This is a genomic window from Glutamicibacter sp. V16R2B1, from assembly GCF_005774635.1.
Classification (GTDB): Bacteria; Actinomycetota; Actinomycetes; order Actinomycetales; family Micrococcaceae; genus Glutamicibacter; species Glutamicibacter creatinolyticus.
The window spans coordinates 112,175-168,308 of record NZ_VATX01000012.1 but is presented as its reverse complement, the minus strand read 5'-3'; the positions used below and the strand labels follow the sequence as shown (position 1 = coordinate 168,308).

Sequence of the window (56,134 nt, the reverse complement as noted above, 5' to 3'; positions counted from 1 at the left end):
CCTGTGTGTCATATGGGTGGTAGCGCAACGCCAAAATATAATTGACGCTTCAACTGCTTCACTCTTAACCATTGCACACCCGATGATGATGCGTCAATTAATTCGCCACACTTCGACATACCCCGCAGTGCAACGCCCGCCACTGGCCGCCCCAAAGCACCCCACGCACCGCGGCACTCGACAAGGGGGCGGCCCCGCCGCTATCGCGGCGCCCACGACACAGTTCCCGGTGGCACACCTCATACGCCGGGCCGGGAATGGATCGAGAACCCGATGGGTTACAGGATCTACATGCAAACGCATGGAAATCGGATCCCGAGGGCACCCGCTCGCGGGACCCCAACCGAAAGGCAGGACAAGATGACCGAGCTAGCCGGATACCCCAATGACCGCCTGACCCCCGAGAACACCGCCATCCTGCTGGTCGACCACCAGTCCGGGTTGATCCTCGGCGTACAGGACCACGATCAGCTCGAAGTACGTCGCAACGCCCAGGCCCTGGCCAAGATCGGCAAGGTCTTCGATGTACCCGTCGTCGCCACCACTTCCGCTCCCACCGGCCCCAACGGTCCGCTGATCCCGGAGCTGACCCGAGAACTGGGTGATGAAACCCCGATCATTCACCGCACCGGTGAAGTCGACGCCTGGGACGACCCGGCCTTCGAAGAAGCGGTGAAGGCCACCGGGAAGAAGAACCTGGTGATCGCCGGCGTCATCACCGATGTTTGCCTGATGTTCGCCTCCCTTTCGGCCCGGGCCCGCGGCTACAACGTGCATGCCATCGTTGACGCCTCGGGCACGACCAACAAGCTCGCCCGGGAAACCTCGCTGCTGCGCCTGCAGCAGGCCGGGGTCACCCTGAACAGCACCGTCGGTGTCATCTCCGAGCTGCTGCGCGACTGGAAGAACCCGGGCGGTGCGGGCACCGCGGAAACGTTCGCCGAACTGGCCATGCCGTTCTACGGAGCGGTCATCGAAAGCCACACCGCGGCCAGCGGCGGCGAGCAGAAGTAGCCTTCCCACGCCGCTCGGTGCCGGGGCGGCGGACAGACCCCGCCGCCCCAGCACCCCTCACCCGCTCCCCCGCGTCACATCCTGAGCGCTATCCAGTGCGGGGGAACGCAAAGAGCACGGGGCCCGCAGATTACTCTGCGGGCCCCGCGCTCTTGGCTGGGCGCGGATTACCGGCTCCTCGCGGATCCGCGGCCCGGTCAGGGTTCGGTGACCAGGCCTTCCTGGACCATCCAGGCGAAGGCCACGTCGGCCGGTTCCCCGCCCTCAACGTCAACCTGGTAGTTCAGGTCCATCAGCACCTCATCGGTGAGCAGCGGGGCGATCTGTGCCATCACGTCCGCCACCTGCGGGTACTGTTCATAGAACTCACCGTTGATGACCGGGGCCATGTTGTAGCTGGGGAAGTACTCCACGTCATCCTCCAGCACCGTCAGGTTCAGCGCCTTGATGCGCCCGTCGGTGGTGAAGACCTCGCCGAAGTTGCACGCCCCGTCCGCGGTGGCCGAGTAGATGGCCCCCACGTCATAGAGCCCGACGTTGGATTCGGGCACGTCGCTGCCGCGCTTGAGCCCGATCGCCTCCAGCATCGGGGTCAGCCCGTCACGCCGGGAGTTGAACTCGGGGTCCACGCAGAACGTCAGCTCGGACTTGTCCAGGTCCTTGAGCTGGGAGAGCTTGGTGACCCCCAGCTCCTTGGCCGCCTCTTCATTCATCGCCATGGCGTAGGTGTTGTTCAGCGGCGCCGGAGCACCCCAGTAGAGCCCGTTCTTGGCGTCCTCATCACGCACCGCCTTCCACTGCGCCTCCGCGCCGGGTACCGGCTCCTCGTGGCCCAGGTAGGTCAGCCAGGCGGTGCCGGTGTACTCCCAGACCATGTTGGCCGCGTTGCTCACCAGCAGTTCACGCGCCGGCTGCGAACCGGGCACGTTGGTCAGGTCGGTGACGTCGAACCCGGCGGTCTGCAGTGCGATGACCGCGATCTTGCCCACGATCAGCTGCTCGGTGAAGGACTTGGAGGTCACGGTGACCTTCGGCTTCTCCTCGGACAGGCCCGGGATGGGCTGGATCTCGCCGGGGGCGGAGGGCGGCACGGTGCCGGTGGACGGGGAGAGCCCGCAACCGGTCAGGCCGAGCAGCGCCGCAGCGCCCAGCGCGGTCAGCTTCAGCTTGTTTTTCACGACAGTCCTTTCGGTCGAGCCGCGGTTTCCACCACGCGTCCGATCCAGTCAACGCTCACCGCCAGCAGGGCCACCAAGAGCGAGCCGGCCACCAGCACCGCGTTCAGCGACAGGTTCACCCCGGTGGTGATCAGGATGCCCAACCCGCCGCCGTTGATGAACGTGGCCAGGGTGGCGGTACCCACCAGCAGCACCAGTGCGGTGCGGATTCCCGAAAGCATCACCGGAACCGCCAGCGGCAGCTCCACCTTGAACAGGACCGCCATCTGGCTCATCCCGATCCCGCGGCCGGCTTCCACCAGCCGCTGGTCGACCTGCTGCAGGCCGATGATGGTGTTGGACAGGACCGGAAGGATCGCGTAGAGCACCAGCGCCACCACGGCGGTCATCGGCCCGTAGCCGAGCCAGAACGCCAGCAGCACCACCAGGCCAATGGCCGGGGCGGCCTGCCCGACGTTGGCGATCGCGCGCACCGTGGGCGCCGCCTTGCGGATGCCGGGACGGGTGAGCAGGATCCCCAGCGGGATCGCGATGACCAGCACCACCAGGGCGGCGAGCACCGTGATCTGCAGGTGCTCCACCGTGTAGCCCCAAATGGTGGACGGGTCCAGGGTCTGGCGTTCGGTGTCGCTCAGGTCTGCGGTCAGCAGCCAGGCCACCAGCAGCCCGAAGGCCACCAGGATCCCGATCAGCTGGTAAAGCAGTCCACGTCGTTCGGCGGTCATTGGTCCTCACCGTCCTGCAGGGCGACCTGGCTGATCGCCCCGGAGTTCAGGCCCACCGGTGCCTCGTGGTCCGCCCCGGCGGCCGCATTGGCCGCGGAGATCGCCTCCATCACCGTCTGCACGGTGATGATTCCAGCGTACGCGTCGCGCCGGCCGGTGACGATGGCGGATTCGGTGCTGGAGACCAGCATGGTGTCCAGCGCGTCGTTTAGGGTCGCCTGCCAGCCCACCGACGGCAGGTTCGGGTCATAGGTGCCCTCGATAATCTGCGCGCGGGAGAGCTGGCGGCGGGTGAGCCGGCGCAGCGGGCGGCCGCGCGAATCGAGCACCACCGCGTACTTCGCCCCGGCGCCCTGCACCTGGGAGAGCACATCGGAGGCGCGCTGGCCGGGGGTCGCGGTGACCGCGTCCTCCAGCTCGACCTCGTTCACGCGGGTCAGGGTCAGCTGCTTCAGCCCGGCACCGGAGCCGATGAAGTTCTCCACGAACTCGCTGGCCGGGTTGGCCAGGATGCGTTCGGGCGAATCGTACTGCTCCAGCTGGGCGCCCTCGTTGAACACGGCGATCCAGTCGCCGAGCTTGACGGCCTCATCGAAGTCGTGGGTCACGCACACGATGGTCTTTTGCACCTCGGACTGGATGTTCAGCAGCTCATCCTGCAGGCGCTGGCGGGTGATCGGGTCCACGGCGCCGAACGGCTCATCCATCAGCAGCACCGGCGGGTCGGCGGCCAGGGCGCGGGCCACGCCCACGCGCTGCTGCTGTCCGCCGGACAGCTCCTTCGGGAAGCGGTCGCGGTACAGCTCCGGATCCAGGGAAACCAGCTCGAGCAGCTCGTCCACGCGGGCTGCGATCTTCTCCTTGGACCAGCCCAGCATCTTGGGCACCATGCCGATGTTGGTGGCCACCGTCATGTGGGGGAACAATCCACCGGCCTGGATCACGTAGCCGATGCGCCGGCGCAGCTCATCACCGTTCATCTTGGTTACGTCATCGCCGTTGATCACGATCTGCCCGCTGGTCGGCTCGATCAGCCGGTTGATCATCTTCAGGGTCGTGGTCTTGCCACAGCCCGAGGGGCCGACGAACATCACGATGGAGCCGGCCGGAATCTCCAGGGTCAGTCCGCCCACCGCGGACTTCTTCTGCCCCGGGTAGGTCTTGGTGACTTCCTGCAGCATGATCGAGGCGCCGGTGACGCCCTCAGCGGCGCCGTTCGCGGCGGTGCTGCCGGTGCGGGCACCGCCCTGGCCTGCGGTCTTGCCGTTAGCGGCCATGTTGTTGTCTTCTCTAGCGTTGTTCTCAGACACGGATACCTCGCGGGGTTGTGAGCCGGCCGATGCCGATCAGGATCAAATCAAGAATCAGGGCCAGGATGACCACTCCCACCACGCCGACAACGACGGATTCCAGGGAGTTGGCGCCACCGAGGCGGGAAAGGCCGGAGAAGATCATTCCACCCAGGCCCGGGCCGAGCGAATAGGCGGCGATCGCCGCGACGCCCATGACCATCTGGGCGGAAATCCGGATGCCGGTCAGGATCACCGGCCACGCCATGGGAATCTCAACCTTCAGCAAGGTGCCCAGGCGGCTCATTCCGATGCCGCGGGCGGATTCGACCAGGCTGGGTTCAATATTGTTCAGGCCCACGATCGCGTTGCGCAGGATCGGCAGCGCGGCGAAGAAGGTCACCACAATGACCGCGGGGGTAACGCCGAAACCGACCGGCACAATCAGCAGGCCGATCAGCGCGAAGGAAGGGATCGTCAAGCCAATGGCGCTGATGCCGTTGGCCACGCCCGCCAGCGCCTTGCTGCGGTACACCAGCACCGCCAGCACTACGGCAATGGCGGTGGCCAGGATCAGGCATTGACCTACCAGCGAGAAGTGTTGCCAGGAGGCCAACAGTATTTGGCGATATCGCTCGCCAATGAAATCTCCCACATCAAAACCTGCTTCACTCTAGTTACGAAAAATGCACCAAATCCGCGGAATTTCGCGGTCCGGCATCCTTTAGCTTAGCTAGTTGGCTAGGTCACTTCCAATTGATACACCCGTATTTCTCGTCTGACTTGGGCTTATTAGTTCACTCACGAACCGCAATAGGAAATGACATCGACTGGCGTGCCGCAGGCCACTTGTAGTGAGATGGGGTCATGAAACTTGCCACCCTTCGCACCCCCGATTTAGCGGCGCCCACGGCCGCCGCGCTGATCAGCGACCAAGGCGCCCAGCTGCTTCCAGGATTCCCGGACGTGCAGCATTTCCTGCGGGCCAAGGAGGAGCGGCGGCAGCAGGCCCTGGAGCAAGCCCGGGCCAGCCAGCCGCAGCCGCACGCCGGGCTGGTGTACGCCACACTGATCCCCAATCCCTCCAAGGTGCTGTGCATTGGACTGAACTACCGCAACCACATCGCCGAGGTCCAGATGGAGGAACCGAAATACCCCACCATCTTCGCCAAGTTCGCCTCCAGCCTCAGCGGCGCCAACGACAGCGTGGAAATCCCCGGCGAGGACCACCGGGTGGACTACGAGGGTGAGCTGGCGGTGATCATCGGCGCCCCGGGACGGCGGATCCCCGCCGAGCACGCGCACCGGCACATCGCCGGGTACGCCATCTCCAATGACATCTCCATGCGCGGCTACCAGGGCCGCACCCGGCAGTGGCTGCAGGGCAAGGCCTGGGACGCCTCCACCCCGGTCGGCCCATGGCTGGTCACGGCCGACGAATTTTCCCCCGGGGCGCGGATCACCACGAAGGTCAACGGGCAGCTGGTCCAGGACGACTCCACCGATGACCTGGTCTTCAATGTGGCCGAATTGGTCAGCTACATTTCGGCGATGACCGAACTGCAGCCCGGGGACCTGATCCTGACCGGCACCCCGGCCGGGGTGGCCGTCTCACGCAAGGACGAGAACGGACGCCGCCCCTGGCTCAAGCCCGGCGACGTACTGGAAACCAGCATCGAAGGTCTGGGCACCAGCCGGCTGACCTTCCACCCACAGGAGGACTAGGCATGCACAACGCCAACGCTTCGGCACCCCAGGATTTTTCCACCTGCGATCTGTTCGACGACGACGAGACCCTGCAGTCGGTCTCCACCCAGCTGCGCAACTTCGGCGGGCGGACCAAGTTCAGCGGCCCAATCCGAACGCTGCGCTGCTACCAGGACAACTCCATCCTCAAGCAGATTGTCGCCACCCCCGGCAACGGGCAGGTGCTGGTGGTTGACGGAGCCGGATCCCTGGACTGCGCACTGCTCGGTGACATGGTCGCCAAGACCGCACTGGACAACGGCTGGGCCGGATTGGTCATCCACGGCGCCGTGCGGGACTCGGCGGAACTGGCCACCTTGGACCTGGGAATCAAGGCGCTGGGCACCAACCCGCGCAAGAGCCAGAAACTGGACTCGGGCTCCCCTGACGTGGAACTGCGCTTCGGTTCGGTGACTTTCCGTCCCGGGCTGATGCTGCACAGCGACGATGACGGGATCCTGCTGGACCCGATCGGCTGAGCCCGCAATAAATGGAGATCCAGGTCACCATGATGGGTTAGTGTATTACCTTGACGCCACCAGCGTCATGAACATCACACTCGCATCACTGGAGGACCAACACATGGAAGCCCTCACGACCCTGTTTGGCGACATCTCGTCCGTCATTTGGGGGCCATTTGTCCTGATCCCACTTCTGCTGCTCACCGGGCTGTACCTGACGATCCGGCTGGGCCTGATCCAGCTGGTCAAGCTCGGTCCGGCACTGCGCCTGGGGATCATCAAGCGCAAGGACGCCGGTTCGGAGGGAGACGTCTCCCAGTTCCAGGCTTTGACCACCGCCCTGGCCGCCACCGTGGGCACCGGCAACATCGTCGGGGTGGCCACCGCCATCGGCATCGGCGGGCCCGGTGCGCTGTTCTGGATGTGGATCACCGGCATCTTCGGCATGGCCTCGAAGTACTCGGAGGCCTTCCTGGGTGTGCGCTTCCGCGGCACCGACGCCGCCGGTGAGAAGTCCGGCGGCCCGCAGTACTACCTGCAGCGCGGCATCAAGGGCCCGTTCGGCAAGTTCCTGGCCCTGTTCTTCGCCATCGCCGCAGCGATCGCCAGCTTCGGCATCGGCAACCTGACCCAGGCCAACTCGATCTCCGCGAACCTGGAGAACTCCTTCCAGGTGCCGCTGTGGGTCACCGGCGCGGTGCTGATGGTGCTCTCCCTGGCCGTGCTGGTCGGCGGCATCAAGTCCATCGGCCGCATCACCGCCGGGTTCGTCCCGGTGATGATCATCTTCTACGTGGGCGCCGCCATCTACATCCTGCTGGCCAACCTGGGCAAGATCCCCGCCGCGTTCGCCACCATCTTCACCGACGCGTTCACCGGCACCTCCGCCGTGGGTGGCTTCGCCGGCTCGGCCATCATCATCGCCGTGCAGTTCGGCGTGGCCCGCGGCATCTTCTCCAATGAGTCGGGCATGGGCTCGGCGGCCATCGCCGCCGCCGCTGCACAGACCAGCCACCCGGTGCGCCAGGGCCTGGTCTCGATGACCCAGACCTTCATCGACACCATCATCGTGGTCACCTGCACCGGCCTGGTCATCATCACCACCGGCACCTGGAACATGATTGACCCGGAGACCGGGGAGCAGATCTCCGCCGCGCTGATGACCGGCCAGGCCTTCACCCACGGCCTGCCTGGCCAGTGGGGACACTGGATTGTGACCATCGGCCTGGTGATGTTCGCCTTCTCCACCATCCTGGGCTGGTGCTACTACGGTGAACGCCAGATGGAGCGCCTATTCGGTCGCGCCCTGGTGATGCCGTTCCGCGTGGTGTTCTCCCTGGTCGTGTTCGTGGGCGCCACCACCGAGCTGGCCGTGGTGTGGAACTTCTCCGACATGATGAACGGGCTGATGGCCCTGCCGAACCTGTTGGGTCTGCTGATCCTCTCCGGACTGGTGGCCCGCGAAACCAAGTGGTACCTGAAGAACGACCCGAAGCTGGAAGCCACCAAGGACCAGATCGAGACGTTCATGGCCGGACGTCCGGGCTGGGATGAGTGGAAGGCCGGCGACGTCATCGGCTCCGCCCACGCCCAGGCCACCGGCAAGACCGAGGTCCACGAACGCTAAGGGCGGGCGCTGCCAGCTGCCCCTCAGACACAAGAGCCAGTCCCGTTCAGGGACTGGCTCTTGTACTTTGTTCAGGTATTCAACGGCTGTTGCGCCCAGGCCGGTCTGGGCGCCGCGAGCAGCTAGGCGGCTAGGCGTTCCACAGGCCGTAGGAGTCGGCCAGGTCGGCGATCTTCTGCGCACGGGCCAGACGCGGCAGGTAGGACCCGTCGCCCACTGCGGCACCGGCGGCGTGCGCCTCCAGCAGCTCCATGGCCCAGGACAGCTCATCGGCGCTCGGGGCCAGGGCGGCGTTGATGCCATCCACGTGGTCCCGGGAGAGCGAGAGCTTGCCGGTCATGCCCATCGACGCGGTCACCTGAGTTTCCTCGCTGACCACCCCGGCGTCGGCCCCGGCCGGGGGTGGGCCGTCGATCGCGCCGGGCAGCTTGCCCACGCGGGAGGCGACAACCAGCTTGCCGCGGGCGTAGGCCAACGCCAACGGAGAATCCGAGACGCCGGTGTCCTTGCGGAAGTCGTTCACACCAAAGGCCAGACGGAAGGTGCCGGGGGCCGAGGCGATGGCGGTGGCGTTTTCGATGCCCAGCGCCGATTCGATCAGCGCCAGCACCGGGGTGCCGGCACGCAGACGCATGGCGCTGAGCGTGACCTGCTCAGGCTTCTCGGTCATGGCCAGCATGATGCCACGCAGTCCCGGCGCCTCGGAGAGGGCTGCCAGGTCATCGGCCCAGAACTCGGTGTCAATGCCGTTCACGCGCACCCAGGCGGTCATTCCCGTAGACAGGGCGTTGACCACCGCGTCGCGGGCCTCACCCTTCTTGTCGTCGGGTACGGCGGCTTCCATATCGAAGATGACCGAGTCCGCCTCGCAGGCCAGGGCCGGCCCGAATTCCTCTGGCTTCGCGGCGTTGACCAACAACCAGGAACGGGAAAGTTTTGCGGGGAGAGCTGCTGCTCGACGATTACGGAATGCCATACCACTACCCTACTCACTACGCATCACCGGCACCCAGAACTGCCTGCGGTGTTGCGGCCGCTCACTAGGGCATGTGACGCCAATTACGGTTTTCTCCAGTTAGAGAGTAACGTGTTTTCCCGGGTTCGGTGGTTCATAGGGAACGACCATCGGCTTCAGGGACGCATAATTTTGCCTTAGCACCGTGAGCACCGGGGCGGGGCCGAGGAAGGAGACGACCGTGGCTGGCGAAATCACGCAGCAGACACAGTCGCAGGACAATCAAAAGCTCGAACGGGCGTTGTCCAACCGGCACATCCAGCTAATCGCCATCGGCGGGGCCATCGGCACCGGCCTGTTCATGGGTTCGGGCAAGACCATCGCCGTCGCCGGCCCCTCGGTGATCTTCGTGTACATGATCATCGGGTTCATGCTCTTCTTCGTCATGCGGGCCATGGGCGAGATCCTGCTGAGCAACCTGGAGTACAAGACCTTCTCCGAGTTCGCCGGTGACCTGCTCGGCCCGTGGGCCGGCTTCTTTACCGGGTGGACCTACTGGTTCTGCTGGGTGGTCACCGGGATCGCCGACGTGGTGGCGATCGCCCACTATGTGGCTTTCTGGTGGGGCGACCTGCCCCTGTGGATTCCGGCACTGACGTGCATCGTGCTGCTGGTGGCCCTGAACCTTCCCAGCGTGAAGAACTTCGGTGAAACCGAGTTCTGGTTTGCGCTGATCAAGATCGTGGCGATCCTGGCGCTGATCGTCACCGGGCTGGCCATGATCGTGCTCGGTTTCGAGGCCGACGGAACCCGCGCCTCGTTCTCCAACCTGTGGAACTACGGTGGACTGTTCCCCACCGGCATGATGGGCTTCATTGCCGGATTCCAGATTGCAGTGTTCGCCTTTGTGGGCATTGAACTGGTGGGCACCACGGCTGCGGAAACCAAGGACCCGGAAAAGACCCTGCCGCGCGCGGTGAACTCGATCCCGCTGCGCATTATCCTGTTCTACGTCGGCTCGCTGGTCATCCTGATGTCGGTCACTCCCTGGGTCAAGTTCTCCCCCGAGGAATCCCCGTTCGTGGGCATGTTCGCGCTGGCCGGGCTGGTCGGTGCCGCCGGCGTGGTGAATTTCGTCGTGCTCACCTCGGCAACCTCCAGCGCCAACTCCGGGATCTACTCGACCTCGCGCATGATCTACTCGCTGGCGGTGGACGGGGATGCGCCCAAGCGCTTTGGCAAGCTGACCAAGAACCAGGTGCCGCGCAACGCCCTGTTGTTCTCCTGCATGTTCCTGCTGGCCGGCGTCGTGCTGCTCTACACCGAGGGTTCGGTGGCCGAGGCCTTCACCCTGGTCACCACAATCTCCGCACTGTGCTTCATGTTCGTGTGGACGATGATCCTGCTCAGCTACCTGGTGTACCGCAAGCGCCGCCCGCACCTGCATGATCAGAGCAAGTTCAAGATGCCCTTTGGCATGCTGATGCCCTATGTGGTGCTGGCGTTCTTCGTGTTCATCCTGTGGACCTTGACCACCCAGCCCGACACGCTCCAGGCCCTGCTGGCAACCCCGGCCTGGTTCGCCATTCTTGGGGTGTGCTACCTGAAGCTGCGCAAGAACCCGCAGCATCAGGCCCTGCGCCAGGCGCATGCCGCCAAGGTCGAGGAGGAGAACCAGGCCGCGGCACTGTACCGCGGCTAATCTCCCCGCCTCCCCTGGCGGTTCAGGGCAACCGTTGCTCAGGCGGCCTCGTTCGGTGCTTTCCGGACGGGGCCGCCGTGCTTCATCAGATGCACTTCCAGGACCCTTGCCACCAGCCCATAGCGCCGGTGCACGCCCAGGGTGTACTTGCCCGCACCGGTCTTCAGGGCGAAGTACATCAGCCGCCCGTCCTTCCAATCCGCGGTGTGGCCGTGGTCGTAGTATTCGCCGCGCAGCACCTGGCGTGCCAGCCCATTGAGCATGATCAATGTGTCTTCTTCGCTGATGCCCCGCACCAGGAATTCCGGCTGCCCCAGGCGGGTCAGGCCCACGGTGTACCCGAACACGCGTTTGGGGTTCGGGTCCTGGATGCAGTAGACGGCGTAGCCGTTCTGGGCGATCTGCCCGTTGATGTGTGCTTCAACTTCGGCGGCGGACATGCCATCGCACATCATGCACATGGTCCTCACTCCTTGGATGGTGTTTGCTTCTCCGGCCTTCCCAGTGTTGACCCGGGCAAGGGTGTTCTTGGGCTTGATCGCGAATTTGTGGATAACTTCCTTCATGGGGACCGCTGCCTCCAGCCGGGCAACACCCCATCGGCTTGACCGGGCTCACCGACCGCGCCGGTCGTAGGGTTCATCCTCGTCCTCCAGCTCGAGGTAACCCCCGTCCTGCTCCTCGGCGGGGACAACCATGAGCACCCTGGTCCCTTCGCCGTAGCGGCACATGGCGATCGGGGCGATTTCCTCAACGTTGACGATCTCCTCGAAAGTCAACGCGAACCCGAACCAGTAGGTGATGTCATCACGTTCGAAGCGTTGGCCATGGTGGACGATGCCGTGCGCCAGGTTGCGCAGCATCTTAACCACGAACGTGGTGTCTTCCTCCCAGATCATCAGCTCGGGGTGCCCCTTGGCGCTGAGACCGATGGTGTGCCCGAAACGCGTTGTCTCGTCCGGGTTTTGGTACAGCAGCACGCTGCATCCTTCGTTCTTGATGTCCTGGGTGATGTCCCGGTTCAGTTGAGCCTGGGGCGCATCAGGGGCGCAAATCGTGCACATTTGAAATCACTTCCTCAATCGGCGCGCAGCCGTTGGGCGGTTCCACGGCGGTCGTCGTGGATAGATTCCAGTGTCGTGCCGATATGCCGCGGCAAACGGTGCTCGGCAAATCTGTGGATAAGAAAGCGCGCTTAAACGAAGGACGCACCCACGGTGATCCGTTGGATCGTGGGTGCGTCCTTCGTGCGGCCGTGGCCCGGCCCTGCAGCATGCTGCCTACTGGGCGGATTCGGCCGCCGCGCCAACTGCCTTGGCTACCGCGGGCATGACCCGCTCGTCCAGGGCGGAGGGGATGATGTAGTCGGCTGCCAGATCCTCGCCGACCAGGTCGGCGATAGCATGTGCGGCGGCCACCTTCATCTGTTCGGTGATCTTCGCAGCCCCGGAATCCAGTGCACCGCGGAAGATGCCCGGGAAGGCCAGCACGTTGTTGATTTGGTTCGGGAAGTCGCTGCGCCCGGTGGCGACCACCGCCGCATATTTCTTGGCGTCCTGCGGCATGATCTCCGGGTTGGGGTTGGACAGTGCAAAGATGATCGCGTCCTTATTCATCCGCGCCACGGCTTCCTCATCGAACTTCGACGAGGACAGCCCGACGACCACATCGGCGCCATCCAGCGCCTCGGCCAATCCGCCCATCACGTCCTCACGGTTGGTGATGGCCGCCAGCTCCGCCTTGGTTGCGTTCAGGTCATCCCGCTCACGGTGGATGGTGCCGCGTGAATCCAGGACGATCACGTCCCCCACACCGGCCTGCAGCAGCAGCTTCGTCACCGCCACGCCGGCCGAGCCGGCACCGGAGATGACGACCTTCAGCGCGGAGAGGTCGCGCTGGGTGTAGCGGGCCGCGCCGATCAGGGCCGCCAGCACCACCACTGCGGTGCCATGCTGGTCATCGTGCATCACCGGGATGTCCAGGGCTTCAATCAACCGGCGTTCGATTTCAAAGCAGCGGGGAGCGGAAATGTCCTCCAGGTTCACGGCACCGAAGCTGGGACGAAGACGAATGATGGTGTCCACAATTTCGTCCACGTCGGTGGTTTCAAGAACCAGTGGAATCGAGTTCAGTCCGGCAAATTCCTTGAACAGCGCGCATTTGCCCTCCATGACCGGCAGTGACGCGGCGGCCCCGATGTTCCCCAGGCCCAGGACCGCAGTGCCGTCGGAAACCACGGCCACCAGGCGGGAGGCCCAGGTGTGTGAATCATGCTTGGCCGGGTCGTCCGCGATGGCCTGGGAAACCTTGGCCACGCCCGGGGTGTAGGCGATCGACAGATCGCGCTTGCTGCGCAGGGGCATCTGGGAGATGACGCTCAGCTTGCCACCCTCATGGGCTTCGAAAACTTCGGCGTCGGTGATCTTGGACAGGTCTTGGGTGGAGTCAACAGACATTGGACTTCTTCTTCCTTCAGAAAGTGCTGAAAACGGCATAACGCATTGCCCACGAAACTTGTGGCATAGCGCAGGAACGCGCAAAACCAAGCATCCGGCCACGTTCAGGTAAAGCGAGCACGCATCAGGCTCGAACTTCACGTCACAAACGCACGAAACAACAACGCCGTTGCCAGGTAAGGCATCTCGTCACGTCATTGCGTGCCGCAATGATGGTTGGTCAGTACTTTCTTTAGACCTTGGTTTCCACCATACGGGAACCGTTCATCGCGTGACAACTCCCGCTCGTCGCATATGCGTCATAAATTCCCCATCCGTCCTACCTCGTTCTCGCTCCATTAGGCGGCTGCTGTGGGACGCGACCGTGCTGTTGCCAGGTTGACCAATTGTTCGCTCAAGGCGGTCTGCAGGCGATGGGCCAGTTGAGTCCCCTCCACGGTGCCGGCGAGGTTCTGCAGTTCATCAGGGTCCGATCGGTGGTCGTAGAGTTCGCTGATTGGCGTTCCCATGTACCGGGTCAGACGGCCCTCGCTCGTGATTACAGTTCGCATGCGCACCGGGGCGGGAAGTCCGTCGAGGGAGAACGGCTGGTCCTCCTCGATGAGCAGTGCTTCTGCTCCGGTTCCCAGCGCAAGGTTCCCGTGACCGTCGACCAGGCTGCGGCCCTGGATACCGCGAAATGCCGGCACGCCAGCCAAGTCGAGCATGGTCGGTGCGAAGTCAGCACTGGAAACCAGTTCGCTGCTCCGGCGTTGATCGTCTTGGCCGGGAACGCGGATGATCAGGGGAACACGCGTCACCGCCCGATAGTGGGAGAAGTGCTTGAGCATCAAGCCATGGTCCCCAAAGAGGTCCCCGTGGTCCGCGGTGAACACAACAATGGTGTCCTCCGCCTGACCGGTCTCCTGCAGTGTCTCCAGCACCTTGCCGATCTGCTCATCCATGAACTCAATCAACCCATATTGTGCGGCCGCAGCGGCCCGATACTGGTCTTCGGTCACGGCGAAAGTCATGGTCGGATCGCTGTTCGGCGTTCCGCGTTGTTGATGCATGCGACGAATGTGTTCGGGGGACCGGGCATGATCCTGGTCGAACCCCACCGGGAGTGTCAAGTTCTTCGGGTCGTACCGGCGCGCGTACTCACGTGGCGGCGCGAATGGGTGGTGTGGGTCCGGGAACGAAACGAACATGAAGAACGGTTCGTCGTCGCGTGCGGCGGCCCGCACGCGTTCCACCGCCTTCTCGCCAATGTAGCTGGTGGGATGCACCTCGGCGGGAATCGCGGAGGTATAGACCTGTTCCCAGCTGGCCAGAACATCGGACCCCGCTGCCGGGCCCCCCAGTTCCCGTGGCTCGACTCCCTTTCCACGAGCCCAATGCAGCCAATGCCCGCCGGGGGCGTCTCCGTGACCGATGACCAGGTCTACGTCCTGGTAGCCGTAATAGTCATCGGGCATCGCGACGTATCCGGCTTCATGTCGTGCACGGTTCTCCCATTGGTCCCAACCGGGTTCACGCCGTGCGACGACGGCATCGGGCAGTTCGGGATCGAGAAGTCCCGGTGCGCTTTCCAGGATTTGCTGCCGTTGTTCCGGCTCGAAGTCCCATCCCATGTTTTGGTGATGGAGTTTTCCCACAGCGCTCGTGCGGTAGCCGCAGCGGGAAAGCTGGCGCACGAAGGTGGAGGCATCAGGATTCACTGGAATCCCGTTGTACTGCGTGCCATGCCCGCTAGGCCAGCGGCCCGTGAGCAGGCTGGCCCGGTTCGGCATGCAGGTGGGGTTCGCGACATGCGCGGAGTCGTAAACGGTTGAAGACGCGGCCAACCGGTCCAAGTTCGGTGTGCGCACCTCGGTGTTGCCGTAGGCTCCAAGGTGATCCGCCCGCAGCTGGTCCGCAATAAACACCAGAATGTTGGGGGACTTGCTCTTTGGGCTCATACCTGGGCCTCCCGGATCAGGGAGAGCACCTTGGTGCGCTGCTCAGAGAATTCGGGCAAGGCGCGGGTGGTGATCTGGTTACGGGACCGCGGAAGGTCCACGTCCATGACTTCCAAGACGGTGGCGGGCTTATGCCCGATCGCGACAATTCGGTCGGAGAGGTAGACCGCTTCATCGATGTCGTGCGTTACCAGCAAGATCGTCATCCCCAATTCATCACGAATCTTGAGGCAGAGGTCCTCCAGCTCAAAACGGGTTTGTGCATCAACGGAGGCGAAGGGTTCGTCCATGATGAGGATCTCGGGGCGGTAGGCCAAGGCCCGGGCGATCGCCACACGCTGCTGCATGCCGCCCGAGAGCTGCCAGGGATAGCGCTTTGCGGCGTGGCTCAAACCGACTTCGGCGAGGGCCGCTTCCACTCGGGCGCTGACCTCCGTCGCGGGAAGGTGCAGGTGCCGAAGGGGTAGGCGCAAGTTTTTCTCGACCGTCAGCCACGGCATCAGCGAGCGCGAGTAGTCCTGGAACACCAACGCCATTTCCGCTGGCGGGCCACTGACCACCTTGCCGTCAATCTTCATGCTGCCGCCGCTGCAGGAATGCAGCCCGGCAAGGCACTTCAGCAACGTCGTTTTGCCAACCCCGGAAGGGCCAACGATGCACACCATTTCCCCGGCATTGACGCTGAACGACAAGTTTTCGATGACCTCGACCGATTTTGGACCCGTGCCGTAGGTTTTGGCTAGTGCCTCGACTTGCAGTCGCGGCACCCGTGTCGTGGGCTCGGTGTGCTGGGTCGGGTTGTCAATCGTGGAGTTCACTGTACTTTCTCCAGTTTCTTGGATCCGATGTACCAGGACAGGGCCCGGTTCTTGAAGATGTCAAAGACCATATTGCTGGCGAAGCCGATGAAACCCAGCAAGAGAATCCCGGCCCACATGTCCGCAGCCATGAAGGTCTGTTGGGCCAACAGCGTCATGGCACCGATCCCCTGTGCAGTGCCCATCATCTCCGAGGCGATCATCACGATGAACGCCACCAGCAAACTGACCTGCATGCCCGCTGCAATCTGCGGTCCGGCGGAGGGAAGATACACGGACATGAGCCGGTCGCGGCGGGACAGCTGGTACACGGTGCACACATCCTTCAAGGAAGAATCCACCGCTTTGATGCCATCCATGGTGGCGATCATGGTGGGAAAGACCGCGGCGATCACGATGGAAGCAATACGCATCTCGTCACCAAAACCGACCAAGGTGATTAGAATCGGCACCAGCGCCACCGGCGGAATTCCGCGCAACAGGTGCAGGCTGGGTTCGAACATGGCCCGCAGCAACGGGACCGTAGCCAGGACGAACCCGATCAATACACCGAGCACTACCGCGATAAGGAACCCCAGAACGAGATTTTTCATACTCGGCAGAATGTCACTGACAAAGTGCTCGAATAACCATAGATCGGCGAAGCGGGAAAGAATTTGCCGCAGGGGTGGGAAGAAGGCATTGGTCGATGAGTTGGAAGCTCCGAACCAGGCAGCGATCAAAACAATCGGAGTCAGTACCGCCAACGTGAGGTTGAGAAGATGCCGTTTCACTTTGCTTCCTCCCTGAAGGCCGGATGCCAGTGCAGAACTTTGCGTTCAATCAAGACGGCCCCATTCTGGGCAAGCAACCCGAGCACACCCAGCACCAACACCAGTGCGTACACCCGAGGAAAGTCCCCTGCCGCCTGGGCGCCATAAATGCTGCTGCCCAATCCTGGAGCACCGCCAAGGAGCCCGGCGACCACAACGATAATGAGCGCCGAGGGGGCGCCGATGCGAACGGAGGTGCCGATATAAGGGGACGCCGAGGGCAACGTGATGCGCCACAGGCGTTCGGCGGGCCCCATGCCGAAGGATCGTGCAGTGTTGGTTGCGACCGGGTCGGTGTCGTTGACGCCCGCGATGACCTGAATTGTGGTGGACAGGACCGTTCCGATGAGCACCAGTACCAACGCCATCTGGCTGGTCGGTCCCCATATCATGACGCAAAGTGGCAAGACGACGATCGGCGGGATCGGTTTGAGAAATTCTACGACTGCCAGGGTCGCGTAGCGCACCGTGCTCAGGGAGCCGATAAGTAGCCCCAGGATGACTCCGGCAACTATCGAAAGTACAAGTCCGAGCAGGGCGAGCCAGATCGTGATGGCCGTTTCGCTCCAGAATTCGGAACTGGCAAGCAGTTGGGTCAGTTCCCCCAACGTCGCGCTGACGGTGGGTAGTCCCGTACCGAAGATTCCCGCGGCGGCTGTTGCCTGCCATAGCCCGAGGAGCAGCAGTGCTCCCAGCGCGCCAAGTGCTGCTTTCGTTGCCGGAGTTTCCAGGGTATTTGCTGCCCGTGCGGTAGCCCGGCGCACGGGGGTTGCCCTCCGACCGCTCATCCGCGGGCTAGTTTGCACTGAAGATGACGGAGTCATCAAGATCCACTCCCTTCGGAAGGTAACCGAGCTGCACCAACTGTTCATCCACGTGGGTCAGGTCATCAAGGGCAACTTCGGATGGCCAGTAGTTATCCGCCCCGGTGCTGATGGTTTGCTCATCGATCCCGGTGATCTTGGCGGCCTTCTTCTCCATTTCCTCCTGGTGCTCATTGGCATAGGCGTTGGCCTTCACAATGGCACGTTGGAAACCGGCCATGGCTTCGGGGTTCTGCTCCACCTTTTCGCTGCCGGCAACCCATAGGCCCACGGCGCCGGGCCCGAAGAATTCCAGTCCTGGGCTCCCGAGCAGTTCCATGCCCTCGGCCCCGGCATTTGTAGAGAACGGGGCAACGAGGCCGGCGGCATCTACCCGTGATTGCTGCAACGACTGCAGCGAGCTGGCGGGGTCGAGCACCATCCAGTTGATCTTTGAAGGATCTCCACCGTCCTTGCTCACCATGTTGGCGATGGTGACTTCCAGCTGGGCCTTTCGAGCTGGCACTGCCACCTTCTTGCCTTCCAGATCCTTGGCTCGGCTGATCCCGCTGTTGGGGCGCACGAAGAGGCCCGTGTCATCGACCTTGGCCGGTGCCTCATCCTTCAGGGCTGCGGCGTCGTAACCGTCAGCGGGACCGACCACCTTGAGATTCACGGATTGGGACATTGCGTTGATCAGCGGGATGGAAGGGGTATATGCCAGGTCCAGCTGACCGGATTGGGCTGCAGCGATGCCCGCTGGCGGGTTTGCGACGACGGTGGTCTTCACTTCGAGGCCCTCGTCGGCAAAGTAGCCCTTCTCAATGGCGGTGTTGATCGCAGCGTCGGAGGCAATGCCGATGGTGCCGACGTTCAGCGTAATGTTCCCGTCCGCGTTCGGCTCGGCTGCCGCCTGATCCTGAGAGGAACATGCGGTGAGGCTGGCCCCCAAGGCCAGTGAGGTAACAACAACTGCAAGTGTTTTCGTTTTCATGGAGGTACCTATCGGGTGAGAAATCAGTGGTGTAAATGATGCGCAGTTGGGCTCGCGCCCCTGATCGGGAAAATGGTTCGGACCCACAAGCGGCTCTGCGCCTGAACCGTGACGGTGGCAATCTTTTGCGAGGTCCCGGTGGGCGTTGCCAGCAATTGCCTGATACGACCGGGGTTCCCGGCCTTCAGCCCCGTTCGTAGACGACGTTCCCGCCCACGATGGTGTAGCTGGTGGGGTTATTCAGCAGCTCTTCCACCCGGGCACTGAGCGGGTCGCGCAAAATGCACAGGTCGGCTAGATATCCCTCACGGATCCAGCCCTTGTCCTGCTCAGCGTGGTCTTGCCAGGCTGGAGTTTGGGTCATCATCGCCAAGGCTTGGGCCTGGGTGAGCCGTTCCGGCTCCCCGTCTCCCGGTCCCGCGCTGGTATTGCGGGTAACTGCGGCAATAACGCTCTGGCGCCAGTCGGGGCTGGTCACCGGTGAGTCGGAAGCCAATGAAACACCGACTCCCCGTTCTGCCGCTGTGGCCAGGGGCTGTTGCGCTTCGAAGCGTTGCTGTCCGAGGAGCCTTTGCATCAGCGCTCCAGCTTCCGAGCGGATCGAGGGATTGGTGCTGTAACCGATACCGGCTCGGGCCATGCGTTGCAGAACGGAGTTGTCAGCGAATGCTCCATGTATGACGTAGTGCCGATTGTTTTTGGCCCCGCGCGGATCCGGTAGTGACTCGACGGCCTCGATAAACGCCTCGGTGGCCGCGTCTCCGGTGGCATGGACACCGGCCTGCAAACCTGCGGCGTCGATGTGTGCAAGAATCGCACGAAACTGGTCGACGCGATCTTCGTCGCTCGTTCCCTCAAGCACCAATGCGCCGTGTCCGTGGCCGCAGGGGAGCAGATACTCGTCATGGAACCAAGCTGTGCCTGAGCGTGGGATGCCGTCAGCGAAAACCTTGACCCCTGCGATACGGAGGCGCAAGGGGTCAACATCTTCGGCCAGGGCGGGTAGAGCGCTCTCAAGCCCCTCGCGCACCGACTGCGCCGACTCACCGCCGGTGCCAGCAAAGAGCAGCAGGCAATTCACCCGCAAGCTCAGCAGGCCATCCCGTGCGAGCTCCGTCAGGATCTGCAACGATGGCGTGTCACAGCTGGCAGCCATGAGAGTTCGACCTCCGGGCCCCAGTCCGGGATCCGTCAGTGAAGTGACGCCCAGCATATGCAGTTCATCTTGGAACCGCAGGAACGCTTGGCGCAGTTGGTCTTCGGCAAATGGCGGCAGGGAATCGTTGACCAGGCGCATGGCCGCGTCTGCGAATCGGCCATTGACGCTGCCGTCGTGGTTTCGACCCACTACTCCCCCAGGCACGTCCGGAACTTTTTCTCCCAGATCCAGGCGACGGAGCGCTTCACCGTTCACCATCACTTGGTGGCCGGAGGCATCGAAGGCAACTACCGGTGTATCAGGCCGAGCCGTGGCCAGGTTCTCGCTGCCATCGGTTCCCAGCACCGCTTCATCCCATCCGGCAGCGCGTACCCAGCCGCCGGGGTCGGGGGAAGCTGCCTCAATGCGGTCAACGACTTCTTGCCAGGACTGCGCATCCTTGAGCTGAAGGTGCGCGTATCGGGTCATCGCACTGGCGGCAAAATGCAGGTGACCATCATTGATGCCGGGCAAGATTGCCCCACCCTGTGCATCGATGATCCTCGTCGATCCATCGGCCAGCTGCAGCAATTCGTCACCACCGACGGCAGTGATTCGGCCATCGCTCATCGCAACCGCGCTCGGCCTTCCGGCCACCTCCGTAGCATTTGCCCCAGAGTCAAGACCGAGCTCAGGTACAACTCCTCCGTGCACGATCAACTGTGCCGCCATGCCGTCGCCTCCCTCGTCATTCTCGCCAACGGAATGTGATCCGCCTTACAACTTCCAGTAGTATGTCAAATGACTTAGTCAGTTGACCAGCTTTTGTTGGAAAATGTTAAAAATCAGTGCTTCATCGGCTGATGAACAGCGAGAAACAGTGCTTGGGTTAGGGTCATATCAGGCGTGGATCTTTCCCGGCCGGGCAATGAAAGGAATGAAGTATGGCGCGAGTTTCGGTCGAAGAGCGTAGCCGTCAGTTCATCGAAGCTGCTGCCCGCGTCATCGCAGCTGAGGGAATGGCAGCGGCAACGACCCGTCGAATAGCCGCTGAAGCAGGCGCCCCACTCGCTGCCCTGCATTACTGTTTCCGGAACAAGGATGAACTACTCAACGAGGTCTACAACTACCTAAGCCGGGACTACGCGCGCGAGCTTGACCCGATGCCCGGTCCCACGAGTCTGGATGACGCGGTTGAACGACACATCCGGCGTATCTGGCGGCGCATGCTATCCGCCCCGCATGAGCAGGTCACGACCTTTGAACTGCTGCTGCGTTCAACCCGACTCGTGGATGAACAGGAAATTGCCGCGGCAAGGACGATCAATCGTTCCATGTATGGCGCATGGATCGCCTCCACCAGCGCGATCTTCCGCAGTGCCGCTGAAGCAATGGGCGAAGCTGCCCATATCGATTTTGATACCGTCTCGCGGATGGTGATCGCAGGGATCGACGGCATCAGTCTGCAGCATCTTTCGGATCCGGATGAGGAACGCACCAATCGGCTCATCGACGCGCTCTGCGATTCCGTCAAGCATTTGCTGCACCTGCAAATCGACGCCCCACATACCGAGCCGGCCCCACGATCATGAGCTGTTGTCACCCGAGTCCCAGAGCAACTGGGGCACCATCAGGACCCACAGCCGTTGGCCCACCGTCCGGTTCGGTGCAGTTAAACGGTCGATCTCCTGGACTGCATCCGCTAGCTCAAGTTCATCTGCCCTCCGGCAGCTTCGAGATGGGCGACCATTTTGCTGAAGGTTATCCAGCCGACGGTGAGTTGCCACTACACCGGGTTCAGGTTTCTGGATTTTCCATGGACGCCACCTTGGTTACCAACGAGCAATTTGCTTGTTTTACTGAAGCCACCGGCTACCTAACGGAATCTGAGCGGCTCGGATACTCAGCAGTCTTTCGCGGATATCTCAGCGCACCGAGCTCCGATGTCATCGGATCCGCAACGGGGACATCCTGGTGGCTCGGGGTTCGCGGAGCGAACTGGCGCCATCCCACCGGCCGCGGCTCTTCCTGGCAGGACCTCGCGGATCATCCGGTCGTCCAGGTTTCATGGAATGACGCGATGGCCTACTGCCGCTGGGCTGGACGGGCGCTGCCCACCGAGGCCCAGTGGGAATACGCCGCGCGTGGGTTGGTCGAGGGGCAGCGCTACGCGTGGGGCAACGAATTGATGCCGGGAGGTCAACATCAGTGCAACATCTGGCAGGGGAACTTCCCCCAGCACAATTCCGCCGAGGACGGCTACACAGGCACTTCTCCGGTCGAAAGCTATCCGCCCAACCCCGTAGGACTCTTCGACGTTGCCGGGAACGCATGGGAATGGTGCAGCGATTGGTTCCTTCCCAAGTACTATCGCAGTAGCCCACTCAAGGATCCGACCGGCCCCACGATCGGAGATGGGAGGGTTCTTCGCGGCGGCTCCCACCTCTGCCATGATTCCTACTGCAACCGCTACCGCGTGTCGGCGCGCAGTCATAATTCGCCCGACTCTGCCAGCAGCAATACCGGTTTTCGTACCGTCAATAGGTGAAGCAGTGCGGCCCATCGGCAACTGGGGCAAGATGGAAGCATGGCTTCCCCCACCGCTGCATTAAGTAAGGTGCGCACCTTCGACGCGCTAGAAGATAAACAGGCCAAGAAGCTGGCCCGCGCCCTGGCTGAGGCACAAGACACGACGGTTTTCGTCAACGGAACCGCCCTGCAGCTGCCAGCCGCCGCACAACAGGTCCTGTTGGAGGCGCTGCGCCGGCTTTCGGAAGGAGAAGCGGTCAGCATCGGTACCCCCGAGCTGCTGCTCAATACCTCGCAGGCCGCGCAGATGGCCGGCATCTCCAACAGCTATCTTCGCAAGCTGACCGATTCGGGCATCATTCCCGTTGAGTATCGGGGGACGCACCGCCGGATCCGCCCGGCCAGCATTGAGGCCTGGCTGGCCAGCCGCGAACAACCCCCGACCGGTCAGCAGGATGACAAAAGCCAGAATTGACGCCAACTAGTGCCAAGCGTGCGTTTTCCTGTCAGAATACTTAAGTAGTTCATCGGAAAACTTCGGCAGTGTCGCCGCCCACCGGGTTCCTCGCGCGGGCTTCCCGGACGCCACCGCCGACACGCCACGCTAGTTGAGGAGCACCATGTCGGTCTCACCCGCCAACGAGTCCATTATCGCCCAGCACGAAACCCTGTTCTCCGAACGCGCCGCCGGCATCAAACAGTCGGCCGTCCGCGACGTTTTCGAGCTGTCATTGGACCCCTCACTCGTTTCCCTTGCCGGAGGCAACCCCTACCTGCAGTCCCTTCCCCTGGCGAAGCTGGGCGAGATCGCCCGGCGCATCATCGTTGAGCAGGGGGCGGTGGCCCTGCAATACGGTTCGGGCCTGGGCACCGAGGAGCTACGCGGCCAGATTCTGGAGGTCATGGCGGCCGAAGGCATCCACAACGTCGACTTCGATGACGTGGTGGTGACCAACGGTTCCCAGTCGGCCCAGGACATGGCCTGCAAGGTCTTCTGCGATCCCGGCGACACCGTGCTTTGCGAGGACCCGACCTATGTCGGGGCCCTGAACACCTTTGAGGCCTACCAGGTCAAGGCAGCCCCGGTGCTGACCGACGAGGACGGAATTGTCCCCGAAGCCCTGGAACGTCGCATCGAGGAATTACGCGCTGCTGGGGAACGGGTGAAGTTCCTGTACACCATCCCGAACTTCAACAATCCCTCGGGGATCACCCTGGCCGCCGAACGGCGCCAACGCGTCGTTGACATCTGCCGCGCCGCCGGAGTGCTGGTGCTGGAAGACAACCCGTACGGCATGCTGCGTTACGAGGGCGAGCCCGCCCCCACGCTGCGCAGCATGGATCCGCAGAACGTCATCTACATGGGCTCGTTTTCCAAGATCCTCTCCCCCGGCCTGCGCATTGGCTGGGCCGCGGTTCCCACGCACCTGTTCCGGCGCTTCTACCTGGCCGGGGAGGCGGTGGCGCTGTGCCCGCCGACGCTGAATCAGATGATCATCAGCGACTACCTGAAGGAACACGACTGGCGGGGCCAGATCGATGACTACCGCCAGCTGTATGCGGCACGCCGTGATGCCATGCTCAGCGCACTGGAGCAGTACCTGCCAGAGGGTATCAGCTACACCCGCCCGGAAGGCGGGTTCTTCATCTGGCTGACCCTGCCGCAGGGCATCGACACCTACCAACTGCTGCAGGAGGGCGTGAAGTCCGGGGTCATCTTCATCCCCGGCGCTGCCTTCAGCCCGGGAGAAGAGTCCAGCAACAAACTGCGCCTGGCATTTTGCGCGGTGGACGAGCCGACCATCACCGAGGGCGTGAAGCGCCTTTCGGCCCTGCTTGAACAGGAGATTGCGGCGCTTTCCGCCTAGCCGCCCAGCCGTGGATGAGCAGGGCGCATTGCCGTTGCACCGCTCGTCCACGGCCCGCTGTCCGGCCCAGCCGCCGCTCTGCGGCCTGCGCGTCTCCTGGCCAAGGAGGGTTGCCGCAGCTAGTTCGCGGCGATCCGCCCGCCGAAGTCATCAGCAATGTCCCGGGCGGTCTGCAGCATCAGGGGAATCATCTGCTCGGTAATGGAATCCGAGCCAACCCGCCCGGGCTGCACGGAGACGTTCAGGGCCCCGAGCAGCTGCTGGCCGCGATACACCGGAACCGCCAGACCGCGCAGCCCCTCGTCCAGCTCCTGGGCGACCATCGACCACCCCTGGTCCGCCACCAGTTCCAGCTCCTCGCGCAGCTCATCGATGCTCGCCACGGTTTTGGAGGTGTAATGGGTCAGCTCGATCCGCGACAGGAACCGTTCCCGTTCATCGTGCGGCAGCCCCGCCATCAGTACCCGGCCCATGGAGGTGACCCAGGCGGGCATCCGGTTGCCGATGGCGGTGTTCAGCGAGTGCAGGCGCGGGGAAAGCACCCGCTCGACGTACAGGATGTCCTGCCCGTCCAGCACGCACAGCGAGGTGGTTTCCTCCAGCTCGCGGGCCAGGCGCTGCAGGTGCGGGGCCGCGACCTGCGGCAGCGTCAGCCCGGAGAGGTAGGAGGCCCCGATGTCCAGCACCCTGGGGGTTTGGCGGAACGCGTTGCCCACGCTTTCCAGGTAGCCCAAATCCACAAGGGTCAGCAGGAAGCGCCGGGCGGTGGCCCGGGTGACGTCGGTGGCCGCGGCCACCTGGGACACGGTCAGGGGGTCGCTTTGCGCGGAGAAGGCCAGCAGCACCGCCAGGGTCTTCTCGGCCGACTTCACGTAGTAGTCCGGTTGTTCGGCCACGCGCAGCATCCCCGCTTCCACTTTGTCGTTGGTTATCGACCGGTGAGGCGGTTCCTTTCGAACTGCGCCGCCAGCCGTATCGGGGCGTTCGGCGCCCCGTACCCATCGTAGCCGTCACGGCGTTCCACGACTTCGAAGAACAGATTGCCCACGGTGGCGGTGTAGAAATGCAGGAACACGCCGTGCTCGTCCCGGTCGAAGAGCAGATTCAGTTCGCGCAGCGTCTGCAGCTGCTCTTCGGACAGCTCGAAGCGGGAAGCCAGGTCCTCATAGTAATTTTCCGGCACCGGCAGGAACTCCATGCCGGCCTGCACCGCCCGGCGCGCCAGCGCGATGATGTCGGTGGTGGCCACCGCGATGTGCTCCGGGTATTCGTGGTTGCGCTCGATGGTCGCCTCCAGGCCCTGGGGCACGATGTTCAGGGCCAGGCGCACCGCGGCGTCGGGGGTGCGCAGCACCTGGGAACGCACCAGTCCCATGGGGCTGGGGACCTCGGTTCCGGCGATGGCCTGCAGGTTCAAAGTGCTGGTGTAGAACAGCACGGATTCATCGAATGCCTGCCACGGCTGGGCGAGGTTCACGTGGTCAATTCCGGTGATCGGCCCGGCCGGGGTGGCCGGGGTGCCAACCCCGAATTCCGCCTCCCAGGCGGCGGTGGCCTGGGGGCTGGAGAAGAAGACCTCGGTGTCATCCGGGGCGAGGAACCCGGTCAGCTCCTGTTCGTCACTGGTGTGGTGGCGCGGGACCACCGGGGCCAGCAGTGCTCGGGCGCGCTCGGTACTCGGCCGCGCGTCGGGCACCTGGATCCCGAAGCCCGAGACCTGGGCGGTGACCCCGCGGCTGCGCTGGGTATTGATGATGATGCGCGCGTTGCCGGCCTTCCACAGCTGGACCGGCTTGCGCCGGTGCTGGCCGTGGAAGCTGAAGCCCAGTTGGGCCAGCATCCCGGCGACCAGTTCAGGGTCCTCGGTTCGGATCTCGGCGTAGTCGAACCCTTCCGGCGCCTGCGCCTCGGGCAGGGCGCGCAGCTGCAACGGGTAGCCGTTGGCTTCGCTGCCCATCAGTTCCATGGTGCGGTCCTGGAGCCAGATCAGTGAGCGCAGCCCGTCCACGGCGGTGCGCACGACATTGGATTGGCGGAAGACGTCATTGAAGATTTCCAACGACATGATCCCGTCATAGCCCGAGCGCACCAGCTGGGCCATGAACTGATCCAGCTGGAAGCCGCCTTCGCCCGGGAACACCCGGTAGTGGCGGGACCAGGAGAGCACATCCAGTTTCATGGCCGGGGCATCGGCCAACTGGACAAAGAAGATCTTCTCCCCCGGGATCCGGGCAATGTCCGCCGGGTCATCCCCGCGGGAGAGGATGTGAAAGGAGTCCAGGCAGATCCCCACGTTTGGCCGGTCCACCAGCTGGGCGATGCGCCAGGAGTGCTGGTAGGTGTTCACGTACTTGCCCCAGGCCAGCGCCTCGTAGGCAATGCGCACCTGGTAGCGCTCTGCCAGGTCGGCCAACTGGCGGATCTGGTCGGCAAACAATTCGTCATCGTTGATGGTGGCGGTGGCGACATTGGAGCAGAGCAGGATCAGATCCATGCCCAGGCGCTGCATCAGCTTGAACTTTTCCTCGGCCCGGCGCAGGTTGGCCGCCAGCGTGGCCGGGTCCACCCCTTCAAAGTCGCGGAACGGCTGGAACAAGTCCAGGCTCAGTCCCAGGCGCTGGGCCAGGGCGCGGACCTCCTCGGGGGACTTGGGGCTGACGGTCAGGTCCTGTTCAAAGATCTCGATGCCGTCGAACCCGGCCTTGGCGCAGGCGAGCATCTTTTCCTCCAGGGTGCCGGAGAGGCAGACGGTGGCGATGGAGGTGCGCATCAGAGTCCGGCCTCCAGCATCTGCAGCAGGTGTTCACGCATCCGGACGGCATCGGGGCGGATTCCGGTGATGATCTCGAACGCGTCCACGGCCTGACCCACGGCCATGTTGCCGCCATCGAGCACCCGGCAGCCGCGTTCCCGCGCGGTAGTGATCAGTTCGGTGTCCACCGGACGGTAGACGCAGTCCGCCACCCAGTGGCGAGGTTCGAGGTTTGTCAGTTCCAGCGGCAGGCCCGGATGATGGTGCATGCCAATCGGGCTGGCGTTCAGCAGCCCGTCCACCTGCGCCAGCAGCTGCGGAGCCTGCTGCGGCGTGGCGGTGCTGATCTGCCGGTTAGGGAAATTCTGGCTCAACGCGGCGGCGCGTTGCCGGGCGCGCTGCTCATCCGGGTCAACGAGGATCAGGTGGCGCACCCCGGAATCCAGCAGTGCGTAGGCAACGGCCGCCCCGGCACCGCCGGCCCCCAGCTGCAGCACGGTCTCCAGCGGCACCTGCGGCAGCCCGGTGGCCAGTGCCCAGCCGAACCCGGAGGCGTCGGTGTTGTGCCCGTGGAACTTCCCGTCCCGGATCACCACGGTGTTCACGGCCCCGATGCTGGCGGCGTTCGGGCTGATCTCATCCAGGTGTTCCATCACCAGCTGCTTGCAGGGGTGGGTGATGTTGAAGGCGTTGTAGCCCAGCTCCGCGGCGGCGCGCAGCAGCTGCCCCACGTCCTGGGCGGGGCGATGGATTTCGGTCAGGTCAATGGGCCGGTAAAGATAGCGCAGCCGGTGCTGATCGGCTTCGCGTTCATGCAGCGGCGGGGTCAGCGAGGGCATGACGCCGTCGCCGATCAGACCGACCAGATAGGACTGTGCTGTGGTGCTCACCGGGTGCTCCCCATTCTCGTTCTTCAACCCTTCACCCGGCCCGCCGGATGGGGCGGGTCAGTTGCTGCTGGCCCTGCCTCCATCTTCAGACAGCGTCCGGTGGCGTGGCAATCGCTGGTGCCGGACCGCGATGCGGACGTTGCGGCGAAGGGGATTGTCTCGATTGTGATTTAGCTCTACTCTATATCCATGTACGTTTTACGCACAAGTGTACGCATAGCGCACAAGCGTAGAATTTCAGTAGGACCCAGGACCTGATTCGAGGAGATCTTGATGTCACACATCCACCAGGGGGCGGACGCCAGCAATCCGCCGGTCCCCCAGCGCACGCCGGTCAAGGCGGCATTGGCCAGCTTCATGGGAAGCGCCGTCGAATACTATGACTTCTTCATCTTCGGATCCGCCGCGGCCCTAATCTTCCCGCACATCTTCTTCCCCGACGCGGACACCAATGCCGCGGTGATGTCCCTGGCAACCTTCGGCTTCGCCTACATCGCCCGACCCATTGGTGCGGTGATCCTCGGACACTTCGGGGACCGGATTGGCCGACAAAAGGTCTTGATGTTCACCCTGGTGATGATGGGGGCGGCCACCTTCGCCATCGGCTGCCTGCCGACCTTCGACCAGGTGGGTTGGCTGGCGCCGATCCTGCTGGTGCTGGCCCGGCTGCTGCAGGGGCTTTCCGCCGCGGGCGAGCAGGCCGGGGCCTCCTCACTGAGCCTGGAACACGCCCCGGATCACCGCCGCAGCTTCTTTACCTCCTGGACGCTGACCGGCACCCAGGGCGGGCAGATCCTGGCCGCCCTGGTGTTCATCCCCGTGGTGGCCCTGCCCGATGAGATCAAGTTCGGCATCGGCTGGCGCATCCCGTTCTGGCTTTCGGCCGTGGTGGTCATCGTGACCTACTTCATCCGGCGCTCCCTGCACGAGACCCCGGAGTTCGAGGCCGCGAAGAAGAACAATGAAATCGCCAAGCTGCCGCTGGGCGTACTGCTGCGCTTCCACTGGAGGGACGTGCTGCGGGTGATCCTGTGCGCGTTCATCGCCGCCGTCTCCACCGTCTACGGCACCCTGGCGATCTCCTACGGCAAGACCATCGGCCACCTGGATGAGTCGATCACCCTGTGGCTGGTGGTCGTGGGCAACATCGGTGCGCTGTTCACCCAGCCGCTTTTTGGCATGCTGGCCGACAAGATCGGACGCAAACCGGTGTACATCTACGGCGCACTGGGTTCGGCCGCCTTCATGCCCTTCTACATCCGTTCCATGGAAGGCGGCAACACGCTGCTGCAGTTCGCGTTGTCCCTGCTGGTCTTCTCCTGCGCCTACGCGGCCGCCAATGCGGTATGGCCCAGCTTCTATGCGGAGATGTTCTCCTCCCAGGTGCGCTTCTCCGGCCTGGCGATCGGCACCCAGCTCGGATTCCTGATGGCCGGCTTCGCCCCCTCGATCGTTGCGGCGATGGGTGGACTGGAGCCCGGGGGCTGGGTGCAGATCAGCCTGTTCACCGCCGCGGTCGCCCTGGTGGCCAGCATCTCGGCGCTGACCGCCCGGGAAACCTTCCGGGTGCCCACCCACCAGCTGGGACACCGGGTGCAGAAGGTCGCCGGCTAGGGTGGTTGGGCCGCGGCGCTAGTGCGCGGTCCAGCCCCCGTCCATGGTGTAGCTGGCCCCGGTGACCATGGCCGCCGGCCCGGCGGCCAGCCATGCGGCCAGCTCGGCCACCTCCTCGGGCTCCACCAGGCGCTTGATCGGGCTTTCGGTGAGCATCACCTTGGCGATGACTTCGGATTCGGGGATGGAGTGCGCCGCGGCCTGGTCGGCGACCTGGCGCTCCACCAGGGCGGTGCGCACATAACCGGGGTTGATGCAGTTGCTGGTGACCCCGTGCTGTGCACCTTCCAGGGCGGTGACCTTCGATAGCCCCTCCAGCCCGTGCTTGGCGGCCACGTAGGCGGACTTGTAGGCGCTGCCAATCAGCCCGTGGGCCGAGGAAATGTTGATGATGCGCCCGAAACCTCGCTCATACATGCCCGGCAGCACCGCTCGGATCAGCAGGAACGGGGCCTCGAGCATCAACCGGTGGATCAGCCGCCAGTCCTGCGGATCGAATTCATGGATCGGCGCGACCCGCTGCACCCCGGCATTGTTGACCAGGATGTCTGCCGATAACTCCAGGGTCTCCAGCGCCCGGGTGTCGGACAGATCCACCACCCATGATTCCCCGCCCACCTCGGCCGCGGCCGCGCTGGCCGCGGCCTCGTCCCGGTCGGCCACGATCACCTGCGCTCCGCGCCGGGCCAGGGCCCGCACGCAGGCCAGGCCGATGCCGCCGCCCCCGCCAGTGACAATCGCCCGACGCCCGGCGAGCCCTTCATTGCCCGGTACCTGCCCACGGGCGGTTTCATTGGTTGTCATGGCATTTTCCTTCCGGGGTACGGCGTCCTCTTGATTCCCATCGTGCCAAGCCTCGCGGCAGGAACAACACCCCGGCGCGGTGTATTTTTGCAAAGCCGCGGTGCGCGGCTACTCCCGGTGCCCCACGCCAAGGCGGCACTCACCGTCCAGATCGGCCATACTGGGAGCCATGGAGCAGAACTGGCCAGAACCGCAGCGCACCGCGGCACAGCGGGCGGCGCACGAGGCGGTAACGGTGCAACGGGCCGCCAGCGTGCTGCTGCTGCGGGAATCGGTCCACGGGCTGGAGGTCTTTATCCAGCACCGGACCCGGACCATGGATTTTGCCCCCGGGGTGGTCGTGTACCCCGGCGGGCGCGTCGACGAGCAAGACGCGGCGGCGGTAGACACGATTCCCGAACCGGTGGCTGCCGGACACGCCCAGCTGTGGCGGAACACCTCGCTGTGGGCCTTGGGCGAACAGCAATCGCACTTCGCCTCCGCCGTGGTGGCGGCCGCGGCCATCAGGGAGGTCTGGGAGGAAACCGGCGCCCGCCTGCACCCCCGCCAGCTGGTGCCGTGGGCGAACTGGATTACCCCGCTCGGCCACCCAAAGCGTTTTGACACCTTCTTCTATGTGGCCGGACTCGACGCTGGCCAGCAGCCGCGGCACCAGACCACCGAAGCCCTGGATTCGCATTGGATCACGCCTCGCCAGCTGCTGAAGGACACCGACTCCGGCAGGTTGCGGCTGATGGCTCCCACGCGGGCCACCCTGCTGGCGGTCATGAATGGCGGTACCCTGCCCGAGGTGCTTGACCGGCGCGAACCGGTCAGCCCCGTGCCGCCTGCGCACCTGCCCACGGAAGGTGCGGCGCTCAACGCAGCAGACCGGGGCCGCGGGCGATGACCGGGCAGGCGCGGGCCAGCATCAAGGCTTGAGGCGGTCCTGCTAGCGCATGCTGGCAAAGCGGTACCCCCGTTGGGACACGACCTCGCGAAGGACTTCGTGGGAAGGTATCTTGTGCGCCACGACCGAGTACTTCCACTGCGGCACCCGGAAGGTCATGGCGCCATCAGCCTGGGTAAGCTTCCCGAAAAATTCACCCATCCCCATCTCCTGGGGCATCGCACCAACGGTCCGAAGATCCGGCTGCTGAGTGCTCAGGTGCAGCATCATCAGTTCATCCGTGTGCCGATCAATCATGGCAATAAACACTGCCCGGCCATGGATGGAGGCCAGGCCCATGGCATCAGCCAATGATTCTGAGGCCTGAGTCATCACAATGGGAACTCCGGCCTTCCACCCGAAGAGCCCCAAATACTCTTTGCCCTTGCTTGTTGCCAATACCTGCGCTACCCGCTGCGCAGTCTGTGTTCTGATGATACGACCGGGCATGTCTTGGGTTCCCTATCTCTAAGAACGACTAATTTCAGAAATCTACAAACACTGCACTGCGGTCTGGACGGCAGCGTTGCGGAGTGCCTGTGGTCACTTTTTGACTCGCGTCCGCCGGGCAAATCACCGTTTGAAGCAGTGCGCTTAGCTGAGGATCTTCTTCTGTGCCTGCGTTGCGTCACTGCGCAGGGCCGGGGAGGCAATAATTGGCTGTTCACCGGTCGAGAAGGGATCAATTAGCCAGCCCGCTTCGGCGGTGCCAGCTTGGGCCGCCCGCCCTGCCGCCACGGCGGGGGCGGGATGCTGACCCTGAACGGCAAATTGCAGGTTCCGCACCTCAAATTGAATGCCGATGACTTGTTCCAGCTGTGGCAGAAGTTCGTCATTGACGAACTGCATCAAATCCGCAACGTATCGCTCGTCCGTCGCGGTGCACGCAAAATTGATGACCAGTTGACCCGGGTCACCGGTGATTGAGCACTGGCAGGAATGCACGTCTGCCCGTCCCCCACACTGGTAGCGGGCATAGCGGGCCACTTCGGACAACTTGCGTGACCAGGCCTTCCCGGCCGGAGGGTGATCCAGGTGCTCAAGATGATTCGTTGTCATGTCTCACTCCTCGTGTATCGGGATGTTCCATAGTAAAATAACACTTAGCCTGGCTAACTGTTAGAAAGGCTATATGTAAGATTGTGATGTATCAAGCTGGAGATTGAAAAAACGGACTGGCCGGTAGATCCCAAGGTCTAAAGAACACGGCTCTCCAGTAGAAAGGCCACGATGAGCGCACTTCAAAGCAGCGGTTACTGGTACCCGCAAGGGTCCGAGGAAACCACGCCGATCGATCTGCTCAACCTGCTGCGCCGCTATCGAAGTGCGGAACGCAAAATGCGGGCGGCAACCAGGGACTCCATGGGAATGGGCGAAACTGATCTTCTCGCCCTGCGCTTCCTGCTCAAGGCCCATCAATCCGGGCGGATACTGCGCCAAAAGGACTTTGCCAGCGAACTGGAGATCTCCAACGCCTCGGTATCGGCACTGATTGACCGCTTGTGCCGCGACGGCTATGCACAGCGTGTGGTGCACCCCGAGGACCGCAGGTCGGTGGCGATCATGCCCACCAAGCACACGGATCAGGAGGTGCGTGAAACTCTTGGTCCCATGCATCAGCGAATGCTCGAAGCGGTGGAAAGCCTTACCGCGGATGAACGCACCGCAGCGGCCAAATTTCTCCATGGAATGATTCGAAGCGTAGAGAAAGTCGACACGTCGACGCCGACCACGCCGAAAGCCCCATCTTCCTCAGGCACCAAGGCTGCGGCCACGGCTCATACCGCCTCTTGAGCCGAGGTTCGCTAGAGCGTCATTCCAACCTCCGGCAACCGCGCGAAGCGGTTCTTTGCCAAAGCGCCCGCCCGCGCATGCCGGAGGTACCGATGAGCGGATGGCTTCTGAGCGGATCAGCCCTTCTTTGCGGGGCATTTCAGGTTTCCAACAACATCAGATGCGAAGGAGCAACCCAGACAACGCGGAAGTCGACGAAAGGAGCATCAGCGGATGCCAAAAACCACCCTCCAGCTCACCCTGACCAAAGATCAATTCGACGACCTGTCCAATGCACTGGAAGATTACCGCGACCAGTTCGCCCAACGTGCCGGAGAATCGGAGTTTGACCTCCTACTCGGCTCCGCATATTGGGAAGATCGGGCGCAGGAAGTTCAGGAACTGCTTGAGCGCATCCTCCAGTCGCCAAGCTACTGGCTATAGAACCGGGTGTGGCAGCACCAAGAATCCTGCGGGCAACGAAGTTCCGGCACGCCCGCACGCTGGCACAGGGGAACTCATCGAACGGCCTTCGCGAAGCGGGGCCCGCCCCGCTGCAGCCCACGTGCGGTCTAGGACTCGATCAGCGAACGCCCCACGATCAACTGCATGATTTCGTTGGTGCCTTCCAGGATCTGGTGCACCCGCAGGTCGCGGGCAATCTTCTCCAGGCCATACTCGCTGAGGTAGCCGTAGCCGCCATGCAGCTGGATGGCGCTGTTCGCGGCGTTGAAACCCGCATCTGTGGCCATTCGTTTGGCCATGGCACACAATCGGACAGCATCCGGAGCCTTGGCGTCCAACGCGGCGGCGGCGCGGCGCAGCAGGGTGCGCGCCGCCTCAAGGCGCATCTCCATGTCGGCCAGCTCGAAGACCAGCGCCTCCTGCCGGGTCAGCGGTCCGCCGAAGGCCTGGCGTTCTTTCAGATAGACCACGCTCTTTTCCAACGCGTGCTGACCACCGCCCAGTGAGCATGCCCCGATGTTCAGTCGTCCGCCATTCAGCCCGCGCATGGCAATGGAGAATCCCTGGCCCTCGGCACCGAGCATCTGGTCCGCCCCGACCCGCACGTCATCCATGATCACCTGGCGGGTGGGCTGGGCCTTCCACCCCATTTTCTTCTCGTTGGCGCCGAAGGACAGGCCCGGCGCGTCCGCGGGCACCAGGAAGGCGCTGATCCCCGCGGCCCCGTCTTGGGAGGTGCGGGCCATGACGATGTACAGCGCCGCTGATCCGGCCCCGGAAATGAACTGCTTGACGCCGTTGAGCACGTAGTCATCGCCCTCGCGCCGGGCCCGGGTGCTCAACGCCGCCGCGTCGGAACCGATCCCGGGCTCGGTCAGGCAGTATGCGCCCAGCTGCTGCATCTGCAGCATCCCCGGCAGCCAGCGCGAACGCTGCTGTTCGGTGCCGAATGCGTCGATCATCCACACCACCATGTTGTGGATGGAAATGTAGGCTGCAATGCTTGGATCGGCCTTGGCCAGCTCCTCAAAGATCAGCACCGCGTCGCTGCGGGTCAACCCGGAGCCGCCGTGTTCCTCACTGACGTAGATGCCGCCCATCCCCAGCTCCCCGGCCTCGGCCAGCACATCGGTGGGAAAATGGGAAGTTGCGTCCCATTCCAGGGCGTGCGGGGCCAGCTTGTCCGCCGAGAAGTCCCGAACCATCTCCACCAGCGCCTGCTGGTCCTCATTCAGTTCAAACATTGCCGAACCCCTCCCTGACCACCAACGGCTACTTGTGACCCAGACTACATCCTGTCCGTGTGCTGCGGGTGGGGCTGAATCCGGGGACGCGGTCGGGGCACCTAGATTTCCATCAGGTCCGCACCCACGGTGATCGGCCCGCTGAAGTCCTGCTGCGCGTCTTGCAGCCAAACCTGGTCGGGAACCTGCGGGGCACTGGGCACGAAATGTGAGAGCACCAGGTGCCCGACCTCGGCGCGGGCCGCCACCGCGCCCACATCCGTGGAGGCGGTGTGGGAGTCGATGAGGTGTTCGCGCAGTCGCTGCCCGTTGGAGCGTTGCAGCAGGGGATCAATGCTGGGGATGTGCATCACCTCGTGCACCAGCACGTCGGCGCCGCGGGCCAGCTCCACCAGGGAGTCGCACGGCGTGGTGTCTCCGGAAATGACGTAGCTGCGGTCCTCGGTGTCGATCCGGTAGGCCAGCGCCTCGATGGGCGGGTGGTTGACCCACGCCGCGGTGATCCGCACCCGCTCGTCTTCGAACACCAGGCCGGGCTCGGTGACGTTGCGGGCGCTGATCAGCGAGGCGAAGTCCGGCCGCCCCTCGTCCACGATGCGGATCTGCACGTCCCGGCGCGCGTAGTCCAGGAAGGAGTCCCACATGCTCTGCCAGGGGGCCGGGCCAAAGGTCTGCACCGGCCGGTCCAGGTTGGCGCACCAGGCCAGGTGCAGCAGCGTGCCCACGTCCGCGTTGTGATCCGAGTGGTGGTGGGTGATCCCCACGGCGCGCAGCGAGTTGAAGGCCAGCCGGGCGCGTGCCAGTTGCCGGGCCACCCCGTTGCCCGCGTCGATGATGTAGGTGGCATCGCCCACGACGACCGCGTTGCATGCGGCATTGCGTTCGATCTTCGGGGTGGGCCCGCCCCCGGTGCCCAGCAGCACCAGCTTGCTCTTGGTGGTCATGATCCGCCTTTGGTTGTTCGTTGTTCTCAAATGCCTAGGAGCCGCTAATGGACATGGCGCAGGAAGTCGCGGGTGCGTTCATGGCTCGGGTCGTCGAAGACCTGGGCCGGGGGCCCGGATTCGAGGATCACCCCGTTGTCCATGACCACCACCTGGTCCCCGACCTCCCGGGCGAACGCCATCTCGTGGGTGACCACGATCATCGTCATGCCCTGGTCGGCGAGCGCCTTCATCACCTTGAGCACCTCACCGACCAGCTCTGGGTCCAGCGCGCTGGTCGGCTCGTCGAAGAGCATCACCCGCGGCTTCATGGCCAGGGCCCGGGCGATGGCCACCCGTTGCTTCTGCCCACCGGATAGGGACGCCGGGTAGGCGTTCGCCTTGTTGGCCAGACCGACCCGTTCGAGCAGTTCCATGGCCGTGGCCTTGGCTTGGGCGGCGTTGGACTTGCCCAGCAGGGTGGGAGCCAGGGTGATGTTCTGCAGCACGGAGTAGTGCGGGAACAGGTTGAAGTGCTGGAAGACCATGCCGATCTCCTGGCGCTGCCGGTCGATTTCCCGGCGTCGGCGCAGGTGCATCTGCCCGCCGCGCTCAAAGTAGGACAGCGTCTGGCCATCCATGGTGATCCTTCCGGCATCCACGCTCTCCAGGTGGTTGATGCACCGCAGCAGCGTGGACTTGCCGGACCCGGAGGGGCCGAGCAGGCAGGCGACCTGGCCTTCATTGACCTGCAGGTCCACGCCCTTGAGGACATGCAACGGGCCGAAGAACTTGTGCAGGCCGCGCACCGCGAGCAGCGGCCTCGTGCTGGCCGCTGAGGGGGTGGGGCTGGGATGGGCCATGACTACACCGAGCCTTTCCGCTGGCCGCGGGCCAGGCGTCGTTCCAGGAAGCTTTGCCCAATGGTCGCGATGCCGGTGACCACCAGGTACCAGAGGAAGGCAACCACGAGCAGCTCCAGGGTGCGCAGGTTGGTGGCGGCGATGTTTTGGGCTTCGGTCAGCAGGTCGCCGCCGGCGATGACCGAGACCAGGGAGGTCATCTTGATCATCGTGATGAACTGGCTGCCCGTGGGGGGAATGATGATGCGCAGCGCCTGGGGCAGGATGACCCGGAACATGGTGCGCAGTGGCCCCAGCCCCAGGGCGTTGGCCGCCTCCTGTTGGCCGGTGTCCACCGCGGAGAGCCCGGAGCGGATGATTTCGGCCATGTAGGCCGCCTCGTTCAGCGCCAGCGCGATGATCGAGGCAACGAACGGGGTGATCAGGTCATTCATGTCCCAGCTGTACCAGAGCTCGCCGGTGATGGGGTTCAGCACGTCAATGCCCGACCAGAACAGGGAGATGTTCCCGACGAACAGGATCAGCAGCAGCAATGGGATGCTGCGCACGATGGCGACGTACGCGAAGCCGATGGCCCGCAGCACCGGGTTCCGCGACAGGCGCATCAGCGCCACGATGAACCCCGCCACGACCCCGATGACCATGGAGATCAGCGCCAGCACGATTGTGTTCTTCAGCCCGCTCATGATGCTGGGGTAGGTCAGGTACTCGGCGATGGTGGAGTGATCCAGTGCCCGGTTGCCCCACAGGCCGCGGGCGGCCATGATCACCAGGGCGATCACCAGCAGCCCGGACACCAGCCGCCAGGGGTGGCGCTGGCGGGCCACCGGGTCCTTGAGCTGTGAAATCTCAACGGTGCTCATTGGCCTGCCCCTGTCTCCTCATTCGCCTCGTCCTGTGGCGCATCCAGCGCCAGGTCCTGGATTTCCCATTTGGCCAGCAGTTCGTCCACGGTTCCCTCGGCCTGCATCACGTCCAGGGCGGACTGGATGGACTGCTTCAGATCGCGGCGGTCCTTGGCGGTGATGATGCCGATGGGCTGGCGCTGGTAGGTCGCTTCCCCGCCCATCTCGAAAACCTTGCTGGTCGCCTTGTTTTCGGCGATATACCGCATCACCGGGGTGTTGCCCAAAAACGCGGCGGTGCGTCCGGCCTGCACGGAAAGCCGTGCATCACCCGGGGCGGAAAACTGGTTGATCTCGATCGGCTTCTTGCCCTCCTGCAGGCACTTGTCGTTTTCGTCCTCGGCCAGCTCCAGCTGAACCCCGCCGCGGACGATCGCGATCGGCAACCCGCACAAATCAGCGGCGGATTCGATGCCGTGGGGGTTGCCGCGCTGCACCAGCGGGGAGGTGGCCTGGTTCATGTAGTTGGAGAAGTCCACGACCTGGGCCCGCTCCTGGGTGTCGCCGATCAGGTCAATGCCGGCGTCGATCTGCTTGGATTTCACTGCCGGGATCAACCCGGCGAACGGCAGCTGCTTCCAGCGGATCTCCACCCCGAGCAGGCTGCCGATTTCTTCGACCACGTCGACGTTGATTCCCTGGTAGCCCTTGTCCGCCGGGAAGTTCATGGGCGGTGAGGCCAGTTGCGAGCCGAAGACCAGATAGCCGCGCTCCTTGACGCTTTCGGGCAGCGGCACCACCTCGGTGTAGGCCTGCTGGGCACCGGCGCTCTGCGCCGGCTCGGTCCCGCCCTCGCGCAGCACGACGCAGCCGCTGAGCCCCAGGGTCAGGGCCAGCGCGCCGGCCAGGGCCGCAGCGAGGCGTGATGATCGATGAAGCATGAAAACCCCTGACTTCGCAGAGCGAAAATACTTTTCGGTGTGCGTAAAGTATGATTGTGACCGTCGTCTCAGGTCAAGAGGCGGCGTTGATGTTTCTTTGCGGAAGGATTCCGATGCCCGTGCCCCATGACTCCCCCACGGGAGTACAGTCCTTCGCCCGCGGGTTGAGCGTGATCAAGGCATTCACCGGTTTTCCGCTCACCTTGAGCGAAGTCGCCGAACGCACCGGCCTGGCCCCGGCTGCGGTGCGCCGCTACCTGGCCACCCTCACCGAGCTTGGCTACCTTGCGCAGCACGGGTCATTGTTCAGCGCACGGGCCAAGCTGCTGGAGCTGGCCCAGCCCTACTTGACGGCCAATGAAACCGCCCGCAAGGCCGAACCGATCCTGCGTCACCTCTCGGACACGGTCAACGAAACCGCGACCCTCACCCAATATTCCAACGGGGAGGTCATTAACGTGCTGGCCACCCAGACCACCCAGGAGCTGGCGATCCAGGTCAACGCCGGACGCCACCTGCCCGCCTACTGCACCGCCATGGGGCGGGCCATGCTTTCCCTGTTGCCCACCGAGGAGGCCCGGGCGATCATCGAGTCCTCGACCCGCATCGAATTGACCTCGCGCACGTTGACCGACAGCACCCAGATCATGGAGCAGATCGAGCTGGCACGGCAACGCGGATACTGCTTCGTGGAAGAAGAACACACCCTGGGCATCCGCACACTGTCGGTTCCCCTGCAGCTGCCCCAGGGGCCGCTCATCGCCCTGAGCGCGCCCACCCCGACCGCACGGGAGGACCGGGAAAGCTACCTGCAGCGGGTGCTGGAGCCGCTGCAGCTGGCGGCCTCCCGGATGCGGGCCGAATAACCGGTTAATAATTGCCGTCTGCAACCACTTTTCAGGTGCCGCCATCCCCGGACATGATGAACTTAGATGCAGTCCGCGTGCCGGCGACCCCCTTCCGACCCCTTCCAAGGAGGACCATGTCCACCCATGAACGCAGCCGCCTGGCCCGGTGGCTCCTGCCCAGCGGCAAGGAACCTGACCCGCGCTTCACCCTGGCCAATGAGCGCACGTTTTTGGCCTGGATCCGCACGTCCCTGGCCTTCCTGGCTGGCGGCATCGCCCTGGAGGCCTTCACCGCCGCGTCCTTCTCCACTCCGCTGCGCACCTGGCTGGCGCTGATTGTCATTGGCATCGGCATGCTGATCGCCGGCGGAGCGGCCTTCCGCTGGCTGCGGGTCGAGCGCCGGATGCGTGAGGACTCCCCGCTGCCGGTTCCGGCGATCGTGCCGCTGCTGGGGTTCGGGGCGGTGGCCGCGGCGGTGGCGGCCGTGGCGATGATCCTGGCCAATGGCTTCTAGGCCACCGGGGAGGCAGGACTCATGAAGGATGTGCGCATTTCGGATCCCGGGCTGCAGCCCGAACGCACCGTGCTGGCCTGGGGCCGCACCCTGATCTCCTTCCTGGTCGTCAGCGCCGTGTTTCTGCGTTGGCTGCCACATTACGGGCAGTCCCTGCTGGTGTTGGTGGGGATTGCCGCGCTGGTCTCCGGCGGCATCTTCCTCTCCCAGCGCCGCCGCTACCGGCGGATGGCCCACGGGCTGGAGGCCGGAAGGGTGCAGGCCGACGCGGTGGCCGTGTTCGCCACCGCCGCGGCCACCCTCGCGTTGGGGGCCACCGCCCTGGTTCTACTGCTCGGCCCGCTGCTGCGCTGACCCCTCGGGGGCGCGGTGTCCTTTGATGACCGGGACGTTGTTCGCCTGGCGGCACACTGGATAATCTGATCTGGAATGGGCCGCCGGCCCACGCCAATCCGAAAGGACCGAGAATGAAGATTGCAGTGTACGGAGCCACCGGGGCCGTGGGCAGCCAGGTGGTCGCCGAAGCCCTCTCCCGCGGACACGAGGTCACCGCGGTAACCCGTTCGGGAACCTCGGTCCAGGGCGCCACCGCGGTGAGTGCCGAGCTCTCCGATGCGGGCACCTATCGCGAACTGGGCAAGAGCCATGACGCAGTGGTCATCGCGGTGCCCCCATCACGCACCGGAGGGGACCACCAGGAGTACCTGGATGCCTTCGAGGAAATCACCGAAACCCTGGTCCCGGCCCGCCTGCTGGTGGTCGGCGGCGCCGGGGCAACCGAGGTTGACGGGGTGCGTCTGCTGCAGACCCCGGACTTCCCCGACGCCTACAAGGCCGAGGCCGAGACCAGCGCGCAGGTCTATGACATGTTCACCTCCGTTTCCGGGATCACCTGGACGGTGGCCGCCCCGGCTCCGGAAATCGCCTCCGGCCGCCGCACCGGCAGCTACAGCCTGGGCACCGATTCCCCGGCCGGGGACTTCGTCTCCACCCAGGACTTCGCGGTGGCGATCCTCGATGAGCTGGAGAACCCGGCCCATGAGAACCGCCGGATGACCGTGGCCAGCCAGAAGTAGGCGCGCGGGCATGCCGGGTGTGATCTGGAATACCCGACATGCCCGGCCCGGGCCCGGGTGACTATTGTGGAACCCAGGACTATCCATCATTTTCGCCCCACGAGGTATTTTCCCCTTGAAGCAACGCACCGCCCGTTCCCGGCGCCTGGCCCTTGGCGCGCTGTCCATCCCGTTGAGCCTGGCCGTGCTGGCCGGATGTTCCAGCCCCACCAACCCCTCCCCGCAGGGCGAATCGGCAGACCCGGTCACCGGCGGCACGCTGATCTACGCCTCCGGGGACGCCGAACCAACGTGCCTGGACCCGCACGTGGGCGGCAACTACCCGCAGGCGCTGGTGGCCTCGCAGTACCTGGAGACACTGTTCACCAAGGACCCGAACGGCCAGATCGTGCCGTGGCTGGCCGAGTCCACGAACGTGTCCGAGGACGGGCTGGTGCGCACGATCACCGTGCGTGACGGCATCACCTTCCACGACGGCACGAAGTTGGGCGCCGAGGCGGTCAAGGCCAACATCGAGCACCTGCAGGACCCGGACACCGCCTCCTCCACCGGGTACCTGGCGGTGGGCAAGGTCGACCAAATCAAGCTGGTGGACGAGCGCACCGCCGAACTGCACCTGTCCACCCCGGACAACGCGCTGCTGGAGTCGCTGTCCATGCCGTGGACCGCCATCCAGTCCCCGAAGGCGCTGGAGCGCGAGCAGTCCGCGAACTGCGCCTCCCCGGTGGGCACCGGCCCGTTCAAGGTCGATTCCTGGGACCGCCAGGACGCGGTGCACCTGGTGCGCAACGAGGACTATGTCTCCCCGGCTCCCCAGGACGGGCGCGAACAGCAGAGCGCCTACCTGGACGGGATCACCTGGCGCTTCATCCCGGAGGCCGCCACCCGCTACGCGGCCCTGTCCTCCGGTGAGGTCGACGTGATCGACAACGCCCAGCCGGACACCATCTCCTCGGCCGAGGGCGCCGGGCTGGGGCACCTGGACGCCCCGCGCCCGGGCGCCTCAAACCGCATCGAGCTGAACAGCGCCAAGGCCCCGTTTGACGGCATCAAGGTGCGCGAGGCGTTCATCCGCGCGCTGGATGTGAACGCGGGCATCGACGCCCTGTTCTTCGGCACCGCCCCGCGCAGCTACTCGCTGCTCTCCTCCGTGGAGCCGCTGGGCATCTCCCAGGAGGCGCTCTTCGCCCCGGACGTGGCCAAGGCCGAGCAGCTGCTGGACGAGGCCGGCTGGAACCAACGCGACGCCGAGGGCTACCGGGTGAAGGACGGCAAGCGGCTGAGCGTCAGCTTCCCGGTGTCCACCAATCAGTCGGTGCCGGCCGAACAGTCCCTGTTCGAACAGATCCAGGCCTCGGCGAAGAAGGTCGGAATCGAAGTGAAGATCAACCTGCTGGACCTCTCCAGCTGGTACGGGGCACTGGCCAAGCACGAGTACAACCTGGTCTCCGCGCCGTACACGAAGGTCGGGCCCAGCGTGCTGCGCATCCTCTACCATTCGGACTCCACCGTGCCGGCCCCCTCGGGCTACTTCGCGAACAACGCCCAGGTCAAGGACCCGCAGATCGACCAGCTGCTGACCGAGGCGGAGCAGACCGAGGATGAGGCCGAACGCGCCGAGAAGTACCGCAAGGCCCAGGAGCTGATCCTGGGCGGCTACTACGTGCTGCCGCTGTACGACCAGCAGAACCACTTCCTCTACGGCAAGGACGTCAAGGGCATGGGCGCGACCACCGCAGTCTCCACCCCGGTGTACTACGACGTGTTCCTGGACCGCTAGGGTCCAGCGGGCAACCGATGATGGGTACGCTGCGGTGGCTGGGCCGACGGCTGGGCGGGGCGCTGGTGGTGCTGTGGCTGGTGGCCACCGCCATCTTCCTGGGCATCCGGCTGATCCCCGGGGATCCGGCCGAGGCGATCATGGGCGGTCCCGGCTCCCAGGCCTCGGCCGAGGCGCTGGCCGCGGCCCGCGCCGAGTACGGGCTGGATCTGCCGTTGCCGGCGCAGTACCTGATGTTCCTGGGCAAGCTGGTGCGCCTGGACTTTGGCACCTCCTATTCCCTGAAGGACCCGGTGCTCACGGTCATGGGCGAGGTGCTGCCCTCCACCCTGGTGCTGGCGCTGCTGGGACTGGTGCTGGCCTGGGTGCTGGCGCTGGTGTTCGCCGCGCTGTCGCTGCGCGCCAACCGGTTCGGCGAACTGCTGGGCAACACGGTGGAGATCGTGGCCGCCGCGGTGCCGCACTTCTGGCTCGGCGCGGTGCTGATCATGGTGTTCTCCACGATGCTGGGCTGGCTGCCGGCGGTGGACAACGGCAGCGCGGCCGGGCTGCTGCTGCCGGTGCTGACCCTGGCCCTGCCGCTGGCCGGGTTCCTCACCCAGCTGATGCGCGATTCGCTGGCCTCCGCGTTTTCCAGCCAGTTCGCGCTGGCCGCCCGCGCCCGCGGGGCCAGCCGATTGCAGCTGTTCTGGCGCCACGGGCTGCGCCACGCAGCGCTGCCGGCGCTGAGCCTGACCGGCTGGGCGTTTTCCTCCCTGCTCTCCGGGGCCGTGGTGGTCGAGGCCGTGTTCGCCCGCCCGGGGCTGGGCCGGGCGCTGCTCTCCGCGGTGCTCTCCCGCGACATCCCCATGGTCACCGGCATCGCCTTGTTCTCCGCCGCCAGCTACATGGTGGTGATGGCCGTGACCGAGGCCGTGGAACGGCTGATCAACCCGGCCGGGGTCCGGGCATGAGCCGGCTGGCGAAGCTCGGGATCGGGGTGTTCCTGGTGCTGCTGGTGGTGCTCGCGCTCTTCCCGCAGTGGCTGGCCCCGGGCGACCCGCTGGCGGTGAACCCGGCCGAGGCGTTCCAGGCCCCGAACCTGCACCACGTGATGGGCACCGACGAATCCGGGCGCGATGTGCTCACCCGGATCGTGCACGGCGCCCGGGACTCGCTGTTCATCGGGGTGGCGGCCACCGCCCTGGGCATGGGCATCGCGGTGCTGCTGGGCACCGCCGCCGCCCTGTCCCCGCGCTGGCTGGACGAGGCGATCCTGCGGGTGCTGGAGGCGCTGTACGCGATTCCCTCGCTGCTGATGGCGCTGCTGATCATCGCGTTCACCGGCCCCGGGGTCGGTCCGGCGATCGTCGCGGTGGGCCTGTCCACCGCGCCGGGCTACGCCCGGCTGGTGCGCAGCCAGATCCGCACCCTGAAGGCCTCGGAAATGCTGGAGGCCGCCACCGTGCTGGGCCGCGGCACCCTGGCCAAGGTGCGCAACCACCTGCTGCCCAACGCCCTGCGCCCGCTGCTGGCGCTGATCACCCTGGGGGTGGGCCAGGCGGTCATCTGGGCCTCGGCACTGTCCTTCCTGGGGCTGGGCACTCCCCCGCCGGCCCCCGAATGGGGTGCGATGCTCGCCGCCGGGCGCACCTACCTGCACCTGGCCTGGTGGTTGAGCTTCTTCCCGGGCCTGGCCATCGTCGTGGTGGCCGCCGGGGCAACGATGATCGGCCGGGCACTGGGCGGAAAGGTGAACGCGGCATGAGGGCAAGCACCACGAAGCGGGAAAACCCCGGCGCTGCGCCGCTGATCGAAGTCGAGCAGCTGGCGGTGCGCTTTGGCGCGCAGCGCGCGGTGGACGGGGTCAGCTTCACCCTGCACGCCGGGCAGTGCCTGGCGCTGGTGGGCGAATCCGGGTCAGGCAAGTCGGTGACCGCCCGCAGCCTGCTGGGGCTCAGCGGCGGAACCGTCACCGCCGACCGGCTGCGGGTGCTCGACCAGGACGGGCTGAGGCTGGGTGAAAACGGCTGGCGGACCGTGCGCGGGGCGCAGATCGGCATGGTGCTGCAGGACGCGCTCTCCGCACTGGACCCGCTGCGCCCGGTGGGCCGGGAAATCTCCGACGCGCTGCGTGGAACGCGGCGCGCCGAACGCCGCGCCCGGATGCTGCAGATGCTGCAGGCGGTGGGCATGGATGACCCGGCCCGCCGCGCCGCCCAGCGCAGCGGGGAACTGTCCGGCGGCATGCGCCAGCGCGCACTGATCGCCCAGGCGCTGATCGGGGACCCGCAGGTGGTGATCGCCGACGAGGCGACCACGGCCCTGGATGCGGGGCTGACCGCCCTGGTGCTGCGCCAGCTGCGTGAGCTGAAGGCGCAGGGCCGGGCGGTGCTGATGATCAGCCACGACCTGGCCCAGGTGGCGCAGGTCGCGGACCGGATCGCGGTGATGCGCGGCGGGAAGATCGTGGAAAGCGGTCCTGCCGAAGAACTGCTGGGCGCCCCGCGCCACGAGTACACCCAGACCCTGTTGCGCGCCGTCCCCTCCGGGGTGCCGCGCTTCACCCCGCTGGCGGCCAGCACCCCACGCCCGGCGCCGCAGCCGGCACCGGGCGCCACCGCGCAGACCGAGTCCCGGCCGGAACCGGCGCTGCAGGTCAGCGGGCTGTCCAAGGCCTTCGACGGCCAACTGGCGGTGGATGACGTCAGTTTCACGCTGCCGCGCGGGGCCACCCTGGGGATCGTGGGCGAATCGGGCAGCGGCAAGACCACCACCGCGCGCATGGTGCTGGGCCTGCAGCGCCCGGACGCCGGCACGGTGCGGCTGCTGGGGCGCGGGTTCGTGCCCGCCCGGGAAGCCGAACGCCGCCCGCTGCGCCGGGCCATGGGCGCGATCTACCAGAACCCGCTGGGCTCCTTCGACCCGCGCTACACGGTCGGGGCGCTGCTGGCCGATGCGCTCACCTCCGGGCGCAGCCGGCGCCTGGGCCCGGTGCGCGATCAGGTCCACGCACTGCTGCGCCAGGTGCAGCTGGACGAGCAGCTGGCCGCCCGCTACCCCACACAGCTCTCCGGAGGCCAGCGCCAGCGCCTGGCGATTGCCCGGGCCCTGGCCCCCAGGCCCGCGGTGCTGGTGCTGGACGAACCGGTCTCCGCGCTGGACGTTTCCATCCAGGCCACGGTGCTGGACCTGCTGGATGAACTGCAGGTCCAGACCGGGACCAGTTACCTGTTCATCAGCCATGACCTGTCGGTGATCGAGCACATGAGCGATCAGGTGGCGGTGATGTACCAGGGCCGGTTCGTGGAGAGCGGACCCACCGCCGAGGTGTTCGCCAATCCGCAGCACCCGTACACCCAGCGCCTGCTCTCCGCGGTGCCGCGGCTGCGCTAGCCAGAGGGCCATTGCGCCTGCCTCTTCCCGGCGGGGACACGGTGCCCGCCGGTGCCCGGGCGCTGGCTAAACTGGCCAGGTGATCAACTACACCCTGCGCCAGCTGCACTACTTCCTGGCGGTGGCCGAGGCCGGTTCCATTTCCGCGGCCGCAACCGCCAGCCACATCTCCCAGGCGGCCATGTCCCAGGCGATGGATGATCTGGAACGCGCGGTCGGCGCCCAGCTGCTGGTGCGCCGCCGCGCCCGCGGGGTGGAGCTGACGGCGGTGGGCACCGTGTTCCTGCATGATGCGCGCGAACTGATGCGCCACGCCGAGGAGGTGCAGGGGCAGATCATTGAACGCCAAACCACCCTGGCCGGCCCCCTGGTCATCGGCTGTTATTCCTCGCTGGCGGCCTTCTGGATCCCGGTGATCTGTGAAAAGTTCACCAAGCCGAACCCGGGCCTGAGCGTCACCCTGGTGGAGGGGGACGGGGCGGAGCTGCAGCAGCAGATGCTCAAGGGGCACCTGGATGTGGTGCTCACCCACACCCGCCACCTGCTGCCCCAGGTGCACCACCGCACCGTGATGTCCGGCCGGCCCTATGTTCTGGTCGCCGCCAACCACCGGTTGGCCGCCCGCTCCTCGGTGCGGCTCAGCGAACTGGCCGAGGAGGATTTCGTGGGCCTGGACCTGCCCACGGTGCGTGATAACCAGCTGGTGAACCTGCGCATGTCCGGCCTGGATCCGAAGGTGCGTTGGAGTTCGCAGAGCTTCGAGGCGGTGCGCGGCATGGTCGCCCGCGGTCTGGGCTACACGGTGCTGGTGCAGCGCCCGCCGGTGAACGTCAGCTATGACGGGCTGCCGCTGGCGGTGCTGGAGATCGAAGGCCCGGTGGGGGTCAGCGACATCTGCGTCGCCTACACCGCCTCCGAGCGCCCCAGCCTGCGGCTGCGCGCCTTCCTGGACTTCTGCGAACAGGTGGGCGCCGAACGCGACGCCGGGGACGCCCGGGGCTCTTCCTAGGAAAAGCTCCCGGACGCCCCCGGTGCAGTCGCGTTCGGCCGTGTGCGCTCCTACATCTGTTCGGCCATCAGGTCCGCGTCCTTGCCTTCCTTGACGTTGCGCATCGCCAGTGCGGCGATCACGAACGTCGCGGCCCACACGATGCCCACCAGCCACAGCGACCCGCCGCCAAGCAGCACCAGGGCGGCCACGATCATCGGGGTGAACCCGGCGCCGACCGTGGAGGAAAGCTGGTAGACCAGGGAGGCGCCGGTGTAGCGGATCCGGGTGGGGAACAGTTCGGCGGTGAACGCCCCGAACGGGCCAAAGATGAACGCCTGGATCAGCCCGTTGGCCACAAACAGGGCGATGGCGAATGCCCACAGCGCACCGAGCTGCAGCAGCCACATGATCGGCAGCGCCGCCAGCGCCCCGGCGGCAATGCCCACCAGCATCACCGGGCGGCGGCCCAGCTTGTCCGAATAGCGGGCCGCGAACCAGATGCCAACCACGGTCAGCGTGGCGCCGACGGCCTTGATGTTCAGCACCGCGGTGCGGTCCATCCCCATGTCCTCCACCACGTAGGAGATCGCCCAGACGGTCATCAGCCCCTGCACGGTGTAGGAGCTCATCCCCACCAGGGTGCCGCGCAGCACCGACTTCGGGTACTGGGTGAGCACCTGCATGATCGGGGTCTTCTTTTCCTCCGCCTTGTCCTCCAAAGCCAGGAACAGCGGGGATTCGGCCACCTTCAGCCGGATGATCAGCCCGATGCCCACCAGCAGCACCGAGAGGATGAACGGGATGCGCCAACCCCAGGAGAGGAACACGTCATTGGGCAGCAGCGACACCGCGGAGACCGCCAGGGTCGCCAACACCGCACCGGCCGGCCCGCCCATGTTCGCGAAGCTGGCGGCGAAGCCGCGCCGTTCCTTCGGTGCGTGTTCCAGGGCCATGAGCATTGCCCCGCCCCATTCACCGCCCACGGCCAGGCCCTGGAGGATGCGCAGCAGGATCAGCGCAATCGGGGCGACCATGCCCACCTGGGCGGTGGGCGGCAGCAGCCCGATGATGGTCGAGGCCCCGCCCATCATCACCATGGAGGTGATCAGCACGCCCTTGCGTCCCACCTTGTCGCCAAAGTGGCCAAAGACGATGCCGCCCAGCGGCCGGGCCAGGTAGCCCACGGCCAGCGTGGCGAAGGAGGCGAACAACGCCACCCCGGGGATCAGGTTCACGAAGAAGACCTTGTTGAACACCAGGGACGCGGCGGTGGCATAGAGGATGAAGTCATAGAACTCGATGGCGCTGCCGATGAAGCTGGAGGCCAGGATGCGGCGCATCTGCGGGGAGTTCAGCGACGGGACCTGCAGTTCGCGGTCCTGCTGCTGGTCGGTGAGGTTGCTCATGAGACTGCCTTTTCTGCCAGGGCGCGGGCGAAGGAAATGACCTGCAGGTCATCGGGGACCAGGAAGCTGCCGGAGAAGTCCCGGGCGTGGGAGAGCCAGGTTTCCAGCGGGGTGGTGCCGGGCACCAGGTGGTGCAGCGCCAGGGTGCGGGCCCGGGCCTGTTCGGCCAGGGCGATCGCCTGGGCGGCGGAGGTGTGCGAGCGGCGGTGGTGGTCCATGGAGGCCTCCGCCTCCTCGGTGCCCAGCGAACCGTAGGCGCGCTGCACCCATTCGAAGTCAATGGCCTCATGCAGCAGCAGGTCCGTGTCCCGGGCCAGGGTGACCAGGTTCTGGCAGGGGGCGGTGTCCCCGGAAATCGTCACCGAGCCTTCTTCGGTGTCAAAGCGGAAGGCGAACGCCGGGGCGATGGGCGGGTGCTGGACCAGGGTGGCGGTGACGGCGACCAGTTCATCGCGGTAGATCTCAAACGGTTCCAGTCCCGCCGGAGTTGGGTTCTGGTTCGGGTGGTACCCGCTGTGGGCGGGGATCTGGATGTCGCTGGCCTGGAAGTACTCCAGCGGCGAGGGGCGCAGCGCATCAATGACCCGGTCGTTCAGGTCGGTGGCGTAGGCCTGCATCAGGTGGCTGAACATGTCGGCGGTGCCCGGAGTCGGGTTGTGCGGGTAGAGCGGCTGCGGTGCCACCTGGGCGCGCGGCGAAACCGGCGGCAGCGCGCCGCGGTCCCCAGGGCCCAGGATCTGGATGGGCCGCTTGCCGGCGGGGATGGTGAACAGCCCAAAGATCGCCAGCGAGGCCAGGTCGATGGTGTGATCCGAATGCAGGTGGGTCAGGAAGATCCCGCGCAGGTCCCCGGGGGTGAACCCGGCCTTCATCAGCTGGTTGCCCACCCCGGAACCGGCATCGACCAGGTAGACGGCGTCGCCGACCACCACGGCGGTGGAAATTCCGGCGCGTTTGCCGGCGTTGGCCCCGGTCCACCAGCGGGGGCCGCCGGCGGTGCCCAGGGTGACGACGTGGGGTGCGAGGTTGGAGGCCACGGGCCCTGTCCTTTCAGTCGGGAAGCGTATTGCTTCCATACTGAATGGAATAGATCACATCCGTAAAACTGTTTTTTACGTCCTAATTCATAGGTTTTACCTGTTTGAGCGTGCAAAGAGGGGCCCGCGGGTCGCCCCGCGGGCCCCGGCCAAGTAAGCGTTAGTCGGTGCCGCCCAGCTGCTCACGCACCTGCTTGCGCAGGATCTTTCCGAGCATGGAGCGCGGCAGCTCCTCCACCTGCCGGATCTTCCGGGGCACCTTGTAGGCGGCCAACAGTCCGCGGCAGTGCTCCCGCAGCGCCTGCTCATCCAGCTGCGCACCCTCGTTCAGCTCCACCGCGGCGACCACCATCTCTCCGCCGCGGGCCAGCGGCTCACCGAACGCGGCCGCATCGGCCACATCCGCATGCTGACGCAGCGCCGCCTCCACCTCGGTGGGCGAGACATTGAAACCGCCGGTGATGATCAGTTCCTTGGCGCGGTCCACGATCGTGGCAAACCCGTCGGCGTCCACCGTCACCACGTCCCCGGTGTGCAGCCAGCCCTCGGCGGTAAGCACCTTGGCCGTCTCCTCCGGGTTGTTCCAGTAGCCGGAGAACACCTGCGGCCCCTTGATCAGCAGCTCGCCGGGCTGCCCGGGTTCCACCGCTTCGTACGGCTCCTGGAGGCTGACCACCTTCATGTCCGTGGAAGGGAAGGGGATCCCAATGGTCCCGGTGCGCCGTGAAGGGTGGAAGGGATTGCCCAGCGCCACCGGCGAGGATTCGGTCATCCCGTAGCCCTCCACCAACAGTCCGCCGGAGACCGACTCCCACAGCTCGACCACGTGATCGGGCAGGTTCATCGCCCCGGAAATGCAGTATTTGGCCGAGCGCAATGAGATGCCGCGCTCCAGCGCCCCCATGGCGGTGCGCTCATAGATCGGCGGCACCGCGCAGTACACGGTGGCCGGGGACTTCTTCCAGGCATCAAGCACCAGCTTCGGCTCGAACTTGGGGAAGAGCACCAACAGGCCCTGCTTCTTAATCCCGAACGTCAGGTACAGCGTCATCCCAAAGGCATGGAACATCGGCAGGATCGCGTAGAGGACTTCCTTGCGTTCCTCCGCCCCGAGCATCCACGCCTCTCCCTGCAGCGCATTGGAGTACAGGTTGTAATGGCTGAGCATGGCGCCCTTGGGGTGCCCGGTGGTGCCGGAGGTGTACTGGATAACCGCCAGGTCATCCACCTCGGGCATCGGGTGGCGCGGGTTCAGCCGGTCGGACTTGGCCAGCTGCTTCCAGCTCATCGTCCCGGGGGCCGGTGCGGTCAGCCCAGCCCGGGCCTCACGCAGCTTCTTCACCGGCAAACCCAGCGCCAGGCGCTTGGTGGCCGGGAACGCCTGCAGCAGATTGACCGCGACGATGGTGTCGATCTGCACATCCTCGGGGAATTGCTGCAGGGCCGGCACCGCCTTGTCCCAGGCGATCACCACCCGGGCCTGGTGGTCCTCGAACTGGTGGCGCAGTTCGCGGGAGGTGTACAGCGGATTGTGCTCCACCACCACGGCGCCCAGGCGCAGCACCGCGTAGAATGCGATCACATGCTGGGGGCAGTTGGGAAGGATCAGGGCGACCCGCTCCCCCGCGGTCACACCGAGCCGGCGCAGCCCCTCGGCCACGCGCTCCACCTGTTCGCCGAGTTCGGCATAGCTCATCTGCCGTCCGAAGAATTCGGTAGCCGGGCTGTCCCCGGCCTGGGCGACGGAGCGGGCGAACATGTGGGCCAGCGATTCGGTGGGCAGCTCGATCTCGGCGGGCACCCCGGGCTGGTAGTTCTTGGTCCACGGATGCGCGGATGTGTTGTGCATGTCCCCATCATGCCCCTTTGGCGCGATCCGCGCGATTCTGGCGGTCCTAACCAGAGCTCGTTGAACGAGCCGCCAACATTCAACGCACCGCATCGGGCGCCAGGATGGCCGACCCCTTTGTGAGCAAACGCGCTCGCCGGGCTGTCCACCATCGCCCCGCACTCCAACAGGCTTGCAGCACCACCACGGAAACCGTGATCCCATCACCGGGTTCCAGCGAGCCGCCGCGCGAAGCATCTACTAGCTCAGCCATGCGCCTTGCGTTCCTTCGACATGGGCGCGAAATCTTCACTCAAACTGTTGACTGGGTCACACGGTCACCCTAGTGTGATGCAGGACACTGATATATCAATTGCTTATTAATCACCGATCATACTTTTGCTGCTGTGGAGGAAAAATTGCCCATGCCAGATAGAACCGCGACCCGCGCCGGGTTGGGCACAACGGAAAAGACCAACTTCCTTCGGTTGGCGACCTTTGCCGGTGCCATCATTGCCTTCCTGATCGGCTCGGGTTTTGCCACCGGCCAGGAAATCCTGCAGTACTTCACCTCATACGGTTATTGGGGCGTCTTTGGCACGGGACTGCTGGTTTTGGCCCTGATGACCTACGTGGTCATCGAGTTCTTCGTCGTCGGGCAAGCCAAGAAGTTCGAAAAGCCCTCGCGGATCTTCCACTACTACTGCGGCCGGTACCTGGGCACCTTCTTCGACTTCTTCTCCATCGTGTTCGTTTTCCTCAGCTTCACAGTGATGGTTTCGGGCGCCGGAGCCGTCTTCGAGGAACACTACGGGCTCTCGAAGTACCTCGGCGGCATCGGCCTGGCGCTCGCTGTGGGAATCAGCGTCTGGTTTGGCCTGAAGTCACTGGTGGACGTCATTGGCAAGATCGGGCCGCTGATCGTGGTGATTGCCATTGGGTTGGGCATCACCGGAATCCTGCGCAACCCGCAGGGGATCTCCGAGGGGCAGGCGCTGTTGCCCGGCCTGGAGTTGACCCAGGCCTCGAGTAGCTGGTTCATGGCCGGGCTGTCCTACGTCGGGTTCTGCATGCTGTGGCTGGCGGCGTTCCTGACCGCACTGGGCAAGACCGCCCGCAGCAAGAAGGAGGCCGCCGCCGGAGGCGCAATGGGCGCGGCGGCTTTCTCGGTGGCGTGCATCATCGTTGGGCTGGGTCTGCTGGCCAATATCGTGAAGGTCGGCGGCACCGAGATCCCAATGCTGGTGCTGGCCCGGGACATCAGCCCGGTGCTGGCCTCGGGGATCTCGGTGATGATCCTGGCGGGCATCTACACCACCGCGGTCCCGCTGCTGTGGACCGTTTCCAGCCGCTTCTTCCCCGACAGCACCCCGCGCTTCAAGTACCTGACGATCGCCCTGGCGGCGCTGGGCACCGTGATCGGCCTGGTGCTGCCCTTCAGCCAGATGGTCAACATTGTCTACGTCATCAATGGCTATGTGGGAGTGCTGCTGCTGGTGCTGATGCTCGTGAAGACCGGCACCCGCCTGGTACGCCGCGAGAAGCTCTAGACCTGGCTTGGGAAGCCCACCGGTCCTGCACCCCCGCGGCCTCGGCCGGCGGGGGTGCCGTCTCATCCGGCTCAGTTTCCTTCGGCCACCTGCCGCAGGTCCCGCCACAGCTGTTCCACGTGGGAGCGCTCCGTGCCCAGCGCGCCAATGGAAACCCGCACCATCCAGCGGCCCTCCAGCACGGCGGGGGAAACATAGGCCCGACCGGCGAGGTTCAGTTGCCGGGCCCAGTGCTGGGTGTGCTCATCGACCTGCTCGGCGCTGGCGCCCTGCGGTTCGTGCACCACGCACACGGTCTGCAGGTTGACCGGGGCGGCGAGCTTCCACTCTGGGGTGGAGCTGACCTGTTCGGCCAGCCACTGGGCGTTTTCCAGGTCGCGGCGCAGCCGGGCGCGCAGCTGCTCGGCCCCTTCGGCGCTCAGCATAAACCACAGCTTCAGGGCACGGAAGCGCCGGCCCAGCGGGATCCCCCAGTCGCGCAGATTGGTCACCTGGTCATCACGTTCGGAACGCAGGTAGCTGGGGTTGGTGCCCATGACGCGTTCCAGATGCTGCGGGTCGCGCACGAAGTACAGGGAGCAGTCGAACGCCACCCCGAGCCACTTGTGGGCGTTGACCACGACCGAATCGGCGTACTCGATCCCGTCCCACATCCAGCGGTACTCGGGCAGGATCATCGCCGAGCCGGCCATGGCCGAGTCCACGTGGAACCAGATGTCCTGGCGCGCTGCGATCTCTCCCAATTCCCGCAAGGGGTCAACAGCGGTCGTGGTGGTGGTGCCGGTCGCGGCCACGATGGCAGCGGGGATGCGTCCAGCCGCGCGGTCCTGCTCGATGGCCGCGGCCAGTGCGGCCGGGTCCATGGCGTGGTTCTGGTCCGTGTCGATCCAGTGGATGTTCTGCCGGCCGAACCCTGCCAGCAATGCGCCCTTTTCCACCGAACTGTGGGCATAGCGGCTGGCGTAGACGACCAGGGGCGCTTCCTCAGTCTGCAGGCCGCCGCGGGCCAGGGCGAAATCGGTGGCGCGTTCCCGCGCGCACAGCAGCGCGATCAGGGTGCTGCTGGAGGCCGAATCCTGGATGGAGCCACGGAACTGCTCGGGCAGCCCAAAGAGCTGGCGGGTCCAGTCCACTACGGTCTGCTCGATCTCGGACAGGGCTGGGCTGGATTCCCAGGACAGGCCGAGCACTCCCAACCCGGTGCCCAGCATGTCCCCGAGCACCGAGGACAGCTCCGAGTTCGACGGGAAGAATCCGAAGAAGCTGGGGTGTTGCCAGTGAGTGAGCCCGGGCATCACGATGCGCTGCACGTCCTCTAGCAGTCCCGCCCCGCCGTCGCCCTCTTCCGGCGCCTGCGCGGGCAGCTGCGCGGCCACCTGGCCGGGTTCGACGGTGGACATCACCGGCTGCTGGTCGATGCCGGCGCGGTAGTCGGCAATGAAGTCCACCAGTTCGTGGGCCTGGCGGCGGAATTCCTCCGGTGTCATCTAATCTCTTTCCCTCGTGCCTGATGGCCTTCCTGCATGGTATCGGCCGCACCTGCGCTGCACCGATTCCGGATGCCGGTTCAAACTACCCGCGGCGCAGCTGTTGGGAGAGCTCGTGGGCGTGGTGCAGCAGCAATGCCCCCAGTTCCGGGCGGCGCTCGGGGGTGAAGCGGGATTCAATGCCGGTCACGCTCAGGGCCCAGGCCGGGGACCCGGAGGCGTCAAAGACGGCGGCTCCCATCCCCCAGCTGCCCTCGACAATCAGCCCTGGGTTGACCGAGTAGCCCAGTTTGCGGGTTTCGCGGACCTTCTCGCGCAGCCGGGCCGGGCTGTGCGCGTCTCCGTAGCGTTCGGTGAAGTCATTGGCCTGCAGGTAGCGCTCCACGACCGGAGCGGTCAGGAAGGCCAGGATCGCGATCCCGGCCGAGGCCACGCCCAGCGGGAAGCGTTTGCCCTCGTAGAGCACGAACGAGCGGATTGGGAAGGCGCCGTCCTGGCGCAGCAGGCACACGGTCTCGTCCCCGCGCCGTGCGGAGAGAAAGGCGCTTTCCCCGGTCGCTTCGGCGAGCGCGGCGACGTGCTCCCGGGCCATGTCGCTGATGTCGTAGCGTTCGGCCGCGACCGCTCCCATCAGGTAGAGTTCCGGACCCAGCAGCCAGCGCCCGGCCTGGTGGTCGTGGTCGCAGAACCCCTCTGCCACCAGTGCGCCAAGCAGCCGGTGCACGGTGGGGCGCGCCAGCCCGGTATGCCGGGCGACCTCGGTCGTGGTGATGCCCTGCGGCATGGCCCCGCTGACCGTGCGCAGCACCGCGGCCAGCCGTCCGACCACTTGGGCGCCTGCGGGAGTGGGAGTCATGATCACATTATGGACGAGCCGCGTCCACGGCGCTGTCGTGTGACGTGCCGCTTGACTTCGCTAAGCGGCACGTTCCCCATCAGGCGGACCATGCGGCCCGGCACCGGTTGGACAGTACTCGCCCGGCTTTCGGCGGCTCGCGCAGGCCGGTCAAAGCGGTGGCCACTTCGGCAAAGACGGCGGTCCGCACCGGTCCCCACGCCCGGGCAACTGCGTCACTATCCAAGACGCGAAGGCGCCTGAACCGCCGCCGGCCGGCACCCGCTGGCGCCCGTGGCCCGCGGCCGCTGGTAGTTCGCTGGGCGCGGCGGGACGGCGGGCACCGATTCGGTAGCCTGAGCGCGAAATGCTCGGGGCAAGGAGGTGGGACGGTGGCGCGTGGTTCCGTTCGCCGCAGGCGCGGTCGTCTGCAGATTTCGCGGCAGCTGCGGCGCGGGGAGTTCGTGTATCTGCAGCGCGGGGAGCAAATTACCGATCCCGAGGAGCTGGAACGCATCAAGGCCCTGGTCATTCCGCCGGCCTGGCATGACGTGCAGATCTCCGCTTCCCCCAGCGCCAAGGTGCTGGCCCGCGGGGTCGATGACGCCGGACGGCGTCAGGCGATCTACCACCCCTCGTTTCGGCGCCGCCGCGAAGAGGAGAAGTTCGCCAAGCTCAGTGAGTTCGGCCAAGCCCTGCCGGCGCTGCGCAAACAGGTGGCGGCGGACATGGAGCGGCGCGGAACCAGCCGCGAGAAGGTGGTCGCCTGCGTGATCAAGGTGCTGGACAAGGGGTACCTGCGCATCGGCACCCCGAAATATGCCCGGCAATATCGCTCCTATGGGGCGACCACGCTGCGCCGGCGGCATACCCGCATCAAGGGAACCAGCGTCACCTTTGACTTCAACGGCAAGAGCGGACAGCACCAGACGGTGACGATCGAGGACGCGCAGATGGCCCGCTTCGTGAAGAAGCTGCGGGAGATGCCCGGCTATGAAGTCTTCCGCTTCACCGATGATGAGGGACAGCTGTGTTCGGTGCGCAGTGAGCATGTCAATGAATACCTGCATACGAACATGGGCAGCCAGTTCACGGCGAAGGACTTTCGCACCTGGGGCGGAACGCTGACGGCCTTCGCCTCCCTGCTGGACGCCGAGGTTGACGGCGCCAGCCCGCAGCGGGAGCTGACGCGCGCTGAACGCGAGGCCGTGAAGCAGGCCGCCTCGGTGCTGGGCAACACCCAGTCCACGGCGCGCAAGGCCTATATCGCCCCCCGGGTGCTGAAGCTGGCCGGGGACCCCGAGAAGCT

The 56,134-nt window shown here is 65.2% G+C and carries 54 protein-coding genes (1 of these 54 only partly in view); 24 read left to right on the top strand and 30 right to left on the bottom strand.

Translation table 11 applies throughout. From position 1 onward, the window contains the following. Positions 1-360 precede the first annotated feature (360 nt). The gene (locus FDN03_RS08125; RefSeq protein WP_138175821.1) at positions 361-1,014 is read left to right on the top strand and encodes an isochorismatase family protein; all 654 of its coding nucleotides are present in this window, start codon (positions 361-363) and stop codon (positions 1,012-1,014) included. A 197-nt stretch (positions 1,015-1,211) separates the two neighbouring features. On the opposite strand, the gene FDN03_RS08120 is transcribed toward FDN03_RS08125, so the two are convergent. The 4 genes from FDN03_RS08120 to FDN03_RS08105 form a co-directional block, all read right to left on the bottom strand. Continuing rightward, positions 1,212-2,192 carry a glycine betaine ABC transporter substrate-binding protein gene (locus FDN03_RS08120; RefSeq protein ID WP_138175819.1) on the bottom strand — a complete coding sequence of 327 codons (981 nt, stop codon included), beginning with the start codon at positions 2,190-2,192 and terminating at the stop codon, positions 1,212-1,214. Beyond that, the gene (locus FDN03_RS08115) at positions 2,189-2,917 is read right to left on the bottom strand and encodes an ABC transporter permease (RefSeq protein ID WP_138175817.1); all 729 of its coding nucleotides are present in this window, start codon (positions 2,915-2,917) and stop codon (positions 2,189-2,191) included. The genes FDN03_RS08120 and FDN03_RS08115 overlap by 4 nt, the downstream gene beginning before the upstream one ends. Further along, the gene (locus tag FDN03_RS08110; protein ID WP_138176147.1) at positions 2,914-4,098 is read right to left on the bottom strand and encodes an ABC transporter ATP-binding protein; all 1,185 of its coding nucleotides are present in this window, start codon (positions 4,096-4,098) and stop codon (positions 2,914-2,916) included. Before FDN03_RS08110 ends, FDN03_RS08115 begins: the two co-directional genes overlap by 4 nt. A 121-nt stretch (positions 4,099-4,219) precedes the next feature. After that, positions 4,220-4,861, bottom strand: a complete 642-nt coding sequence (locus FDN03_RS08105) for an ABC transporter permease (protein ID WP_138175815.1) — start codon at positions 4,859-4,861, stop codon at positions 4,220-4,222. Between the two features lie 212 nt (positions 4,862-5,073). On the opposite strand from FDN03_RS08105, the gene FDN03_RS08100 reads away from it, so the two are divergent. The 3 genes from FDN03_RS08100 to FDN03_RS08090 all read left to right on the top strand — a co-directional run bounded on the left by FDN03_RS08100 (position 5,074) and on the right by FDN03_RS08090 (position 8,040). Beyond that, entirely contained in the window at positions 5,074-5,931 is an 858-nt protein-coding gene (locus FDN03_RS08100) for a fumarylacetoacetate hydrolase family protein (protein ID WP_138175813.1), read from the top strand. A gap of 2 nt (positions 5,932-5,933) precedes the next feature. Beyond that, positions 5,934-6,431, top strand: coding sequence for a ribonuclease E activity regulator RraA (rraA, locus tag FDN03_RS08095; RefSeq protein ID WP_138175811.1), 498 nt, complete (start codon positions 5,934-5,936; stop codon positions 6,429-6,431). 103 nt (positions 6,432-6,534) lie between these two features. After that, a complete protein-coding gene (locus FDN03_RS08090; protein WP_138175809.1) occupies positions 6,535-8,040 on the top strand; it encodes a sodium:alanine symporter family protein in 1,506 nt (501 codons plus the stop codon). Positions 8,041-8,170: 130 nt separating this feature from the next. On the opposite strand, the gene FDN03_RS08085 is transcribed toward FDN03_RS08090, so the two are convergent. Then, positions 8,171-9,016 (bottom strand): CoA ester lyase, encoded by an 846-nt coding sequence (locus FDN03_RS08085; protein ID WP_138175807.1) that lies wholly within the window; start codon positions 9,014-9,016, stop codon positions 8,171-8,173. Positions 9,017-9,236: 220 nt separating this feature from the next. On the opposite strand from FDN03_RS08085, the gene cycA reads away from it, so the two are divergent. Beyond that, a complete protein-coding gene (gene cycA, locus FDN03_RS08080) occupies positions 9,237-10,697 on the top strand; it encodes a D-serine/D-alanine/glycine transporter (RefSeq protein ID WP_171021179.1) in 1,461 nt (486 codons plus the stop codon). 38 nt (positions 10,698-10,735) lie between these two features. Here cycA and FDN03_RS08075 read toward each other — a convergent pair whose 3' ends face one another. The 9 genes from FDN03_RS08075 to FDN03_RS08035 form a co-directional block, all read right to left on the bottom strand. After that, complete coding sequence (locus tag FDN03_RS08075) at positions 10,736-11,263, bottom strand: DUF4262 domain-containing protein (protein WP_138175803.1); 528 nt, start codon at positions 11,261-11,263, stop codon at positions 10,736-10,738. 48 nt (positions 11,264-11,311) lie between these two features. After that, a complete protein-coding gene (locus tag FDN03_RS08070) occupies positions 11,312-11,761 on the bottom strand; it encodes a DUF4262 domain-containing protein (RefSeq protein WP_138175801.1) in 450 nt (149 codons plus the stop codon). A gap of 216 nt (positions 11,762-11,977) precedes the next feature. Continuing rightward, complete coding sequence (locus FDN03_RS08065) at positions 11,978-13,153, bottom strand: NADP-dependent malic enzyme (RefSeq protein WP_138175799.1); 1,176 nt, start codon at positions 13,151-13,153, stop codon at positions 11,978-11,980. A gap of 338 nt (positions 13,154-13,491) precedes the next feature. Then, a complete protein-coding gene (locus FDN03_RS08060; protein WP_138175797.1) occupies positions 13,492-15,093 on the bottom strand; it encodes a sulfatase-like hydrolase/transferase in 1,602 nt (533 codons plus the stop codon). After that, positions 15,090-15,911, bottom strand: coding sequence for an ABC transporter ATP-binding protein (locus FDN03_RS08055; RefSeq protein ID WP_249354434.1), 822 nt, complete (start codon positions 15,909-15,911; stop codon positions 15,090-15,092). The genes FDN03_RS08060 and FDN03_RS08055 overlap by 4 nt, the downstream gene beginning before the upstream one ends. Then, complete coding sequence (locus FDN03_RS08050; protein ID WP_054820594.1) at positions 15,908-16,684, bottom strand: ABC transporter permease; 777 nt, start codon at positions 16,682-16,684, stop codon at positions 15,908-15,910. Before FDN03_RS08050 ends, FDN03_RS08055 begins: the two co-directional genes overlap by 4 nt. Beyond that, entirely contained in the window at positions 16,681-17,487 is an 807-nt protein-coding gene (locus FDN03_RS08045) for an ABC transporter permease subunit (RefSeq protein WP_249354432.1), read from the bottom strand. Before FDN03_RS08045 ends, FDN03_RS08050 begins: the two co-directional genes overlap by 4 nt. A gap of 31 nt (positions 17,488-17,518) precedes the next feature. Further along, positions 17,519-18,607, bottom strand: coding sequence for an ABC transporter substrate-binding protein (locus FDN03_RS08040; protein ID WP_249354430.1), 1,089 nt, complete (start codon positions 18,605-18,607; stop codon positions 17,519-17,521). 97 nt (positions 18,608-18,704) lie between these two features. Further along, positions 18,705-20,390 carry an amidohydrolase gene (locus FDN03_RS08035; protein WP_138175791.1) on the bottom strand — a complete coding sequence of 562 codons (1,686 nt, stop codon included), beginning with the start codon at positions 20,388-20,390 and terminating at the stop codon, positions 18,705-18,707. A gap of 212 nt (positions 20,391-20,602) precedes the next feature. Here FDN03_RS08035 and FDN03_RS08030 point away from each other — a divergent pair, with 212 nt between their 5' ends. From FDN03_RS08030 to FDN03_RS08015, 4 genes are all read left to right on the top strand, one after another. Next, on the top strand, positions 20,603-21,250 hold the full coding sequence (locus FDN03_RS08030; protein ID WP_138175789.1) for a TetR family transcriptional regulator: 648 nt from the start codon (positions 20,603-20,605) through the stop codon (positions 21,248-21,250). After that, positions 21,247-22,206: a formylglycine-generating enzyme family protein gene (locus FDN03_RS08025; RefSeq protein ID WP_138175787.1), complete on the top strand. Its 960-nt coding sequence runs from the start codon at positions 21,247-21,249 to the stop codon at positions 22,204-22,206. Before FDN03_RS08030 ends, FDN03_RS08025 begins: the two co-directional genes overlap by 4 nt. 39 nt (positions 22,207-22,245) lie before the next feature. Continuing rightward, positions 22,246-22,662: a helix-turn-helix domain-containing protein gene (locus FDN03_RS08020; protein WP_138175785.1), complete on the top strand. Its 417-nt coding sequence runs from the start codon at positions 22,246-22,248 to the stop codon at positions 22,660-22,662. Between the two features lie 145 nt (positions 22,663-22,807). Next, positions 22,808-24,055: a PLP-dependent aminotransferase family protein gene (locus FDN03_RS08015; protein ID WP_138175783.1), complete on the top strand. Its 1,248-nt coding sequence runs from the start codon at positions 22,808-22,810 to the stop codon at positions 24,053-24,055. Positions 24,056-24,174: 119 nt separating this feature from the next. Here the strand turns inward: FDN03_RS08015 and FDN03_RS08010 are convergent, their stop codons facing one another. From FDN03_RS08010 to FDN03_RS08000, 3 genes are read right to left on the bottom strand one after another with little or no spacing between them, the layout of a single operon-like run. Next, on the bottom strand, positions 24,175-24,960 hold the full coding sequence (locus tag FDN03_RS08010; RefSeq protein WP_342773560.1) for an IclR family transcriptional regulator C-terminal domain-containing protein: 786 nt from the start codon (positions 24,958-24,960) through the stop codon (positions 24,175-24,177). A gap of 23 nt (positions 24,961-24,983) precedes the next feature. After that, positions 24,984-26,825: a sugar phosphate isomerase/epimerase and 4-hydroxyphenylpyruvate domain-containing protein gene (locus tag FDN03_RS08005; protein WP_138175779.1), complete on the bottom strand. Its 1,842-nt coding sequence runs from the start codon at positions 26,823-26,825 to the stop codon at positions 24,984-24,986. Next, positions 26,825-27,697 carry a shikimate dehydrogenase gene (locus tag FDN03_RS08000; RefSeq protein WP_138175777.1) on the bottom strand — a complete coding sequence of 291 codons (873 nt, stop codon included), beginning with the start codon at positions 27,695-27,697 and terminating at the stop codon, positions 26,825-26,827. The genes FDN03_RS08005 and FDN03_RS08000 overlap by 1 nt, the downstream gene beginning before the upstream one ends. Positions 27,698-27,970: 273 nt before the next feature. Here FDN03_RS08000 and FDN03_RS07995 point away from each other — a divergent pair, with 273 nt between their 5' ends. Beyond that, complete coding sequence (locus FDN03_RS07995) at positions 27,971-29,311, top strand: MFS transporter (protein ID WP_138175775.1); 1,341 nt, start codon at positions 27,971-27,973, stop codon at positions 29,309-29,311. 18 nt (positions 29,312-29,329) lie between these two features. Here the strand turns inward: FDN03_RS07995 and FDN03_RS07990 are convergent, their stop codons facing one another. Further along, on the bottom strand, positions 29,330-30,115 hold the full coding sequence (locus FDN03_RS07990; RefSeq protein WP_138175773.1) for a 3-hydroxybutyrate dehydrogenase: 786 nt from the start codon (positions 30,113-30,115) through the stop codon (positions 29,330-29,332). 169 nt (positions 30,116-30,284) lie between these two features. On the opposite strand from FDN03_RS07990, the gene FDN03_RS07985 reads away from it, so the two are divergent. Then, positions 30,285-31,004, top strand: coding sequence for an NUDIX hydrolase (locus FDN03_RS07985; RefSeq protein WP_138175771.1), 720 nt, complete (start codon positions 30,285-30,287; stop codon positions 31,002-31,004). Between the two features lie 42 nt (positions 31,005-31,046). Here FDN03_RS07985 and FDN03_RS07980 read toward each other — a convergent pair whose 3' ends face one another. Together FDN03_RS07980 and FDN03_RS07975 are read right to left on the bottom strand one after the other, a co-directional pair. Further along, positions 31,047-31,493, bottom strand: coding sequence for a hypothetical protein (locus tag FDN03_RS07980; RefSeq protein WP_138175769.1), 447 nt, complete (start codon positions 31,491-31,493; stop codon positions 31,047-31,049). A 144-nt stretch (positions 31,494-31,637) separates the two neighbouring features. Then, the gene (locus FDN03_RS07975; RefSeq protein WP_138175767.1) at positions 31,638-32,102 is read right to left on the bottom strand and encodes a hypothetical protein; all 465 of its coding nucleotides are present in this window, start codon (positions 32,100-32,102) and stop codon (positions 31,638-31,640) included. Between the two features lie 171 nt (positions 32,103-32,273). On the opposite strand from FDN03_RS07975, the gene FDN03_RS07970 reads away from it, so the two are divergent. Both FDN03_RS07970 and FDN03_RS07965 read left to right on the top strand, forming a co-directional pair. Next, positions 32,274-32,837, top strand: coding sequence for a MarR family transcriptional regulator (locus FDN03_RS07970; RefSeq protein ID WP_138175765.1), 564 nt, complete (start codon positions 32,274-32,276; stop codon positions 32,835-32,837). Between the two features lie 213 nt (positions 32,838-33,050). Then, positions 33,051-33,260: a hypothetical protein gene (locus tag FDN03_RS07965; protein WP_138175763.1), complete on the top strand. Its 210-nt coding sequence runs from the start codon at positions 33,051-33,053 to the stop codon at positions 33,258-33,260. Positions 33,261-33,388: 128 nt separating this feature from the next. Here FDN03_RS07965 and FDN03_RS07960 read toward each other — a convergent pair whose 3' ends face one another. The 5 genes from FDN03_RS07960 to FDN03_RS07940 all read right to left on the bottom strand — a co-directional run bounded on the left by FDN03_RS07960 (position 33,389) and on the right by FDN03_RS07940 (position 38,097). Next, positions 33,389-34,525, bottom strand: a complete 1,137-nt coding sequence (locus FDN03_RS07960) for an acyl-CoA dehydrogenase family protein (protein ID WP_138175761.1) — start codon at positions 34,523-34,525, stop codon at positions 33,389-33,391. Positions 34,526-34,626: 101 nt separating this feature from the next. Beyond that, positions 34,627-35,469, bottom strand: a complete 843-nt coding sequence (locus tag FDN03_RS07955) for an MBL fold metallo-hydrolase (protein WP_138175759.1) — start codon at positions 35,467-35,469, stop codon at positions 34,627-34,629. Positions 35,470-35,513: 44 nt separating this feature from the next. Further along, on the bottom strand, positions 35,514-36,311 hold the full coding sequence (locus FDN03_RS07950) for an amino acid ABC transporter ATP-binding protein (RefSeq protein ID WP_138175757.1): 798 nt from the start codon (positions 36,309-36,311) through the stop codon (positions 35,514-35,516). A gap of 2 nt (positions 36,312-36,313) precedes the next feature. Further along, the gene (locus FDN03_RS07945) at positions 36,314-37,174 is read right to left on the bottom strand and encodes an amino acid ABC transporter permease (RefSeq protein WP_138175755.1); all 861 of its coding nucleotides are present in this window, start codon (positions 37,172-37,174) and stop codon (positions 36,314-36,316) included. Beyond that, positions 37,171-38,097 carry an ABC transporter substrate-binding protein gene (locus FDN03_RS07940; RefSeq protein ID WP_138175753.1) on the bottom strand — a complete coding sequence of 309 codons (927 nt, stop codon included), beginning with the start codon at positions 38,095-38,097 and terminating at the stop codon, positions 37,171-37,173. Before FDN03_RS07940 ends, FDN03_RS07945 begins: the two co-directional genes overlap by 4 nt. A 119-nt stretch (positions 38,098-38,216) precedes the next feature. On the opposite strand from FDN03_RS07940, the gene FDN03_RS07935 reads away from it, so the two are divergent. From FDN03_RS07935 to FDN03_RS07895, 9 genes are all read left to right on the top strand, one after another. Then, positions 38,217-38,963, top strand: coding sequence for an IclR family transcriptional regulator C-terminal domain-containing protein (locus tag FDN03_RS07935; RefSeq protein WP_171021178.1), 747 nt, complete (start codon positions 38,217-38,219; stop codon positions 38,961-38,963). Between the two features lie 116 nt (positions 38,964-39,079). Continuing rightward, positions 39,080-39,460: a DUF202 domain-containing protein gene (locus FDN03_RS07930; RefSeq protein WP_054821840.1), complete on the top strand. Its 381-nt coding sequence runs from the start codon at positions 39,080-39,082 to the stop codon at positions 39,458-39,460. 21 nt (positions 39,461-39,481) lie between these two features. Then, positions 39,482-39,814, top strand: coding sequence for a DUF202 domain-containing protein (locus FDN03_RS07925; RefSeq protein ID WP_138175749.1), 333 nt, complete (start codon positions 39,482-39,484; stop codon positions 39,812-39,814). Positions 39,815-39,927: 113 nt separating this feature from the next. Then, positions 39,928-40,536 carry an NAD(P)H-binding protein gene (locus tag FDN03_RS07920; RefSeq protein ID WP_138175747.1) on the top strand — a complete coding sequence of 203 codons (609 nt, stop codon included), beginning with the start codon at positions 39,928-39,930 and terminating at the stop codon, positions 40,534-40,536. Between the two features lie 115 nt (positions 40,537-40,651). Next, entirely contained in the window at positions 40,652-42,316 is a 1,665-nt protein-coding gene (locus FDN03_RS07915; protein WP_138175745.1) for an ABC transporter substrate-binding protein, read from the top strand. Positions 42,317-42,333: 17 nt separating this feature from the next. Continuing rightward, positions 42,334-43,269 (top strand): ABC transporter permease, encoded by a 936-nt coding sequence (locus FDN03_RS07910; protein ID WP_249354428.1) that lies wholly within the window; start codon positions 42,334-42,336, stop codon positions 43,267-43,269. After that, positions 43,266-44,063, top strand: a complete 798-nt coding sequence (locus tag FDN03_RS07905) for an ABC transporter permease (protein WP_138175743.1) — start codon at positions 43,266-43,268, stop codon at positions 44,061-44,063. Before FDN03_RS07910 ends, FDN03_RS07905 begins: the two co-directional genes overlap by 4 nt. Beyond that, positions 44,060-45,691: an ABC transporter ATP-binding protein gene (locus FDN03_RS07900; RefSeq protein ID WP_138175741.1), complete on the top strand. Its 1,632-nt coding sequence runs from the start codon at positions 44,060-44,062 to the stop codon at positions 45,689-45,691. Before FDN03_RS07905 ends, FDN03_RS07900 begins: the two co-directional genes overlap by 4 nt. Before the next feature lie 79 nt (positions 45,692-45,770). Further along, the gene (locus FDN03_RS07895) at positions 45,771-46,700 is read left to right on the top strand and encodes a LysR substrate-binding domain-containing protein (RefSeq protein WP_138175739.1); all 930 of its coding nucleotides are present in this window, start codon (positions 45,771-45,773) and stop codon (positions 46,698-46,700) included. A gap of 50 nt (positions 46,701-46,750) precedes the next feature. Here the strand turns inward: FDN03_RS07895 and FDN03_RS07890 are convergent, their stop codons facing one another. The 3 genes from FDN03_RS07890 to FDN03_RS07880 form a co-directional block, all read right to left on the bottom strand. Further along, a complete protein-coding gene (locus tag FDN03_RS07890; protein ID WP_138175737.1) occupies positions 46,751-48,088 on the bottom strand; it encodes an MFS transporter in 1,338 nt (445 codons plus the stop codon). Further along, positions 48,085-49,125, bottom strand: a complete 1,041-nt coding sequence (locus tag FDN03_RS07885) for an MBL fold metallo-hydrolase (RefSeq protein WP_249354426.1) — start codon at positions 49,123-49,125, stop codon at positions 48,085-48,087. The genes FDN03_RS07890 and FDN03_RS07885 overlap by 4 nt, the downstream gene beginning before the upstream one ends. A 160-nt stretch (positions 49,126-49,285) precedes the next feature. Continuing rightward, positions 49,286-50,974, bottom strand: a complete 1,689-nt coding sequence (locus FDN03_RS07880; protein WP_138175733.1) for a long-chain-fatty-acid--CoA ligase — start codon at positions 50,972-50,974, stop codon at positions 49,286-49,288. Between the two features lie 404 nt (positions 50,975-51,378). Between FDN03_RS07880 and FDN03_RS07875 the strand changes: the two genes are divergently transcribed. Then, positions 51,379-52,503 carry a hypothetical protein gene (locus FDN03_RS07875; RefSeq protein ID WP_138175731.1) on the top strand — a complete coding sequence of 375 codons (1,125 nt, stop codon included), beginning with the start codon at positions 51,379-51,381 and terminating at the stop codon, positions 52,501-52,503. Positions 52,504-52,574: 71 nt separating this feature from the next. Here FDN03_RS07875 and FDN03_RS07870 read toward each other — a convergent pair whose 3' ends face one another. Both FDN03_RS07870 and FDN03_RS07865 read right to left on the bottom strand, forming a co-directional pair. After that, positions 52,575-53,990 carry a pyridoxal-dependent decarboxylase gene (locus tag FDN03_RS07870; protein ID WP_138175729.1) on the bottom strand — a complete coding sequence of 472 codons (1,416 nt, stop codon included), beginning with the start codon at positions 53,988-53,990 and terminating at the stop codon, positions 52,575-52,577. A gap of 85 nt (positions 53,991-54,075) precedes the next feature. Continuing rightward, positions 54,076-54,846 carry an IclR family transcriptional regulator gene (locus FDN03_RS07865; RefSeq protein WP_138175727.1) on the bottom strand — a complete coding sequence of 257 codons (771 nt, stop codon included), beginning with the start codon at positions 54,844-54,846 and terminating at the stop codon, positions 54,076-54,078. 371 nt (positions 54,847-55,217) lie between these two features. Here FDN03_RS07865 and FDN03_RS07860 point away from each other — a divergent pair, with 371 nt between their 5' ends. Further along, positions 55,218-56,134, top strand: the 5' portion of a protein-coding gene (locus FDN03_RS07860) for a DNA topoisomerase IB (RefSeq protein WP_138175725.1). The gene runs 100 nt beyond the window's last position; the window shows 917 of its 1,017 coding nt (coding positions 1-917); the start codon lies at positions 55,218-55,220; the stop codon falls past the right edge of the window.

What these genes read in the sequence shown, in the direction of transcription:
- FDN03_RS08125 (WP_138175821.1), top strand. Translation starts at nt 361, where the DNA reads ATGACCGAGCTAGCCGGATACCCCAATGACCGCCTGACCCCCGAGAAC.
- FDN03_RS08115 (WP_138175817.1), bottom strand. Translation starts at nt 2,917, where the DNA reads ATGACCGCCGAACGACGTGGACTGCTTTACCAGCTGATCGGGATCCTG.
- FDN03_RS08110 (WP_138176147.1), bottom strand. Translation starts at nt 4,098, where the DNA reads ATGCTGCAGGAAGTCACCAAGACCTACCCGGGGCAGAAGAAGTCCGCG.
- FDN03_RS08100 (WP_138175813.1), top strand. Translation starts at nt 5,074, where the DNA reads ATGAAACTTGCCACCCTTCGCACCCCCGATTTAGCGGCGCCCACGGCC.
- rraA (WP_138175811.1), top strand. Translation starts at nt 5,934, where the DNA reads ATGCACAACGCCAACGCTTCGGCACCCCAGGATTTTTCCACCTGCGAT.
- FDN03_RS08090 (WP_138175809.1), top strand. Translation starts at nt 6,535, where the DNA reads ATGGAAGCCCTCACGACCCTGTTTGGCGACATCTCGTCCGTCATTTGG.
- FDN03_RS08085 (WP_138175807.1), bottom strand. Translation starts at nt 9,016, where the DNA reads ATGGCATTCCGTAATCGTCGAGCAGCAGCTCTCCCCGCAAAACTTTCC.
- FDN03_RS08075 (WP_138175803.1), bottom strand. Translation starts at nt 11,263, where the DNA reads ATGAAGGAAGTTATCCACAAATTCGCGATCAAGCCCAAGAACACCCTT.
- FDN03_RS08070 (WP_138175801.1), bottom strand. Translation starts at nt 11,761, where the DNA reads ATGTGCACGATTTGCGCCCCTGATGCGCCCCAGGCTCAACTGAACCGG.
- FDN03_RS08065 (WP_138175799.1), bottom strand. Translation starts at nt 13,153, where the DNA reads ATGTCTGTTGACTCCACCCAAGACCTGTCCAAGATCACCGACGCCGAA.
- FDN03_RS08060 (WP_138175797.1), bottom strand. Translation starts at nt 15,093, where the DNA reads ATGAGCCCAAAGAGCAAGTCCCCCAACATTCTGGTGTTTATTGCGGAC.
- FDN03_RS08035 (WP_138175791.1), bottom strand. Translation starts at nt 20,390, where the DNA reads ATGGCGGCACAGTTGATCGTGCACGGAGGAGTTGTACCTGAGCTCGGT.
- FDN03_RS08030 (WP_138175789.1), top strand. Translation starts at nt 20,603, where the DNA reads ATGGCGCGAGTTTCGGTCGAAGAGCGTAGCCGTCAGTTCATCGAAGCT.
- FDN03_RS08025 (WP_138175787.1), top strand. Translation starts at nt 21,247, where the DNA reads ATGAGCTGTTGTCACCCGAGTCCCAGAGCAACTGGGGCACCATCAGGA.
- FDN03_RS08020 (WP_138175785.1), top strand. Translation starts at nt 22,246, where the DNA reads ATGGCTTCCCCCACCGCTGCATTAAGTAAGGTGCGCACCTTCGACGCG.
- FDN03_RS08015 (WP_138175783.1), top strand. Translation starts at nt 22,808, where the DNA reads ATGTCGGTCTCACCCGCCAACGAGTCCATTATCGCCCAGCACGAAACC.
- FDN03_RS08010 (WP_342773560.1), bottom strand. Translation starts at nt 24,960, where the DNA reads ATGCTGCGCGTGGCCGAACAACCGGACTACTACGTGAAGTCGGCCGAG.
- FDN03_RS08005 (WP_138175779.1), bottom strand. Translation starts at nt 26,825, where the DNA reads ATGCGCACCTCCATCGCCACCGTCTGCCTCTCCGGCACCCTGGAGGAA.
- FDN03_RS07995 (WP_138175775.1), top strand. Translation starts at nt 27,971, where the DNA reads ATGTCACACATCCACCAGGGGGCGGACGCCAGCAATCCGCCGGTCCCC.
- FDN03_RS07990 (WP_138175773.1), bottom strand. Translation starts at nt 30,115, where the DNA reads ATGACAACCAATGAAACCGCCCGTGGGCAGGTACCGGGCAATGAAGGG.
- FDN03_RS07985 (WP_138175771.1), top strand. Translation starts at nt 30,285, where the DNA reads ATGGAGCAGAACTGGCCAGAACCGCAGCGCACCGCGGCACAGCGGGCG.
- FDN03_RS07980 (WP_138175769.1), bottom strand. Translation starts at nt 31,493, where the DNA reads ATGCCCGGTCGTATCATCAGAACACAGACTGCGCAGCGGGTAGCGCAG.
- FDN03_RS07975 (WP_138175767.1), bottom strand. Translation starts at nt 32,102, where the DNA reads ATGACAACGAATCATCTTGAGCACCTGGATCACCCTCCGGCCGGGAAG.
- FDN03_RS07970 (WP_138175765.1), top strand. Translation starts at nt 32,274, where the DNA reads ATGAGCGCACTTCAAAGCAGCGGTTACTGGTACCCGCAAGGGTCCGAG.
- FDN03_RS07965 (WP_138175763.1), top strand. Translation starts at nt 33,051, where the DNA reads ATGCCAAAAACCACCCTCCAGCTCACCCTGACCAAAGATCAATTCGAC.
- FDN03_RS07960 (WP_138175761.1), bottom strand. Translation starts at nt 34,525, where the DNA reads ATGTTTGAACTGAATGAGGACCAGCAGGCGCTGGTGGAGATGGTTCGG.
- FDN03_RS07955 (WP_138175759.1), bottom strand. Translation starts at nt 35,469, where the DNA reads ATGACCACCAAGAGCAAGCTGGTGCTGCTGGGCACCGGGGGCGGGCCC.
- FDN03_RS07950 (WP_138175757.1), bottom strand. Translation starts at nt 36,311, where the DNA reads ATGGCCCATCCCAGCCCCACCCCCTCAGCGGCCAGCACGAGGCCGCTG.
- FDN03_RS07945 (WP_138175755.1), bottom strand. Translation starts at nt 37,174, where the DNA reads ATGAGCACCGTTGAGATTTCACAGCTCAAGGACCCGGTGGCCCGCCAG.
- FDN03_RS07940 (WP_138175753.1), bottom strand. Translation starts at nt 38,097, where the DNA reads ATGCTTCATCGATCATCACGCCTCGCTGCGGCCCTGGCCGGCGCGCTG.
- FDN03_RS07930 (WP_054821840.1), top strand. Translation starts at nt 39,080, where the DNA reads ATGTCCACCCATGAACGCAGCCGCCTGGCCCGGTGGCTCCTGCCCAGC.
- FDN03_RS07925 (WP_138175749.1), top strand. Translation starts at nt 39,482, where the DNA reads ATGAAGGATGTGCGCATTTCGGATCCCGGGCTGCAGCCCGAACGCACC.
- FDN03_RS07920 (WP_138175747.1), top strand. Translation starts at nt 39,928, where the DNA reads ATGAAGATTGCAGTGTACGGAGCCACCGGGGCCGTGGGCAGCCAGGTG.
- FDN03_RS07910 (WP_249354428.1), top strand. Translation starts at nt 42,334, where the DNA reads ATGATGGGTACGCTGCGGTGGCTGGGCCGACGGCTGGGCGGGGCGCTG.
- FDN03_RS07905 (WP_138175743.1), top strand. Translation starts at nt 43,266, where the DNA reads ATGAGCCGGCTGGCGAAGCTCGGGATCGGGGTGTTCCTGGTGCTGCTG.
- FDN03_RS07900 (WP_138175741.1), top strand. Translation starts at nt 44,060, where the DNA reads ATGAGGGCAAGCACCACGAAGCGGGAAAACCCCGGCGCTGCGCCGCTG.
- FDN03_RS07890 (WP_138175737.1), bottom strand. Translation starts at nt 48,088, where the DNA reads ATGAGCAACCTCACCGACCAGCAGCAGGACCGCGAACTGCAGGTCCCG.
- FDN03_RS07880 (WP_138175733.1), bottom strand. Translation starts at nt 50,974, where the DNA reads ATGCACAACACATCCGCGCATCCGTGGACCAAGAACTACCAGCCCGGG.
- FDN03_RS07875 (WP_138175731.1), top strand. Translation starts at nt 51,379, where the DNA reads ATGCCAGATAGAACCGCGACCCGCGCCGGGTTGGGCACAACGGAAAAG.
- FDN03_RS07870 (WP_138175729.1), bottom strand. Translation starts at nt 53,990, where the DNA reads ATGACACCGGAGGAATTCCGCCGCCAGGCCCACGAACTGGTGGACTTC.
- FDN03_RS07865 (WP_138175727.1), bottom strand. Translation starts at nt 54,846, where the DNA reads ATGACTCCCACTCCCGCAGGCGCCCAAGTGGTCGGACGGCTGGCCGCG.